The sequence below is a fragment of the Marinomonas sp. GJ51-14 genome, from assembly GCF_055808695.1.
Genome location: NZ_CM147879.1, coordinates 1,936,028 through 1,993,698, shown reverse-complemented (window position 1 = coordinate 1,993,698; position 57,671 = coordinate 1,936,028). Strand labels below are relative to the sequence as shown.

Annotated in this window: 59 protein-coding genes (2 of these 59 running past the window's edge); 21 read left to right on the top strand and 38 right to left on the bottom strand. The window is 41.3% G+C overall.

What is annotated here, in order from left to right; translation table 11 throughout:
• Positions 1 to 365, top strand: the end of a protein-coding gene (locus tag AC0L3Y_RS09620; protein ID WP_473461433.1) for a methyl-accepting chemotaxis protein. 1,273 nt of this gene lie to the left of the window's left edge; the window shows 365 of its 1,638 coding nt (coding positions 1,274-1,638); its start codon lies beyond the left edge, outside the window; its stop codon occupies positions 363 to 365.
• A gap of 97 nt (positions 366 to 462) precedes the next feature.
• Here the strand turns inward: AC0L3Y_RS09620 and ykgO are convergent, their stop codons facing one another.
• From ykgO to paeA, 4 genes are all read right to left on the bottom strand, one after another.
• Positions 463 to 603 (bottom strand): type B 50S ribosomal protein L36, encoded by a 141-nt coding sequence (gene ykgO / locus AC0L3Y_RS09615; RefSeq protein ID WP_473461428.1) that lies wholly within the window; start codon positions 601 to 603, stop codon positions 463 to 465.
• A 2-nt stretch (positions 604 to 605) separates the two neighbouring features.
• Positions 606 to 851: a type B 50S ribosomal protein L31 gene (locus AC0L3Y_RS09610; RefSeq protein WP_473461423.1), complete on the bottom strand. Its 246-nt coding sequence runs from the start codon at positions 849 to 851 to the stop codon at positions 606 to 608.
• Between the two features lie 229 nt (positions 852 to 1,080).
• A complete protein-coding gene (locus AC0L3Y_RS09605; protein WP_473461418.1) occupies positions 1,081 to 2,667 on the bottom strand; it encodes an ABC-F family ATPase in 1,587 nt (528 codons plus the stop codon).
• Between the two features lie 239 nt (positions 2,668 to 2,906).
• Positions 2,907 to 4,184 carry a polyamine export protein PaeA gene (paeA, locus tag AC0L3Y_RS09600; RefSeq protein WP_473461413.1) on the bottom strand — a complete coding sequence of 426 codons (1,278 nt, stop codon included), beginning with the start codon at positions 4,182 to 4,184 and terminating at the stop codon, positions 2,907 to 2,909.
• Between the two features lie 169 nt (positions 4,185 to 4,353).
• Here paeA and AC0L3Y_RS09595 point away from each other — a divergent pair, with 169 nt between their 5' ends.
• The gene (locus AC0L3Y_RS09595; RefSeq protein ID WP_473461409.1) at positions 4,354 to 4,761 is read left to right on the top strand and encodes a DUF2721 domain-containing protein; all 408 of its coding nucleotides are present in this window, start codon (positions 4,354 to 4,356) and stop codon (positions 4,759 to 4,761) included.
• 14 nt (positions 4,762 to 4,775) lie between these two features.
• Here AC0L3Y_RS09595 and AC0L3Y_RS09590 read toward each other — a convergent pair whose 3' ends face one another.
• From AC0L3Y_RS09590 to AC0L3Y_RS09570, 5 genes are all read right to left on the bottom strand, one after another.
• Positions 4,776 to 5,780, bottom strand: coding sequence for an N-acetylmuramoyl-L-alanine amidase-like domain-containing protein (locus AC0L3Y_RS09590; RefSeq protein ID WP_473461404.1), 1,005 nt, complete (start codon positions 5,778 to 5,780; stop codon positions 4,776 to 4,778).
• Positions 5,781 to 5,830: 50 nt separating this feature from the next.
• Entirely contained in the window at positions 5,831 to 6,166 is a 336-nt protein-coding gene (locus AC0L3Y_RS09585) for a thioredoxin family protein (protein ID WP_473461401.1), read from the bottom strand.
• A 17-nt stretch (positions 6,167 to 6,183) separates the two neighbouring features.
• Positions 6,184 to 6,471, bottom strand: coding sequence for a YkgJ family cysteine cluster protein (locus tag AC0L3Y_RS09580; protein WP_473461395.1), 288 nt, complete (start codon positions 6,469 to 6,471; stop codon positions 6,184 to 6,186).
• A 72-nt stretch (positions 6,472 to 6,543) separates the two neighbouring features.
• Positions 6,544 to 7,200, bottom strand: a complete 657-nt coding sequence (gene trhA / locus AC0L3Y_RS09575; protein ID WP_473461390.1) for a PAQR family membrane homeostasis protein TrhA — start codon at positions 7,198 to 7,200, stop codon at positions 6,544 to 6,546.
• A gap of 131 nt (positions 7,201 to 7,331) precedes the next feature.
• Entirely contained in the window at positions 7,332 to 8,417 is a 1,086-nt protein-coding gene (locus AC0L3Y_RS09570; RefSeq protein ID WP_473461386.1) for an amidohydrolase family protein, read from the bottom strand.
• A gap of 187 nt (positions 8,418 to 8,604) precedes the next feature.
• Here AC0L3Y_RS09570 and zntR point away from each other — a divergent pair, with 187 nt between their 5' ends.
• Both zntR and AC0L3Y_RS09560 read left to right on the top strand, forming a co-directional pair.
• Positions 8,605 to 9,051, top strand: a complete 447-nt coding sequence (gene zntR, locus AC0L3Y_RS09565; protein WP_473461383.1) for a Zn(2+)-responsive transcriptional regulator — start codon at positions 8,605 to 8,607, stop codon at positions 9,049 to 9,051.
• Complete coding sequence (locus tag AC0L3Y_RS09560; protein ID WP_473461380.1) at positions 9,052 to 10,152, top strand: SO_0444 family Cu/Zn efflux transporter; 1,101 nt, start codon at positions 9,052 to 9,054, stop codon at positions 10,150 to 10,152.
• Positions 10,153 to 10,234: 82 nt separating this feature from the next.
• On the opposite strand, the gene AC0L3Y_RS09555 is transcribed toward AC0L3Y_RS09560, so the two are convergent.
• Positions 10,235 to 11,656 (bottom strand): esterase-like activity of phytase family protein, encoded by a 1,422-nt coding sequence (locus tag AC0L3Y_RS09555; RefSeq protein ID WP_473461377.1) that lies wholly within the window; start codon positions 11,654 to 11,656, stop codon positions 10,235 to 10,237.
• A gap of 302 nt (positions 11,657 to 11,958) precedes the next feature.
• Between AC0L3Y_RS09555 and AC0L3Y_RS09550 the strand changes: the two genes are divergently transcribed.
• On the top strand, positions 11,959 to 12,360 hold the full coding sequence (locus tag AC0L3Y_RS09550; protein ID WP_473461374.1) for a VF530 family protein: 402 nt from the start codon (positions 11,959 to 11,961) through the stop codon (positions 12,358 to 12,360).
• 189 nt (positions 12,361 to 12,549) lie between these two features.
• Here AC0L3Y_RS09550 and AC0L3Y_RS09545 read toward each other — a convergent pair whose 3' ends face one another.
• The 4 genes from AC0L3Y_RS09545 to AC0L3Y_RS09530 all read right to left on the bottom strand — a co-directional run bounded on the left by AC0L3Y_RS09545 (position 12,550) and on the right by AC0L3Y_RS09530 (position 16,627).
• Entirely contained in the window at positions 12,550 to 13,554 is a 1,005-nt protein-coding gene (locus AC0L3Y_RS09545) for a TRAP transporter substrate-binding protein (RefSeq protein WP_473461371.1), read from the bottom strand.
• A gap of 114 nt (positions 13,555 to 13,668) precedes the next feature.
• The gene (locus tag AC0L3Y_RS09540; protein ID WP_473461366.1) at positions 13,669 to 14,961 is read right to left on the bottom strand and encodes a TRAP transporter large permease; all 1,293 of its coding nucleotides are present in this window, start codon (positions 14,959 to 14,961) and stop codon (positions 13,669 to 13,671) included.
• A 55-nt stretch (positions 14,962 to 15,016) separates the two neighbouring features.
• Complete coding sequence (locus AC0L3Y_RS09535) at positions 15,017 to 15,577, bottom strand: TRAP transporter small permease (RefSeq protein ID WP_473461360.1); 561 nt, start codon at positions 15,575 to 15,577, stop codon at positions 15,017 to 15,019.
• Positions 15,578 to 15,724: 147 nt separating this feature from the next.
• Positions 15,725 to 16,627 carry an aldo/keto reductase gene (locus tag AC0L3Y_RS09530; protein WP_473461354.1) on the bottom strand — a complete coding sequence of 301 codons (903 nt, stop codon included), beginning with the start codon at positions 16,625 to 16,627 and terminating at the stop codon, positions 15,725 to 15,727.
• 400 nt (positions 16,628 to 17,027) lie between these two features.
• Between AC0L3Y_RS09530 and AC0L3Y_RS09525 the strand changes: the two genes are divergently transcribed.
• The 4 genes from AC0L3Y_RS09525 to AC0L3Y_RS09510 all read left to right on the top strand — a co-directional run bounded on the left by AC0L3Y_RS09525 (position 17,028) and on the right by AC0L3Y_RS09510 (position 21,490).
• Positions 17,028 to 17,744: a GntR family transcriptional regulator gene (locus AC0L3Y_RS09525; protein WP_473461348.1), complete on the top strand. Its 717-nt coding sequence runs from the start codon at positions 17,028 to 17,030 to the stop codon at positions 17,742 to 17,744.
• Positions 17,745 to 17,794: 50 nt separating this feature from the next.
• Entirely contained in the window at positions 17,795 to 18,913 is a 1,119-nt protein-coding gene (locus AC0L3Y_RS09520) for a Gfo/Idh/MocA family protein (RefSeq protein WP_473461343.1), read from the top strand.
• A gap of 208 nt (positions 18,914 to 19,121) precedes the next feature.
• Complete coding sequence (locus AC0L3Y_RS09515) at positions 19,122 to 20,102, top strand: TauD/TfdA family dioxygenase (RefSeq protein ID WP_473461338.1); 981 nt, start codon at positions 19,122 to 19,124, stop codon at positions 20,100 to 20,102.
• A gap of 206 nt (positions 20,103 to 20,308) precedes the next feature.
• The gene (locus AC0L3Y_RS09510) at positions 20,309 to 21,490 is read left to right on the top strand and encodes a murein transglycosylase domain-containing protein (protein WP_473461332.1); all 1,182 of its coding nucleotides are present in this window, start codon (positions 20,309 to 20,311) and stop codon (positions 21,488 to 21,490) included.
• 212 nt (positions 21,491 to 21,702) lie between these two features.
• Here the strand turns inward: AC0L3Y_RS09510 and AC0L3Y_RS09505 are convergent, their stop codons facing one another.
• Together AC0L3Y_RS09505 and AC0L3Y_RS09500 are read right to left on the bottom strand one after the other, a co-directional pair.
• Complete coding sequence (locus AC0L3Y_RS09505; protein WP_473461327.1) at positions 21,703 to 23,085, bottom strand: ATP-binding response regulator; 1,383 nt, start codon at positions 23,083 to 23,085, stop codon at positions 21,703 to 21,705.
• Between the two features lie 382 nt (positions 23,086 to 23,467).
• Positions 23,468 to 24,097 (bottom strand): response regulator, encoded by a 630-nt coding sequence (locus AC0L3Y_RS09500; RefSeq protein WP_473461323.1) that lies wholly within the window; start codon positions 24,095 to 24,097, stop codon positions 23,468 to 23,470.
• Between the two features lie 487 nt (positions 24,098 to 24,584).
• Between AC0L3Y_RS09500 and AC0L3Y_RS09495 the strand changes: the two genes are divergently transcribed.
• Positions 24,585 to 26,291 carry a ShlB/FhaC/HecB family hemolysin secretion/activation protein gene (locus tag AC0L3Y_RS09495; protein ID WP_473461320.1) on the top strand — a complete coding sequence of 569 codons (1,707 nt, stop codon included), beginning with the start codon at positions 24,585 to 24,587 and terminating at the stop codon, positions 26,289 to 26,291.
• Between the two features lie 12 nt (positions 26,292 to 26,303).
• Entirely contained in the window at positions 26,304 to 31,133 is a 4,830-nt protein-coding gene (locus tag AC0L3Y_RS09490) for a YDG domain-containing protein (protein WP_473461315.1), read from the top strand.
• 20 nt (positions 31,134 to 31,153) lie between these two features.
• Here AC0L3Y_RS09490 and AC0L3Y_RS09485 read toward each other — a convergent pair whose 3' ends face one another.
• The 10 genes from AC0L3Y_RS09485 to AC0L3Y_RS09440 form a co-directional block, all read right to left on the bottom strand.
• Entirely contained in the window at positions 31,154 to 31,918 is a 765-nt protein-coding gene (locus AC0L3Y_RS09485) for a cobalt-precorrin 5A hydrolase (protein WP_473461310.1), read from the bottom strand.
• On the bottom strand, positions 31,915 to 32,655 hold the full coding sequence (gene cobI / locus AC0L3Y_RS09480; RefSeq protein WP_473461307.1) for a precorrin-2 C(20)-methyltransferase: 741 nt from the start codon (positions 32,653 to 32,655) through the stop codon (positions 31,915 to 31,917). The genes AC0L3Y_RS09485 and cobI overlap by 4 nt, the downstream gene beginning before the upstream one ends.
• Positions 32,655 to 33,995: a precorrin-6y C5,15-methyltransferase (decarboxylating) subunit CbiE gene (gene cbiE / locus AC0L3Y_RS09475; protein WP_473461302.1), complete on the bottom strand. Its 1,341-nt coding sequence runs from the start codon at positions 33,993 to 33,995 to the stop codon at positions 32,655 to 32,657. Before cbiE ends, cobI begins: the two co-directional genes overlap by 1 nt.
• A 17-nt stretch (positions 33,996 to 34,012) precedes the next feature.
• Positions 34,013 to 34,666 carry a precorrin-8X methylmutase gene (locus AC0L3Y_RS09470; protein ID WP_473461297.1) on the bottom strand — a complete coding sequence of 218 codons (654 nt, stop codon included), beginning with the start codon at positions 34,664 to 34,666 and terminating at the stop codon, positions 34,013 to 34,015.
• Positions 34,663 to 35,490 (bottom strand): precorrin-6A/cobalt-precorrin-6A reductase, encoded by an 828-nt coding sequence (locus tag AC0L3Y_RS09465; RefSeq protein ID WP_473461292.1) that lies wholly within the window; start codon positions 35,488 to 35,490, stop codon positions 34,663 to 34,665. Before AC0L3Y_RS09465 ends, AC0L3Y_RS09470 begins: the two co-directional genes overlap by 4 nt.
• The gene (locus AC0L3Y_RS09460; protein WP_473461287.1) at positions 35,487 to 36,614 is read right to left on the bottom strand and encodes a cobalt-precorrin-5B (C(1))-methyltransferase; all 1,128 of its coding nucleotides are present in this window, start codon (positions 36,612 to 36,614) and stop codon (positions 35,487 to 35,489) included. The genes AC0L3Y_RS09465 and AC0L3Y_RS09460 overlap by 4 nt, the downstream gene beginning before the upstream one ends.
• A gap of 2 nt (positions 36,615 to 36,616) precedes the next feature.
• Positions 36,617 to 37,987, bottom strand: coding sequence for a cobyrinate a,c-diamide synthase (locus AC0L3Y_RS09455; RefSeq protein WP_473461282.1), 1,371 nt, complete (start codon positions 37,985 to 37,987; stop codon positions 36,617 to 36,619).
• On the bottom strand, positions 37,984 to 38,682 hold the full coding sequence (locus AC0L3Y_RS09450; protein ID WP_473461278.1) for a vWA domain-containing protein: 699 nt from the start codon (positions 38,680 to 38,682) through the stop codon (positions 37,984 to 37,986). Before AC0L3Y_RS09450 ends, AC0L3Y_RS09455 begins: the two co-directional genes overlap by 4 nt.
• Positions 38,630 to 39,748 (bottom strand): magnesium chelatase ATPase subunit I, encoded by a 1,119-nt coding sequence (locus tag AC0L3Y_RS09445; protein ID WP_473461273.1) that lies wholly within the window; start codon positions 39,746 to 39,748, stop codon positions 38,630 to 38,632. The genes AC0L3Y_RS09450 and AC0L3Y_RS09445 overlap by 53 nt, the downstream gene beginning before the upstream one ends.
• 183 nt (positions 39,749 to 39,931) lie before the next feature.
• Positions 39,932 to 40,534 carry a YitT family protein gene (locus tag AC0L3Y_RS09440; RefSeq protein WP_473461270.1) on the bottom strand — a complete coding sequence of 201 codons (603 nt, stop codon included), beginning with the start codon at positions 40,532 to 40,534 and terminating at the stop codon, positions 39,932 to 39,934.
• Positions 40,535 to 40,786: 252 nt separating this feature from the next.
• Here AC0L3Y_RS09440 and AC0L3Y_RS09435 point away from each other — a divergent pair, with 252 nt between their 5' ends.
• The 3 genes from AC0L3Y_RS09435 (at position 40,787) to gloA2 (ending at position 43,174) form a co-directional block, all read left to right on the top strand.
• Complete coding sequence (locus AC0L3Y_RS09435) at positions 40,787 to 41,680, top strand: LysR substrate-binding domain-containing protein (protein ID WP_473461266.1); 894 nt, start codon at positions 40,787 to 40,789, stop codon at positions 41,678 to 41,680.
• 116 nt (positions 41,681 to 41,796) lie between these two features.
• Positions 41,797 to 42,747 carry a LysR family transcriptional regulator gene (locus AC0L3Y_RS09430; protein WP_473461263.1) on the top strand — a complete coding sequence of 317 codons (951 nt, stop codon included), beginning with the start codon at positions 41,797 to 41,799 and terminating at the stop codon, positions 42,745 to 42,747.
• Positions 42,748 to 42,784: 37 nt separating this feature from the next.
• Positions 42,785 to 43,174 (top strand): SMU1112c/YaeR family gloxylase I-like metalloprotein, encoded by a 390-nt coding sequence (gene gloA2, locus AC0L3Y_RS09425; RefSeq protein ID WP_473461259.1) that lies wholly within the window; start codon positions 42,785 to 42,787, stop codon positions 43,172 to 43,174.
• 51 nt (positions 43,175 to 43,225) lie between these two features.
• On the opposite strand, the gene AC0L3Y_RS09420 is transcribed toward gloA2, so the two are convergent.
• Complete coding sequence (locus tag AC0L3Y_RS09420; protein ID WP_473461255.1) at positions 43,226 to 43,849, bottom strand: peroxiredoxin; 624 nt, start codon at positions 43,847 to 43,849, stop codon at positions 43,226 to 43,228.
• A gap of 73 nt (positions 43,850 to 43,922) precedes the next feature.
• Positions 43,923 to 44,252: a Grx4 family monothiol glutaredoxin gene (gene grxD, locus AC0L3Y_RS09415; RefSeq protein ID WP_473461251.1), complete on the bottom strand. Its 330-nt coding sequence runs from the start codon at positions 44,250 to 44,252 to the stop codon at positions 43,923 to 43,925.
• A gap of 272 nt (positions 44,253 to 44,524) precedes the next feature.
• Between grxD and argF the strand changes: the two genes are divergently transcribed.
• Positions 44,525 to 45,430, top strand: coding sequence for an ornithine carbamoyltransferase (gene argF / locus AC0L3Y_RS09410; protein WP_473461245.1), 906 nt, complete (start codon positions 44,525 to 44,527; stop codon positions 45,428 to 45,430).
• A gap of 111 nt (positions 45,431 to 45,541) precedes the next feature.
• Positions 45,542 to 46,468 carry a LysR family transcriptional regulator gene (locus tag AC0L3Y_RS09405; protein WP_473461237.1) on the top strand — a complete coding sequence of 309 codons (927 nt, stop codon included), beginning with the start codon at positions 45,542 to 45,544 and terminating at the stop codon, positions 46,466 to 46,468.
• A 40-nt stretch (positions 46,469 to 46,508) separates the two neighbouring features.
• On the opposite strand, the gene AC0L3Y_RS09400 is transcribed toward AC0L3Y_RS09405, so the two are convergent.
• From AC0L3Y_RS09400 to AC0L3Y_RS09375, 6 genes are all read right to left on the bottom strand, one after another.
• Positions 46,509 to 48,026 carry an ATP-binding protein gene (locus tag AC0L3Y_RS09400; RefSeq protein ID WP_473461232.1) on the bottom strand — a complete coding sequence of 506 codons (1,518 nt, stop codon included), beginning with the start codon at positions 48,024 to 48,026 and terminating at the stop codon, positions 46,509 to 46,511.
• A gap of 7 nt (positions 48,027 to 48,033) precedes the next feature.
• On the bottom strand, positions 48,034 to 48,753 hold the full coding sequence (locus AC0L3Y_RS09395) for a response regulator (protein WP_473461226.1): 720 nt from the start codon (positions 48,751 to 48,753) through the stop codon (positions 48,034 to 48,036).
• Between the two features lie 56 nt (positions 48,754 to 48,809).
• On the bottom strand, positions 48,810 to 49,265 hold the full coding sequence (locus tag AC0L3Y_RS09390; protein ID WP_473461221.1) for a DUF1499 domain-containing protein: 456 nt from the start codon (positions 49,263 to 49,265) through the stop codon (positions 48,810 to 48,812).
• Positions 49,266 to 49,294: 29 nt separating this feature from the next.
• Complete coding sequence (gene rluB / locus AC0L3Y_RS09385) at positions 49,295 to 50,194, bottom strand: 23S rRNA pseudouridine(2605) synthase RluB (protein ID WP_473461216.1); 900 nt, start codon at positions 50,192 to 50,194, stop codon at positions 49,295 to 49,297.
• A 114-nt stretch (positions 50,195 to 50,308) separates the two neighbouring features.
• A complete protein-coding gene (locus tag AC0L3Y_RS09380; RefSeq protein WP_473461213.1) occupies positions 50,309 to 50,929 on the bottom strand; it encodes an L-threonylcarbamoyladenylate synthase in 621 nt (206 codons plus the stop codon).
• Positions 50,930 to 51,016: 87 nt separating this feature from the next.
• Positions 51,017 to 51,868 carry a PHP domain-containing protein gene (locus AC0L3Y_RS09375; RefSeq protein ID WP_473461209.1) on the bottom strand — a complete coding sequence of 284 codons (852 nt, stop codon included), beginning with the start codon at positions 51,866 to 51,868 and terminating at the stop codon, positions 51,017 to 51,019.
• Between the two features lie 66 nt (positions 51,869 to 51,934).
• Here AC0L3Y_RS09375 and AC0L3Y_RS09370 point away from each other — a divergent pair, with 66 nt between their 5' ends.
• Together AC0L3Y_RS09370 and AC0L3Y_RS09365 are read left to right on the top strand one after the other, a co-directional pair.
• Complete coding sequence (locus AC0L3Y_RS09370) at positions 51,935 to 52,471, top strand: septation protein A (protein WP_473461203.1); 537 nt, start codon at positions 51,935 to 51,937, stop codon at positions 52,469 to 52,471.
• 2 nt (positions 52,472 to 52,473) lie between these two features.
• The gene (locus AC0L3Y_RS09365) at positions 52,474 to 52,776 is read left to right on the top strand and encodes a YciI family protein (protein WP_473461198.1); all 303 of its coding nucleotides are present in this window, start codon (positions 52,474 to 52,476) and stop codon (positions 52,774 to 52,776) included.
• Between the two features lie 106 nt (positions 52,777 to 52,882).
• Here AC0L3Y_RS09365 and AC0L3Y_RS09360 read toward each other — a convergent pair whose 3' ends face one another.
• Complete coding sequence (locus AC0L3Y_RS09360) at positions 52,883 to 53,164, bottom strand: Rdx family protein (RefSeq protein ID WP_473461193.1); 282 nt, start codon at positions 53,162 to 53,164, stop codon at positions 52,883 to 52,885.
• A 140-nt stretch (positions 53,165 to 53,304) separates the two neighbouring features.
• Here AC0L3Y_RS09360 and AC0L3Y_RS09355 point away from each other — a divergent pair, with 140 nt between their 5' ends.
• Together AC0L3Y_RS09355 and mnmC are read left to right on the top strand one after the other, a co-directional pair.
• Positions 53,305 to 53,856: a peptidylprolyl isomerase gene (locus AC0L3Y_RS09355; RefSeq protein ID WP_473461188.1), complete on the top strand. Its 552-nt coding sequence runs from the start codon at positions 53,305 to 53,307 to the stop codon at positions 53,854 to 53,856.
• On the top strand, positions 53,846 to 55,861 hold the full coding sequence (gene mnmC / locus AC0L3Y_RS09350) for a bifunctional tRNA (5-methylaminomethyl-2-thiouridine)(34)-methyltransferase MnmC2/FAD-dependent 5-carboxymethylaminomethyl-2-thiouridine(34) oxidoreductase MnmC1 (RefSeq protein ID WP_473461183.1): 2,016 nt from the start codon (positions 53,846 to 53,848) through the stop codon (positions 55,859 to 55,861). Before AC0L3Y_RS09355 ends, mnmC begins: the two co-directional genes overlap by 11 nt.
• A gap of 87 nt (positions 55,862 to 55,948) precedes the next feature.
• Here mnmC and AC0L3Y_RS09345 read toward each other — a convergent pair whose 3' ends face one another.
• Positions 55,949 to 56,278 (bottom strand): hypothetical protein, encoded by a 330-nt coding sequence (locus tag AC0L3Y_RS09345; RefSeq protein ID WP_473461179.1) that lies wholly within the window; start codon positions 56,276 to 56,278, stop codon positions 55,949 to 55,951.
• A 116-nt stretch (positions 56,279 to 56,394) separates the two neighbouring features.
• Between AC0L3Y_RS09345 and cysE the strand changes: the two genes are divergently transcribed.
• On the top strand, positions 56,395 to 57,210 hold the full coding sequence (gene cysE / locus AC0L3Y_RS09340) for a serine O-acetyltransferase (RefSeq protein ID WP_473470610.1): 816 nt from the start codon (positions 56,395 to 56,397) through the stop codon (positions 57,208 to 57,210).
• A gap of 45 nt (positions 57,211 to 57,255) precedes the next feature.
• Here cysE and AC0L3Y_RS09335 read toward each other — a convergent pair whose 3' ends face one another.
• Both AC0L3Y_RS09335 and ligA read right to left on the bottom strand, forming a co-directional pair.
• Positions 57,256 to 57,492: a YheU family protein gene (locus AC0L3Y_RS09335; protein ID WP_473461173.1), complete on the bottom strand. Its 237-nt coding sequence runs from the start codon at positions 57,490 to 57,492 to the stop codon at positions 57,256 to 57,258.
• A protein-coding gene (ligA, locus tag AC0L3Y_RS09330) for an NAD-dependent DNA ligase LigA (RefSeq protein WP_473461170.1) crosses the window boundary here: on the bottom strand, positions 57,493 to 57,671 show its final stretch. Its footprint extends 1,843 nt past the window's final position; the window shows 179 of its 2,022 coding nt (coding positions 1,844-2,022); its start codon lies beyond the right edge, outside the window — the gene reads right to left on this strand; its stop codon occupies positions 57,493 to 57,495.

Here is a 57,671-nt window from a genome sequence, read left to right as displayed (position 1 = left end):
AAGCATCAACAGATGAAATTCAAACCATGATTAATAAATTACAAAGTGGTGCGAAAGAGGCGGAATCACGTATTACCGAAAGTCATCAACAGTCGAAAAGAACCACTGAAGAGATGTCACATACTGCTCAATATCTACAAGAAATATCAAACTCAGTTAATGACATAAATACGGCAAGCAACACAGTAATACAAAGTGTTTCAATGCAAAGTGATGCGGTACAAAGATTGAATGACTTAAACTCAAAAGTTGCTGAACTTTCCGCTCAAGCCAGCTTACAAGTTCAACAAAACAACCTTACCAGCGAAACTTTAGCAGAAACGTCAAAAGAAACTCGTAAAGTAATGTCGGCGTTCAAACTTTAGAAAACATATTGAATCAATAACATTGATCTAATAAACAAAAATAGCCTACTCGTTTTCTAGTAGGCTATTTTTTTGCTTTATCTAATCACTTTAATCATTAACGCTTACTTTTCACGCCTTGAGCTGCTTTAAAACGAGGGTTTGATTTACAGATAACAAACACACGCCCTTTCCTTTTTACGACTTTACAGTCTTTATGACGATGCTTAGCACTTTTCAAAGAACTGAGAATTTTCATGTCTACTTGCTCTTGCGGTAGCGACGTTTAAATTGGGCAATACGGCCTTCATTACCATGTGACCTCTGCTCACCAGTATAAAAAGGGTGAGAAGAGCTCGACACATCAATCGCCATATAAGGGTACTCTGTCCCGTCACGCACAATGGTTTGTTGCGTTTCTACTGTAGAGCCGATAAAGAAATAGGTATCAATTTGAGTGTCATGGAAAGCAACTGTTCTGTAGTTTGGATGAATATTTTTGCGCATAGGATACTCCTTATAAAATGTTATGATATAACATTTTATAATTAAAGCACAATACAGCTGATTATCACTTTTACACAATCGTACTGGATCTCAAAATCAGCAAGGATTCAGAACAAGTAGAAACAATAGATAGTTAAAGTGTTTTTCCTACCCATAAAAAATGCCGCTTATTAAGAAGCGGCATTTAATAAAGTGTTTTAAATTATCAAGGAATAACCTTAATCGTACTTTATGAAATATGGGTTAAATATTCATCATAGGTACCTTGGAAATCAATGATCTTCTTGTCTTTGATTTCAATCACACGGTTCGCTAAAGAAGAAACAAACGCACGGTCATGACTGACAAAAATCAACGTACCATCAAAATCGATCAAAGCATTGTTCAACGCTTCAATGGCTTCCATATCCATGTGATTTGTTGGCTCATCCATGATAAGAACGTTTAGATCCATCATCATTAACTTGCCGAACAAAAGACGGTTTTTCTCACCACCAGAACACACACGGACTTTCTTATTAAAATCATCTGCTGTAAACAATAAACGACCTAGCATGGCACGAACTTTCAAATCATCATGCTTAACAGTACGCCATTTAGACATCCAATCGAACAAGGTAAGATCTGAATTAAAGTCTTCTGTACTGTCCTGTGGACAATAACCGATAACCGCATTTTCTGCCCACTTGATCTCGCCTTGCTTGGCTTTCAATTCATCCATCAAGCAGCGAAGGAAGGTAGTTTTACCGGCGCCGTTTTCACCAATAATCGCCAATCGTGCACCCGCATCAAGAATAATACTACCATCAGTAAACAACATTCCATCTTCAAAACCATGACCAAGCTCTTCTAAAATCAAGGCTTGACGATGCAGTTTCTTGTCTTGTTTAAAGTTCAACGACGGCGTCATTCGGCTCGACTGCTTCACTTCTGACAATTCAATTTTATCTAATTTTTTCGCACGAGAGCTAGCTTGTTTCGCTTTCGACGCATTAGCAGAAAAACGATTTACAAAGGCTTGTAAGTCATCCATTTCGGCACTTTTCTTCGCATTTTCTGTGAGCAATTGCTCACGAATTAACGAAGAAGCTTCCATGAAATACTCATAGTTGCCTGGGTAAATTCTCAATTCACCAAAGTCGATGTCAGCCATGTGAGTACACACAGAATTTAAAAAGTGACGGTCATGGGAAATAATGATCATGGTGCATTTACGTTGGTTCAATACACCCGCTAACCAGTTGATAGTGTGAATGTCCAAGTTGTTGGTTGGCTCATCCAGTAACAAGATATCAGGATTAGCGAACAAAGCCTGTGCCAATAACACACGCAATTTCCAACCTGGCGCCACTTGGCTCATTAAACCAAAGTGATATTCTTCTTCGATACCAGCTTCAAGCAAAATATCTCCAGCACGACTTTCTGCACTGTAGCCATCCATTTCCGCAAATTCAGCTTCTAATTCACCTGCACGCATGCCGTCTTCTTCGCTCATTTCTGGCTTTGAATAAATCGCGTCACGTTCTTGCTTCACTTTCCAGAGCTCTACATCGCCCATAATAACGGCATCAACAACAGAGTATTCTTCAAAAGCGAATTGATCCTGACTCAAGGTACCGACTTTTTCACCCGGTGTAATAGAGACATTGCCTGAGGTTGGAACCAGAGCACCACTCAGAATTTTCATGAAAGTAGACTTGCCACAACCATTCGCACCAATCAAACCGTAGCGATTGCCGTTACCAAATTTAGCGGAGATGTTTTCGAACAATGGCGTTGCGCCGAATTGCATGGTGATATTAGCTGTGGAAATCAAAAGAAAGTCCTGAGAGTAAATAATAGAAAGCCGTTTATGATTGCCACTTTAAAATAAGCGTACAAAAGATAAACACAAAGGGGTGCGAATATAGAGAGTTAAGGCGCTAAAGTCGAGGGATAAAAAGAGTATTTGAAAAGAGTCCCCATTTACTTGTTTGTCATCTTTCACAAATACATAAATGAGGCCTAATCTAAAAGGCTGAATAGAGTTATTCGTATCTTCCTTAGCGACAATCCTTACTTTAAACGAGTTACTAAAAGTTGTTCCACTCGAACTCCTTCAAGATCCAGCACTTCAAATTTGTACCCTTCGTAAATATAAAAGTCTGTACGTTTAGGTAAGCGTTTCAAACTGTAGGTTATAAAGCCACCTAAGGTTTCATATTGAGTACGATCGGGAAAATCTTCAAGATTAAGACTCCGCATAACATCACTAATCGGTGTTAGGCCTTCAATCAACCATGAATCTTTATCCCGTTGAACGATCTGTTCTTCGTCTTCTGGTGTTAATAATCCCCCCATGAAACCACCTAACAAATCTTTTACTGTAACGATACCAACAATAGTTGCGTATTCATTTACGATGACAGCAAAGGCTTGAGGTGCCACACGAAAAGCATTCAAAGCTTCCGATAACGTAAGTGTTTCAGGTAAATAGAAAACATCTTTGTCTACTTTTTCCGGCTTAATCTGTGCTGGCTCACCTTTTAATACCAATCGTAAAATTTCTTTCGATTCAATGATGCCTTCAATTTTATCCAAACTACCATTACAGACTAAAAAATCATTATGAGGATGATCAATGATTTTCTGACTAATCACATCGCTACTGTCATCAACATCAAAGTAGATGATTTGATCTCGCGGCGTCATGGTGCTGGAAATATTACGTGTTTCCAATTCAAATACATTGCCAATAAGCTGATACTCTTGCTTCTGCAAGCTACCATCTTCAGCACCGGCGTCCATCATGGCGACAATATCTTCAGTTGTCACCACTTCTTGTCGCTCAATTGGCACATTAAACAACCGTAAAATAACATTGGTGATGCCATTAAATAAGAACACCACAGGTGTCAGCAAAAAAGTTACCCAAAGCATTGGCGTTACCATACGAATCGCCACGGCTTCTGGCATTATCATCGCAAGACGTTTTGGTAATAGATCAGCAAACAAAATAAACAATGACGTCAAAGCCAAGAACGATAGCGTGAAACTAACTTGAGTTAATAAAGGCCCTGTATAGAAGAAGCTAACCGCATTCTTGATATAAGGCGTAAGCGCTTGCTCACCAATAATGCCGCCCAAAATAGCAATCGCATTTAATGCAATTTGTATCATTGCAAAAAAAGCTCCTGGCTTTTGCTGAAGTTTAATCACAGCTTGTGCTTTTAGATCTCCTTCATCAGCCAATACTCGCAGCTTAATTTTTCTTGCCGCAGCCATGCCAATTTCGGACATAGCAAATAAGGCACCGGCAATAATTAACAAGCCAATACTCAACACATCGTTCATTTATTTCTCACCTTTATGGAAAAATCACGCCTAAATATGAGCGCATTATAGAAGGAAGTTAAGCTTACACAATGCTTATTTTTTATACTTTTGGGAAGACAGAAAAGCCGCTTTTAATAAGGCTCTAAAAGCGTAAAATGGAAGTAACTTTAAACCTAGATATAAAATTATGATCATTACTCTAACAACACCTGCTATGTTATTTCCTGCTGTTTCTCTGCTTTTGCTAGCCTATACAAACCGATTCGTCACCTTAGCGTCGATTATTCGCACCTTCGACCCAAAACTCGAAGACGATAATACAACTGAGCAAATTACGAATTTGCGTCGGAGAATTTATTTAATTCGACGAATGCAAGAAGCTGGCGTTATCAGTTTTTTCTTATGTGTTATGTCAATGATGGCTATTTATTTGGAATATCAACAAATAGGCAGTTATATCTTTGGCGGGAGTCTAGTCTTCCTAATGTATTCTTTGTACTTATCCGTTAGAGAGATTTCGATTTCATGTGATGCCCTTGATTTGCATCTGCAACACTTCAGCACAAACTTCAAAACAAAAAGGCACAAAAAATAAAATAATTAAGTTATTTAATATCTTAATACTTGAACATTAAAACCTTTCAGAGAGGAAGCCGTTGAATAACGAGAGAAGTAGTCAACAAAATCTTCATCGATCACTTTCTGATATAGCACACTGGCATGTCGAAGAAACAATTTCCCATTTTTTCGTATCGCAAGCCCTTGGTGAGAAACATTCATATTAGTGCCAATCCATTTCTTTAATGCCCAATCTGGACGCACCATGGTAATCACACTACCAGAAGGAATTCGTTCCAAAAGAGACCAGTTTGTCTCTTTATTTTCATCCAAATCCCCTATATTAAAACCTTCTCCATTCATATCTTCTGTCATGGAATAAAGCGCCGTTAGGGGAAGATAATCTATCGTAGCGATTTCTGGCAAATAGGCGTCTCCTTCATTGTGCAATTGAGCTAATAAGTCATCGCAATAAGCGGACGAATCGTCATCACAATGAAGATTTTTCTTCTCCATTTTTTGATACCAAGACGTTTTATCAATGGTCGTTTTTGCGGTCATTAATTCACTCTGCGCCACGTTTTTCGTAATATCTTCTAGCTTATCTTGGTTGTTTGGAATCCAGTCCAAACTAGGAAAATGATTGCGTTCAGTAAAAGTTACATTGCCGTCGTTGTAACGTAAGCTCATTAACTTTGGCATAAAATCATCAACGGAATAAGACATAGCGCCAGCTAAAATAGTTTCCACATAAGTTGTACAGTCAAACTCATCAAACCGAACTAAAGGGTCTTTATCGTATATCCCTTGCTTCCCCTCTCCTAAACTACCACCAGCATAAGGCGCTCCCATAAAAACTTGGCTTAAGGCATCAATTCGTTTTTCTGGTGTTAATGATATGGAAGACAAACTTGCTTGCTGAATCGACTCAATCACTTGAAAAAATCTAGACTGATAAGACAGGGTATGAATTTCAGGTTCACTAGCAGCCATAACAGATGAGAAATGAAGGATTACTAAGCTATTTAAAGATAATAATCTTATAAAATTTAACATATTTGTTATGTCTTACCTTTTGTACACATGGCTTCAGCTTACGACATCACTCATAAAGGCGTTAATAATTGACGAACTTCATCCACTGAAGTGAAACGAACAATACGCTCCACTTCTTCACCATCACGCAGCAAGATTAATGTCGGCCATAGTTTTACACCGAACTGTCGACCTAATCGCTTTCCTTTTCCATCAAACACCTTGATATGAAGCAAATCGAAATGTTCGCTGATGACTTTTTTTGCGACATCATGAGCCGCCTGACAATGACCACACCAAGGCGCACCGAACTCTAATAAAGCAATACCCGATAAGCCATTAATTTCATCAAAGCTTGGTGCTTCTTCAGAATATTCTGCATTAAATCCGATTGTTGTCGCTTGCATGTCTCTACCTTTTAAACTTAAGCCTTCTTAAATTCGTCTCGACACTCATAAGACCCCATCTCAAACTCACGACAAATCCAAGGACGATTCTCATAAATAGTACAAAAATAAGTTTCTCTGTCCACAGCAGAACACCAACCATCTTCAAGTCTTAACATGGTTTCTCCACCCCACTCATCTACCGCTATGTGTTTTTCTGGCACACCCGTATCACTGATGATCATCACTTCCATACGGCAACAAGAAGCCTGGCAGTTGGAACATGCTACTTCAGGTTCCAATACATTGTTTAATTCAATATTCATACATTGCAGCACTTATCTATCTGAATTTAGGTATTCAAGTTAACAAGCATACCCCAACTTGGACCATTCTAATTATGCACCATAGAAGAAGACTGAGAAATAATGGCATGCAGTACCTGCCACAACAAATAAATGCCAAACAAAATGCCCATAGCGTAGTCGTGTGTCTAGTACAAAAAACACAACACCCAAGGTATACAGTACACCACCTAATACCAATAAGAGTAAGCCATTTGGTTCCATTAATGAGACTAACGGCTTAATAGCAATCAGAATAAGCCAACCTAATACAACATAAAGAGTAGTCGAAACTGCTGGATGTGATGCCTTATTAAACGCTTTAAGTCCAACACCAATCAAAGCCAATACCCAAACAGAGCTTAATAAAGACCACCCCCATATCCCCTTTAAAACACCCAACATAAAAGGTGTGTAGGTTCCGGCAATAAGCAAATACACAGCAGAATGATCAATAACCTGAAAAATTCGCTTGAGCTTACCTGTCGGTATAGCGTGATACACCATGGAGGCAGAATACAGCAAGATCATGGTAACTGAAAAAACACTCACTCCAACGACAAAGCCAGTATCAGCGTTTTCCATGGCGCTCAAAATAAGAAAAGGCGTACCAATGATGGCAGCAATCAATCCCAAACCATGACTGATACTATTGGCGATTTCTTCACCTAAAGATTGCCCTCGTCGAGCATTAGAAAGAGAATTCTCCATGTTTATTTTCTCCAAAGACATATTTCATTTTCTCTAAAGAAGAGTGCTTAAAGCATGGTTCAAAACACTTAATTTAACAACGAAAGATAAATAATAAAATGCGTAACTAACAAGATATTCACCTACTAGTTTTAGCGACACACCTGCGGAGCCTGATAATCCAAACTCAACAATTTAAAATAATTTTCACCCAATGCAATATTACGAAAAGCATCATCAAGGTATTGGTGTATACGGCCAGTAATATTCAGCTCGTTCTGATAAACCTCGTAGGTATTGTTCCGAAATGCCACAAAGTCAGAACCGGGTAAAATACGCTCTGAATAGTCATTCATAAAAGCGACATACAAAGACTGATTCTCCTTCTTGCTAAAGTAATAGTCATCCAGGATTCGCCATGAAATATCTAACATCAGATTAGGATATTGATCCAACAAAGTAGACAAAATAGCAATGTGTTCAGAGGCTTTCATTTTAGTTTGCTGATAAGACAATCCCATGTGTGCCCAAACAATTTTATTATCAGGGTAACGGGCCAGTGCTTTCTCCATTAAATGCAAATAATAGGTTGGATTTGCATCGTTACCAATATCAGAATGAATGGTAATTGGGTAATCTCTGGCTCGTAATTCGGCCATAAAATCCGCCCATTGCTCGATATTTTGAGGACTCGCAGGAACATGATGATTATTAAACTGAGCCTGTTTAACTAGGTTTACTTCCCCCATCCAATGAAACAAACCGGGATATTCTTTTTCATACAGGGTCATCAAGGCAATAGTAGATTCAGGATTTGATAAATCCGTAAAGGTCATTGACAACGTCAAATGCAAATCATCAGGCGCAGAGGAAATCATATTTTCAGCATTAACAAAATCACTCCGTGTCGTTGGTAAAACAGGCACTCCCGGACATTTCGAATAATCAGAACAGGACGAGTTCGCCGGCAACATTTGCCCAATACCGTAAACATTGGCAAAGCGCACACTGGTTCGAGATAAATAGGCATTCATCTCATCAAATGGAATCGCCTTGCCGTCAAAAGGTCGATAATGCAAATGGGTATCCACCACCGCTGTATAAGGTTCTTTTTCTCTGTTGTAACAAGCGGATTCACCTCTAAAAGAATCAAGCGAGCGATTCATTGTGCCATCACTTGAAGAAACACATCCAGCTAACAAAAACGCCTGTAAAACAAAGTAAACACAACGACGCATCAATCTCGTTCCTAAAAAAATAGTCTAATGAACTATTACAAAGCATCCTTTTGCCAGTGTAAACCTATTTAAAGACAAGTCCGTCTAAGAGGCCTCTAAGAATAAATATATCTACGCTTGACCTGTGACTTATATCTAAGGTTTATACTAAGCGTTATTCAGATAACAACCTATCAAGAGATTAAAAATGTACAAAATCGGTGAACTTGCGAAAGCATGTGGTATCAACAATGACACATTACGTTTTTATGAAAAAAACGCACTGCTCTGCCCTTCTACTCGTTCAGAATCTGGTTATCGCCTCTACACTGAAAAAGACAAAGAAACCCTACAATTTATTCTTCGAGCCAAAGGCGTTGGATTTACGCTAGCAGAAATCAGCGAACTGCTTTCAATTGAGGTAAGCAAAGCTGACAACGCCTGCTCCGATGTCAAAATACTTGTTGATACAAAACTCAATGACGTAGAGACAAAACTGGCCGAATTAATACGCTTTCAAACATCCCTAAAACGTTTATCCAATGCCTGTTGTGGTGGAGCCGAAAGCGCCGAACATTGCACCATACTCGAAGCATTAGAATCTGATACAAACGATGTTCGCCATGAACACAAGCACAACAGCAAGGAACCATAAATGAGCTTTTCAACGCATTTCTATGTTCTCTTTCTAGAGTCAGCGCCTTGGTTATTGTTTGGACTCTTGCTCGCAGGCTTATTAAAAGTGTTTATTCCAACAACTTGGATGAACGCTCAACTCGGCGGTCATGACATAAAAGCAACAATAAAAGCCGCATTGATTGGTGCACCGCTTCCTTTGTGTTCATGTGGCGTTATTCCTGCTGCCATTGGTTTACGTCGTGCTGGCGCATCAAAAGCCGCAACGACTTCCTTTCTTGTTTCAACACCAGAAACAGGCGTCGACTCTATTGCTGTATCCTATGTTTTACTGGGACCATTCATGACTATAATCCGCCCTATCGCGGCTGTTTTTAGCGCTATTCTAGCCGGTTTACTCGTTGGCAAAGAAGAAGAAAAGAAAAAGGATGAAGAAACAAAAGTAGCTTCTTGTTGCTCATCTAAAGCAGTACAACCCATTCAGTCATGCTGCGTGCCAAAAGAAGCCGTATCCGTTTCATCCTGTTGCAGCAGTGAAAGAAAATCATCTGAAAACACCATAAGCAAAATTCGAACAGGATTAACCTTTTCAGCAGCCGACCTGATTGACGATATAGCTCTTTGGTTACTGGTTGGACTTGGTTTTGCGGCTTTGGTGCAAACCTATATATCCAACGACTTTTTACTTCAATGGGGAAACGGCATTATAACGATGCTTGTCATGGTGCTGGTCTCTATTCCTATGTATATCTGTGCAACTGCATCAACACCCATTGCCGCGGGTTTATTGTTGGCAGGCATTTCCCCCGGAGCCGTTTTAGTATTCATGCTAGCGGGTCCTGCCACTAACATTGCAACTTTGGGGGTTGTCAGACAAGAACTTGGTAAAAAAGCCCTCCTGAGCTACTTAACTGGTGTAATTGGTGGCGCCTTGTTATTTGGTTATTTGGTAGATTTCCTTGTTGTGCAATTCAATATTCAGGTCATACCACAAATAGGCCCAGAACATCAGCTACTACCAAATTGGATAACGTTTACAACGGCTACTGTTTTAGCTGCTTTAATGATACTTTCAATTGCCAAGAGTCTTATTAAATTAAAAGATAAATTCTTTATTTAAGAGAAGGAACAGCTTGGTGATTTAGAAAAAAAGAGCGCAAAAGGCGCTCTTTTTATCAGTGCAATGAACAATGATTAACTCTTTATTTACCCATCAAATCCGCTTTAATAATATAAAGCTGGTTTGAATCAACTGTATTGGCATCAAGGTATTTTTGTTCCAGCTTGCCTTTTGTCGACCAAGTTGCAAAATCATCATCGTTCAAAACACCTAAATGATGTTCATCAATGATCCATAAACCTTCCATTTTATCGTGTGGGTAAGCAACTTCTTTCACCATGTCGATGACTAAGGTTTTATCAACTGGTTGAATGCCTTTTTGTGCTAACGCATCCCAACCATTTTTTACGACATATTGCTCTAACGTCAGGCCTTCGATCATCAAACCGTGATTTTCGTCGCGAACCACTGAAGAAGAGCTGGCAATTTTTGATAGTGGCGTACCTGTCGTTAAGTCAATACGATAAACCTGTTTTTGTGCATTCGGATTGGCTTTGGCTGGTCCACCTAATAAAAAGCTACCGTCACGCTCTATCACCAAGAATTTATTAGCAGTTAGAGTCGAAATTTCAGAGTTTGCATTCTCAGCTTTCTCTTGACGATACAAATACTGTTCTGTTTCACCACTTTCCAAATTCACTGTCACGATGCGAGTAATATCACTTTTTTGTGCTGCTTTATTTGGGTTCGCCATAGTAGACTGCATAATGCCTACTAAGGTATTTTCATCTGGTGTAATCGCTAGACCTTCCATTCCTCGGTTTGCTCGGCGATACTGGAAAACAGCAGGAAGATGAAAGACATCACGCTCATCATTTTTAAATGAGTTAATACGACCTAATTCAACACCGTCAGCATCAAAATGAACAATGTGTGGTCCATACTCATCACTCACCCAAAAAGTACCGTCTTTTAACGCAACCAAGCCTTCTCCATCTAAACCATAATCGTCTAACTTAATTGGATTTGTCGTTTTATCATAAGGCTGACTATCGTTAACCAATACGGGTTTACCATTCGAGTGATAAGGCGTTTCACCTGTTCCACCTAATGCTGATGTATTCGGCAAGCCTGAGATCAAACCACCATCAGGGCGCTTCAACAAAATACTCTCTACTAAACTGATTGTCCCATCAGTCGCCACTTCAAACAAACCAATACGTGGTGTGTAAGACGCAACAGGGAAACTTTTTCCTTTGCCATAATCGCCCGTGTAATTAGCATTTGGGCCACGATCCGTTAGCGCATAAAATTGATTTACCTTACTTGGATGAGATGTCATCGCAGACCCAAAACCACCATTACGAATCTCAAACGTTTGATTGGTTTTTGCGTCAACCAGATCATCACGTAATACAGAATAAGGCAACTCACTGCCCTGCTTTGGAAAATGCTCTAAAAAGGCCAAACTGCCTTGATCGTCCTTCTTAACCGCAACAGTATTACTCGCACAGCCGCCTAAAATGCTTACAGATAACAAGCTTACTAACAAAAATCTATTCATTCATCTCGCCTTTAAAATTCGTGCACTCTCGTGCTTTTATGAGTTTCATTACAAGATAAAAGAAAGTTATGACGATTAAATGAACAATATATGAAGAGTTTAGATTTCTCTAATGATTGAAGAGCCACTCTCTTTTGGAAAATTAAGACTTTCAATATCTGACTTATACCGCAAAAATCAGTGATCTATAACCAGCTAGAACTAAACTAAAAAACACTCTGCTGTATTTTGTATGGGCTGTGACAGGTATGATAGCCCATCATACAATTTATTAGATTTTTAGACTTTTCCCGGACGCGACTATGACTGATGAGATCAATTACGAAAACAACCCACTACATGGCCTAGGACTAAAAGATCTATTGACACAAATAGTCGATCATTACGGATTTGATATCCTTTACGCTTACCTAAATATCAACTGTTTTAAGACTAATCCAAGCATTGAATCCAGTGTCAAATTTCTCAAAAAGAGTGACTGGGCACGGGAGAAGGTTGAAATATTTTATCTGTATAAATTTAAAAACCTGCCTCGAGTTTCATCTGAGCAATTTGCCCTACCACCCAGATATCGGATTATTCCTGAAGGCCAAACACCCCGCGAGCCGGCTGAACTGAGCCTGGAAGATGCAGAACGTGTGCGAGAGAAACAAGCACAGAAAGCCGCTGAATATGGTAAAACAAAAAACTATCGCGGCAGATAGTAAGGAAACACCTGAGATAAGCAAGAACAAGAAAACTAACAGGAAAGCATCAACTTAGATCAGTAGTCCATCAGACTCTAGACCTATTGAAATATTCCCAAAACAACTAATTTACTAGTTCGCAATAAAAAAGAGACCGATTGGTCTCTTTTTTATTGCCGATGAAAAATCACAAATTAAACTTTGAAATTATTTCAAATCTTTTGCGTATTCTACAGCGATGTCTTTTTCTGCTTGAGCAGCGGATGCAGACAATAGGTTGAACCATTTCTCGCCATCTTTGATGTTGCCTTTAAACCAGTTATAAACAGGCTCTGCAGACTGTTTAAATCCAGCTTTTTCTTCTGGTGTTGGTACATAAAGTGTACCACCTGATTGTGCAAAGTCTTGATAAGCTTTGATCGACTTACGTTTCGGTGATGCAAAAGTGGCTTGCTGTAGAGCACTAAAACCATCCACAACTACACGACGTAGATCTTCAGGCATATCCATGAATGTATCGTTATTCATGTACCAAAGCGCAGACATGTACGCATGTCCATCAAGTGTAAGATACTTTAGACCTGCTTCTGTAAACTTCATGCCCATGATATCAGTAATGCCGTTTTTAGAACCTTCCACAACACCTGTTTGGAAAGAAGTAAACAAATCACCCCAAGGAATTGGCGTTGGGCTTGCTCCCATGGCGCGAACTAACTCTTGTGGTAAATCAGCAACTACAGTACGGATTTTCAAACCTTCCAAATCTTCTGCTGTTTTAACCGTGCGCTTAGTATTAGCAAAGTTACGCCAGCCACCAGTGTTACCAATTGTCATCAGACGAACACTGTTACCAGAATCTTCTAGAATCTGCTTACGTAGTTCACGGGTGAAGTCTCCTTCCAATACTTCTTCTGCTACACGGTCATCTGGTAACAAGTATGGCAAATCCAACACTTGTACATAAGGATACATAGAAGCCGCACCGCCAGTTGTTGAAATATACACATCAACAGAACCGTATTCTAATGCTTCAAGACATTCCACACCGTTACCACAAAGTTGTGTACCCATATAGATATCAACTGCAATACGACCATTAGAATGGGATTCAATGAAGTCTTTAAAAACGACTAGACCATCATAGTCTTCGTCATTTTCATTAGAGTTAGCAACTGCGCGGCAAATTAAAATCTGCGGCTTGAGCAGCACCACTCAGCAGCACACCAGCACCGATTAATGTAGCGGCAATCACGTTATTTATTTTTGTTTTCATGAACATTGAATTGTCCTCTTTTATGTTTTTATTTTACATTTTGATGGTTAATACTACCCCGCGACTAAACCTAGTAACCTAGGTACTGTCATGGATATAGCTGGGAAAAAGGTTATTAAAAAGATCACCACAACCTCAACTGCAAGGAAAGGTAATATGGCTTTTGAAATGGACTCGATTCGTTCACCCGACACACTGGAGGCGACAAATAACACTAAGCCCATCGGTGGTGTTGCTAGGCCAACGGTTAAGTTCACACTCATAATGATAGCGAAGTGAATTGGATCGATTCCTAAATTGATAAAGATAGGACCTAAAATTGGTCCTAAAATAATAATGGCAGGACCAGCATCAAGAAACATACCGACAATAAACAATAGTATGTTAATCAAGAATAAAAGAATCAATGGGTTTTCGCTGATGGTTAACACCCAGTTAGCCAGAATTTCAGCACTGTGCGAAAGGCTCACCACCGTTTTGAAAGCAATGGCAGAGCCAACCAATAAAAGCACCACGGCTGACGCTTTAGCGCCTTTAATAAAGATGTCGGGCAAATCTTTCAAGGTAACGGTTTTCATTACCCAAACACTGATAATCAAGGCATACGCTGTCGCAACAGCTGATGCTTCTGTTGGCGTAAAGATACCACCAATAATGCCACCCAAAATAATAACAGGCGCAAATAAAGGTAATATTGCATTTCGCGTTGCGTGGCCTCGTTCTGTCCAGCTCGATTTTGGTCCAGCAACTGGAAAATCATATTTTTTCGCCATCAATGCTACGAGAATCATCAGCGAAACACCGACCAAAATACCAGGCACAATACCCGCAGCAAACAAAGCAGCCACAGACACTTCCATGGTATAAGCATAAATAATCATGATACCAGAAGGAGGGATAATCGGACCGATAACCGAAGATGCTGCAGTAATGGCGGCGGCAAATTTTCGGCTATAACCATTCTTTTCCATAGCTGGAATCATCATCGAACCAATCGCAGAGGTATCCGCCACCGCAGAACCAGACAAACCCGCGAACAGCATACTCGACAAAATATTAACGTGAGCCAAACCGCCTCGCACGTGGCCAATGAAAGACTGCGAGAACTGCACCAAATTCATGGTGATACCGCCTCGATTCATTAACTCACCCGCTAACATAAAAAATGGAATGGCCATCAAGGGAAAGGAATCAATACCGTTGTAAATATTTCTAAACAGCAGGGAGATATCACGCTCCATTCCAGTAGAAAACAACATGATTCCAGGCGCAGCCAGCATAGCGAAAAAAACCGGCATACCGATCAATAACAAAATTAAAAATAAAGGTAAAAACAACGCTAGCATAATATGTGTCTCTTATTATTGTTTTAAGCTATATATCACATGAAACATGGCAAACTTACTCAGTGTCATTAGACGACGCAGAGTTGCTAGGAAGCTCAAGTTCAAATATTTTTTTGTCACCAAAAAGGCAACCAATTTCCCGCAAGCAAAGTTCAATATTGGCTAACAACATAGTGAAAAAGCAGACAGGCATAGCAAGGTAAATCCAAGCTCTAGAAATATGGATAGACGCTGCCCTAGAGCGGAAGCCGCGTTCAAAAAAGTCGATACCCAGTGTCACCAATTTATAAAGCACTATGCCAGCACACACTAACAGGACCAATTTCAAAATACGTGAAGCGCGTTCAGGAAGGGCAAACAAAAGCATATCAATAGCGACAAAACCGCCCTTTCGATACGCTTCTCCAGAAACAACAGCCATCATCCAAATCATCAAAGCACGAGCGGCTTCTTCTGGCCAAGGTAAGGCACTGTTTAAAACATAACGACAAAAAACTTGTAATAAAATCACGCTAATCATAGCCGTAACCAGCACCCAAGCGATATTACGCCCGATGAAACCAATCGCCTCATTTAGCTTTGCTAAATAATCAACTAATCTTTGCAAAATGATCATTTTTTGCTCCACGAAAATATTCTTTTTATTATATAAAAGCCTTTGCGTTATTTTCCAAACAAAGACTAGTTCCCATTCTTGTTCTCTTATCTGACTAGCCAGTCACTATCTAAATAGACAGTGACCAACCAAACACATAAAACAGAATTATGGAACTTCGTGTCCAGCAGCCGCTGTTAACATCTCGAACCATGTCTCTCTATCAATATGAACATCCATTGCTTTTGATAAGGTTTTAACTCGATCGGGATGATTCGTTCCGACAACAGGTAAAATATTAGCAGGATGAGCCAATAACCAAGCAATCGCTGCTTGATCTACAGAGCAATTTTGCTGCTTACAGATACGTTCAAAAATAGGAGCAAGTCTTGTTGTTGCTGCTGAGTTCTGGAATAAAGCACCGCCAGCTAAAGGAGACCAAGCCATCGGTGTTAATCCATCCAACTGTATTGCTGACAAAGTACCATTGGTAAACACATCACGGTTTAACAAGCTCATTTCAACTTGGTTAACAACCAAAGGGTGTTTCATATGAGATTGCAACAAACGCCAATCCCATACTTCAAAATTCGAAATACCAACAGCAAGCACCTTGCCGGAATCAATTAATGCATCAAGGGTTTTACCTGTTTCAACGGCATCCATGAAAGGATCTGGGCGGTGAATCAACAACAAATCTAAATAATCTGTATGTAGGTTTTTAAGGCTTTGTTCAACACTGTTTTGTATGTACGCAGCGCTTGTATCGTAATACTTAACTTGGCGTTGTGGGAATTTGTCTGAGATAAGTGCAATGTCACACTTAGAGATTAACTGCATTTTCGAACGAAGACTTGGATCCTGCGCTAATGCTTGACCAAAAAGGCGTTCACATTCGTAGTCGCCATAAATATCAGCGTGGTCAAAACTTGTAATACCTTGATCAAGACAAAGATCAATTTTCTCTCTGACATGAGCAGTAGAAGTGTTTTCTGCATCTGCTAAACGCCATACGCCATAAACAAGACGGCTTAATTGAACATCTGATTTACCAAGTTGAATCAGTTTCATTATTCAGTGACTCCAAATTTTTGATATCTAAGCCAGGCACTTCATACAAAAAAACGCCGGCGTTTATTTTTATAATAGATTAATAATCTCAATCTTCATTCTTTCGAATATAACTGCCTTAACAGCACACCAAGAACAAATCTTGAGATCTTGTATATTGACATTATCAGTGTATTCTATTGATGTAAATCAATAGTGAATGAATTTTACTCGATTTGCCCCATTAGATCTTAATTAAATAGTTTTACTCAAGAAAAGTACGAAAAATAAGCTCTGCTCAACATGACCAGCAAGAGTCTACATCCGCACTTTCCTTAATAATTTTCTAGATTTAAAAGCTCAAGGATAAGTCATTTCAGTTGTAGAATGGCTCAATGTCTAAAAAATCGGAGTAAGTTAAGTGTCGGATAAAAAAACAAAACAGCTGCCACTTTATATCCAAATTGGTGAGTTATTACACAGAGAAATTGCTGCAGGTCATTGGCTTCCGGGTGAACGTTTACCTGTAGAATCGAGCTTAGCAGCAACATTAGGTGTGGCCATTGGCACCTTAAGAAAGTCATTAGCTAAGTTAGAAGAAGATGGATTATTAGAACGACGACAGGGTTCTGGCACCTACATAAAAAGAGTGTCCGGCAGCCGCGCTATTTATCAATTTTTTCACCTTGAATTGCTTGGCGGGGGTGGTGTTCCAACAGCAGATACACTGTCATTAGAGGTCGATGAAGACCCTTTTGTCTTAGACCAACTGCAAATCAGCGACAAAACAGAAAAGCTGTGGTGTATTCGTCGATCTCGCTATTTAAACCGTCAGCTAGTTGCCATGGAGCAAATATGGTTTCGCCATTCCCATGGCACAGCATTAAAACTAAAAGATTTACACGAATCTCTTTATCTCCACTACCGTGAAAATTTTTCCTTTTGGATTAGCCGAGTAGAAGACGAAATTGATTGCTCAGAGGCACCTGATTGGGTCACTGAAAAATTAGGATTAGCGTCTCAATCTATGCTTCCTAAAGTATTGCGTCGTAGCTGGTCGAATGAAGGAAACATTGAAGAGTTTTCTTTCACTTGGTACGACCCAACCAAATGCCGCTACTTTGCGCGCTGGCATTAAGTTTAATTAGACATCAACAGATATAAAAACAAAAAATAGAGGAAATCCCAATGAAAAAAACAGTTCGATATGGCGTACTTGGTTGCGGCATGATGGGCCAAGAACACTTGCGAAACATTGCCCTTATCGAAGGCGCTCAAGTGGTTGCTATCACAGAGCCAGATGAGCAAATGCGCGAACGCTGCTCAGCATTAGTTCCTGATGTTCGATTTTTCGACACTATTGAAGATATGCTGGCCGCAGATGCAATTGATGCACTCGTCATTGCAACACCGAATTATCAGCACGCAGATCAACTACTTCAACTGTTTGAACAAACGTCACTTCCAATCTTGGTCGAAAAGCCTGTTGTTAGTCATCTGGATCAAGTTGCAAAAATTCGACAGGCAGCAGCAAATCATCCAGCACCAGTTTGGGTTGCGATGGAATACCGTTACATGCCGCCTGTGGCTCAATTTCGCAAACAAATTCAATCCGGCGATATTGGTCCGTTGAAAATGCTTAATATTCGTGAGCATCGTTTTCCATTCCTAGAAAAAGTCCAAGACTGGAATCGCTTCAATCAAAAAACAGGCGGTACCTTAGTTGAAAAATGCTGCCATTTCTTCGATTTGATGCGCTTGCTTACTCAATCTGAAGTGACTCGTGTTTACGCTTCCACAGGACAAGACTGTAATCACCTTGATGAAAGTTATGACGGACAAACACCTGACATCATAGATAATGCCTTTGTGGTTGTTGACTTCAACAGCGGTCAACGTGCCAGCCTTGACCTAAATATGTTTGCCGAAGGCTCCCGTTATCAAGAAGAAATTTGTGCCATTGGCCCCCAAGCAAAAATTGAATGCTTTGTTCCTGGACCTGGGCGCTTTTGGCCAGAAAAAACCTTAGGGCCAGCACCTATCCCTAAAGTCGTTTTAAGCCCTCGTCATCCAAAAGGCCCAGTTGAAGCAGACATTCCTGTTGATGAAGCCTTACTTGAAGCAGGTGATCATAACGGCTCTACTTTCTACCAACACCTAGGCTTCTTCAACGCCATCACTCAAGGAGCGCCAGTAGATGTCTCTATTGAAGACGGCTTAAAAGCGGTTGTAATTGGTCTTGCTGCACAGCATTCTGCTCAAACAGGACAAGCAGTGACGCTATTAGACGATGGTTTTTCATTTTAAACCTTCTTTTAAAAGACTCTCTTGAAAATATTTTTAGTTAAATAAAATCAATAGTTTATGTGATTTATAGGGATTTTTTAATGTAAATTCATTCACTATTGATTTACTTATTAGATAATTCTGATTAGAGTAATTTATAGATTATTCCTAGTCACCTTTAAACAGACTAGGAATTAACCCACAAACCATGATTACAATCGGAGTAAATATGAGCGTTATCATTTCCAAACTAGAAGAACAAAAACAAGTAAATGGGTTGGATTTTCCGTTATTAGTTAAACCAGATAACGCAGACACAGCAGAAAATGAATCCAGCTTTTTACAATGGGTAGAGAAAAATAAAGCAGAATTACATGATCTATTGATTAAACACGGAGCTGTTTTATTTCGAGGTTTCCCTGTTAGCTCATCAACACTTTTCGAAGCTATGCTCGACCATACTGACTACAAAAATATGCCTTACGTAGGTGGTGCAGCACCAAGAACACAAGTGACCGCGTCTCGTATCGTGACAGCAAACGAATCTCCAGCGACGGAAACCATTCCGTTTCATCATGAAATGGCGCAAGTCCCGACACCTCCGGGTTACATTTTCTTTTACTGCGACATCGCCTCTCCCGTTGGCGGCGCTACTTCTATTTTACATTCTGGTGAAATTTGCGAGAAATTCTTCGATCTCAATCCTAGTTTTGCGAAAAAAGTTGAAGAACAAGGCGTTCGCTATATTCGAGTCATGCCAGAAGAAACAGACACCAGTTCAGCTATAGGTCGTTCTTGGAAAGAAACCTTTAATGTTAAAACCAGAGAAGAAGCAGAAGAGCGAATGAAGGACGCTGGCATGCGATGGGAATGGTTAGAGGATGGCGACTTAAAAACAGAAACTAGCGTCCTAGAAGCCATCCGCTATGACGAAGAAACAAAACAAAAAGTCTTCTTCAACTCTATGGTTGCGGTTTATTCTGGTTGGAACGATACTCGTAACGAAGGTAAAAAAGCCGTTGCTACAGCTGATGGCGAGCCAATGGATGACAAGACAATGAACGCTCTAATTGAAGAAATGAATAAGAACTGCGTCAATTTCAAATGGCAGGCAGGCGATGTACTTTGGGTTAATAATCACACCACTTTGCACGCACGCCAACCATTTGAAGGCGATCGACGAATTCTCGCGTCCATTTCTTTTAAATAGTCAGCGACAAGAAAAGCACTTAACCATAAAAAGTGTCACTAAAAAGAGTAACCATGCTTTCATGGTTGCTCTTTTTTCCGTTTAGTTTCAACCAACAATGCACAAATAAAATATTAACCTCCTCTTCTTTCCCCCATAGATTATTGTTCTGATATAATTTCGCCCTTACACATTTCATACAATTATTTCAGTGAGTAATGGATTAGATGCTAAATAATACCTCTCGACTATTTGCCTTTATCTTCGTGTGCTCTTTGTCTTTGACTCTCAGTGGCTGTCAATCTCTCTTATCATTTGATTCTGTTGACTCCGTTGAACAACTATCCGATCAAATAAAAAATGCAGATGATGTTAAAGATATCAAAGCCATTGCCAAGCAAGCTAAAATCAGTAGAGATCTGATCCGCGCGGATATTAAAGCCATCCAAGCCTTATACAAAAATCTTGACCAAGAAGTGAATCAGAAATGGGGTAAAAACAATAGCGCACTACCTGACAAAAAAACCTATGTAAAATACGTCAATAACTACCAAGCACGAACCATTGTAGACTTTGATAAGGGGTCAGTGCGGGTTGAAAGTTTAGCAGCAAGCGACCCTCTAGCTGCACTCAAAGATGCAGTAAAAACCACACTACTCACTACTGCAGACCCAAGCAAAACGGACATATTCTCCAGTTCTGCACCAAATACCGAAGGCGTTCCTTTTTTATACCCACAGGTTATTGACCATGATGGAAAAGTCGTTCAATACGCTTGGCGTGCCGGACGCTATGCGGAATATTTGGTGAATAACAAACTAAAGAAAAGCCAAGAAAATGGCAAAACCGTCTATGCCGTTGAATTTGATCTTGTTGAGCAACATCAGCATCTTCGCCAAGAAAAATACAGTGAGTATGTCATTGCCGCGGCAAATCGATACAACCTAGAACCAGCACTTATTTATGGCATCATTGAAACCGAAAGCTCATTTAACCCTTATGCCGTCAGCCCAGCCAATGCCTATGGTCTAATGCAAGTAGTACCCGCCACAGCAGGCAAAGACGTTTACAACCTGATAAAGAAACGATCAGACGAACCAACCAAAGAAACCCTTTTCCAACCTGAAAATAACATCGACATCGGCAGCGCTTATTTGTACATATTACAAACGCGATACCTAGTGAAAGTGACAAACAAATTAAGTCAGGAATACTCGATGATTTCCGCCTATAACGGCGGAACAGGCAACGTACTAAAAACCTTTGATAGCGACAGAACCATTGCAATGGAAAAGCTCAATCAAAACTCCGCAAGCAGCGTTTATCAAAAATTGAGATACGATCACCCTCGCTCTGAATCTCAGTATTACCTAGAAAAAGTGACAAAAGCCAAAAAGAACTATGAATAATGGTAGTTGTTCTTTTAGTAAAAAATATGAAACACAAAACCCTTCCCCTAGAACACAGTATTACAGAGAATATAGAAACCAAAAATTGATGAAAACATCAGGCTTTCTGTTGTTTCCGATGGCAGGAAGAAAATAAGGTGCGATGATTCAATAGGATTAAATCCGCTTTAACTAGGCTATTTATATAGTGACCTTTTTACACCTTAAAGAGGTTATCTATCCTGGTTAGACTTAAGTAGACGAGACATGAGTATTCTAAGTTGAGCTGGTTTAATAGGCTTATGCAAAGCAATGAGGTTACTTTCAGCAATTTCTTGCACTACTGATTTCCCAGTGTCACCTGTGATAATAATTGCGGGGATGTCATCTCCAATGATAGATTTTATTTTTAAAGTAACTTGGCAACCATTCATAGCCCCAGGCATTCGGTAATCGGATAAAATTATATCTGGTTTTTCTCCTGCTAAGATATGATCCAACGCGTCTTCGGTCGACGTAGCAGCAATAAACTTACAGCCCCATTGGGTTATTAGGGCTTCCATGGCACCAATAATATCAACTTCGTTCTCTATCAGCATCACATTAAGTCCCGTTAACAATGATGCATGCGGACTCTCAGATGATTCTGTTGGAAGTTCCTCTAGAAGTTGGTCGCTTTTAGGTACATATATAATAAACTCTGAACCTTCACCCACGGTTGAACTTACTTCGACTTTATGATCGAGCAAATTTAATATCCTCTTCACTATTGCCAGCCCTAAGCCTAAACCTTTTTGGCGATCTCGTTCGGGGTTATGCAATTGAAAAAACTCACTAAAGACATCCTCCAGTCTTTCTTGAGGAATACCAATACCAGTATCTTTAATATGAATAGCTATATGTCCATCGGAACACTCTGTAGTAAAAACATGAACATAACCCTTTTGTGTATATCTAACTGCATTGACCAATAAGTTAATAAGTACACGTTCTAATAAAGCCGAATCGCTATAAACAAGATGATTTATCTGCTCTAGATTAAACTCAATGCCCTTTTGTTGCGCATCTATTTCAAACTGACGACTCAGCATTTGCAGTGTATGACCTATATTAAAAGTCGTTTTATTCTCTTCCACCACATCGGCATCCAGTCTAGATATGTCAAAAAGGATATCCAGCAATGAGTTTAAGGAATTTAACCCTCGATGAATGTTTTCCAGTTCTTCAAGCTGTTCCGGTTCGCTAATCTTTTGCTTTAATACTTCATAAAACAAGTTAACGGCATGCAATGGTTGACGTAAATCATGACTGGTTGCCGCCAAGAAACGCGACTTTTCTTTATTGGCTGTATTCGCTTTTTCGGTTTGTTCTTTTAGGTCAACAATCAAGTCAAGATTCTCATATTTAAGTTTTAAAGAATTATGAATAACTCTCGACAAATTGAGACTAAAAGTAAAAGAAGCCAATACATATGCTGTGAGACCAAAACTCATCCACAAATAAAAGCTTTGCTCTTGAATAAACATATTAATAATGAGCGGTGCAGTAATAGGAATAACAAATGCACTAAAAGTAATGGGGCGAGATGAAAGTGACGCTAGACTACCAGCGATCATACACACGAAAGCCAGAATAATAAAAGCGACATTTTGTAGCTTTTCAGGATCAAAAAAATCAGTCCAGCAGAGCCCCATATTGACCCCGTTATAAAAACCATCATGGTTTGAACTTTACTAAAAGAAATGATTTTTTGATAAGACGCGGTGACTAAATTTAATGTGCGATAATGTAAATATCTAATAAAAGCGAATATATACATAACACTGAGCCAAAGCATACAAGATGTAGAGTATTCTTCGCTCCATAGAACAATAGCCACAAGCAAACATCCACAAAGATTACCCAGTAATGTAGCAGGGGTATTTTCATAGATAATAATAGCTTTATCTACTTCAATCTTTTCGTGGTACATAGTTAATGCCTTCTTAAAAGAGATTATTAATCTAGACCTAATTGATGAGCTTTATTAATGGCTTCAGTTCTACTTTTAACATCAAGTACCTTAAAAATCGCACTAAGATGAGATTTAACAGTAGCAAGACTAACAAATAACTGATCAGCAATTTCTTGATTGGACAACCCCTGTTTGATTAACCAAATTACTTCTAACTGTCGTTTTGTGAGGTTATGTTTATCTGCCCAGTCAGTACTTTGCAGTTCACGTGTCATCTTATACACAGTAGAGTCTTCGCTTGGGAACACCAGTTCTCCATTTAATACTCTGGAAATAGTATCAAGTATTTGAGTACTAGAAGAAGCTTTGGAAATAAAGCTCAAAGCACCAAGCTCTTTTGCTTTACGAATATCTTCAGGGGCTTTGGACGCAGTGACAACAATTATTGGTACTAAACAGCCAGCATCATTAGCTGCTTCCAGCAGACGAAAACCATCTAAAACTGGTAAGCGTAAATCAATTAGCGCTACATCAAAATCACTTCCTATGAGTTTTTTTAAAGCATTCTCACCATCATTAACACATTCAACATTATTAACAAGGTCAGATGTCATTAGAATGGATTTAAGCCCATCTAAAAACATTTGATGATCATCAACTAGTAAAATTTCCATGCGCTACGGCCTAATTATTGTTAACCAAAAAACTGAATTTAGTGTGAAAAATCATACCATGATTGTTTATTATTTGTGCCTGTTTTTTTAGAAATAGATTAGAAACTCAGTGTCACACTTATGTTGTTTAAATTTAAAGTTACCCAATTAATTTAATTTAAAAAAAACCAATCAACCAGATGTCATTTCATACTTTCGGTTGATAGCAATCCTTACCTCAAACCCTACAATTACATTATTTAAACTACGGGAAATGTTTATTTCATAAACATTTTAGTTAATACAGATAGAAAGGCGTAAGAACACTTACATCTTTTATATAAAATCAGCGTGACAAAAATGCTAAGTTTAATCGGTTCATCAAATTTTCTCCCATTACTAAAAAAAACCCCTCCCTTATAACCACTAACCTAATAAAAACAGCGTTTTTTTTAGTCTTACATTTGCTCCGATACACCTCGTTCACGCTGCAGATGCTGGCTCACTTTTGCTTGAACAACAACAAAATAAAACCACTCCTGACCTACCACTACCGACTGAAGAAAAAAACAAAAACAGTCAATCGACAGACTTTATAGACGAAACAGCTGAAGATACAAACCAAACCGTTATTATTCAAAATCTTCTTTTTTCTGGCAAAAAGGAGCTTCTTTCTGAAAACTTTCGAACCCAATTGATTACAAGTGTAAAAGGCAACCCCCTTGGTATTGAAGGTATTATTCGACTAACAAATAACATCACGACACACTTACAGCAACAAGGTCATCTTCTAGCGTATGCATCGCTTCCGCGTCAAGACATCACAGAAGGCACGGTAACCATTAACATTATGGATGGTTACCTGTCTAGGGTTCAACTCGACTACACTAACCAAGAATACACCACCATCATGAAAGCCTTATTCAAAGAGGCTAGATTTGATCGTAGTTCATCGGTTCGCGCAAAAAAAGAGAGATTGACCAGTATCATCACTGATCATATTTCAAAAGATAACGTTATAAAATCCGATCTAGAAGAAGCCCTTTTACGCATCAATGATCATCCGGGCGTCATCGCAAAATCTCGACTGACTCAAGGGAAAGAAGCCAACACAAGTGATCTGATTATTGAGGTAAAACAACAACCCGTTTTTACTGCCTCCACTTCAGTCGATAATTTTGGTTCCTACAGCACAGGCAAAGAGCAAGTTCGAGCAGAAACCTCCATCACAGACAAAACCGGCTATGGCGATGTGACGCAATTTTCACTAGTGGCGTCCGAAGGGCAGACATTCGCAAAAGGCGTTTTTAGCCTTCCTATTAAGGCAAGTGATTTTACCGCAAAAGCCGGCTACAGCTTTCTTGATTATCAAAACATCGATGATACTGGTCGCCTCTTCAAACTAGAAGGCTATGCTAATTTTTTGACTCTTGGAGTCGATTACAACTTTATCCGTAGTCGCAATGCCAATGTTCGCTTTAACGGCAATTTAAATGTCAAAACATTTGTCGACGACAGTACCCTAGGCTATTTACAAGATAAGCAATCCCTTTCCACTACATTTGGAGTCAGCGCTGATACTCGCGATGCTTTTATGGGGGGAGGTGCAACCTATTTATCAGCTAACTGGACCTACGGTGACCTTGACCTTTCTGGTGTAGCATCCGCATTAGAAACTGACCAACAAAGCTTAAAAACTAATGGTCAATTCCAACACATTAATATTAGCCTTGCACGAGTACAAAACTTACCTAACGCCTTTTCCTTATTTAGTCGAATGTATGGTCAGTGGGCAAACAAAAATCTCGACAGCTCAGAAGGTTTTGCTTTAGGTGGACCGACTGGCATTCGTGGTTGGCCTGTGGGTGAAGCCAGTGGTGATATGGGCACATTAGGCTCTATAGAGTTACGCTATGACGTCCCTCTGTCCGCATCTCTAGGGAAAATACAACTCGCCACCTTTATTGATTCTGGACACATCTGGCTCAATCAAGATGCATCCAGCGTGAGCAACACCAACGCTTGTGATTGCAATGATTACAGCCTGACCAGTGCTGGCGTTTCGGCCCGTTGGGACAATCGCTACTTTACGCTCCTTGCAAGCTATGCCCAAGGCTTGGGTGACAACCCAGGACGCACAGAAGACACCAATCTCAACACAGACAGTACGGATGACAACTACCAAGTGTGGCTATCCGCCACAGCAAGATTCTAAGAGGACAACGCCATGAACAATATCTATAAAGTGATTTTTTCTCCGGCGCTTGGTTGCATGATTGCGGTGTCTGAATGTGCTAAAAATAAAGGTAAAACGACAAAAAGCAAAAAAGGCACTCATCGTATTTTGGCGCCACTGACCATTTTATCTGGATTGATGTCCTTCCCTCTTTTTGCCAGTGAGTTACCAACCCGCGCCTCTGTCGTGTCTGGCTCGGCGTCTATCGTCTCCGATGGCAGCGCCATGACGGTGAATCAATCAAGCAACACCTTGATTACCAATTGGCAAAGCTTCTCTATCGGTGCGGATAATTCGGTGACCTTTAATCAACCAACGTCTACGTCTATCGCGCTTAACCGTGTGGTCGGTCAAGACACCAGCCAGATTTTGGGTAACTTAAACGCCAACGGTCAGGTGTTTTTATTAAACCCGAACGGCATCATCATTGGCACCAGCGGCAGTGTTCAAACCGGTGCGTTTGTCGCTTCGACGTTAGACATGAGTAATGACGATTTCCTTGCGGGGAATTATAGTTTTTCGGGTTCAGAAGGTTCCATTGTCAATAACGGCAATGTGTCGGGCGCGGTTGTCGCGTTAATCGCACCGTCTGTGACCAATGGCGAAACAGGCACTATCAATGGTGATGCCGCCCTCTCTGCTGGTACGGATGTGTTATTGGACTTTGATGGCGATGGCTTGATTTCAATTGAGGTTCAAGGCTCTACCGTATCAACATTAGTTGATAACCAAGGCTTAATTCAAGCCGATGGTGGTTTAGTAGTTTTATCCGCTCAAGGTGCATCCGATGTATTAAAAGGAGTGGTTAACAATACAGGCACTATTCAAGCCAATACTCTTGCCAGCAAGAACGGTCGTATTTATTTACTGGCTGACATGGAAAATGGTGAAATCAACGCCGAAGGCGCACTGGAAGCGAACTTTGTTGAAACCTCAGCGGCGACTTTAAACATAAACGAAAATTTAACCGTCAACACCAACGGCGGCGAATGGTTAATTGACCCAGTCAATATCACCATAGACGACAGCAAAGCCACCGCCATAGAAACCGCATTGACCACAGGCAATGTCACCGTCTCTACAGCAGATGGTGTTACTTGGGCGGGTGAAACCAACGGCACAGGTACAGACGAAGGCAACATCATCGTCAACTCTTCTATCGACTGGTCAAGCAACACCCTTACCTTACGTGCCGATCACGACATCACGATTAATGCAGAGCTAACCAGTACAGGCTCTACAGCCAACGACGGCTTGGTATTGCAATACGCACAAACCACTTCCACAGGTGATTACAGCATTAATGCACCGGTTAACCTTGCAGCAGGCAGTTTATTTCAAACCAAGAAAGGCACTGATGCTGCCATCACTTACACCGTTATCACCGACCTTGGTGCAGAAGGCTCCACCACAGGTACAGATTTACAAGGTATCAATGGAGACCTTGATGGCAATTACGTACTGGGTGCCAACATAGACGCCAGTAATACAGCAAATTGGAATAGTGACGCTGGATTTGACCCGCTTGGAAATAGCAGCTCAAAATTTACCGGAATATTTGATGGACTAGGACATACCGTTTCAGACCTCACCATAAATAGACCTTCTACCGATAATATCGGTTTATTTGGCTATATCAAGGGCGCAATGATTCAAAATGTCGGTTTAATTAATGTAGACATCACAGGTGATGCTCAGGTCGGCGGGCTAGTGGGTTATAACTATTCAAGTACCATTTCCAACAGCTACGCCACGGGCAGTGTATCAGGTGAGAACAATGTCGGCGGGCTAGTGGGTTATAACTATTCAAGTACCATTTCCAACAGCTATGCCAAGGGAAGTGTGTCAGGTGATTATTATGTCGGCGGACTAGTGGGTCTGAATCAAACTTCAAGTACAATTACCAACAGCTACGCCACGGGCAGTGTATCAGGCACTTCCTCTGTCGGCGGGCTAGCGGGTTTTAACTCTTCAAGTACCATTTCGAACAGCTACGCCACGGGCAATGTATCAGGCGCTTCCTATGTCGGCGGACTAGTGGGTTTTAATAGCGAGAGTACCGTTTCGAACAGTTATGCCTCAGGCAGTGTTTCCGGCACGACTTATGTCGGCGGGCTAGTGGGTTCAAACTCCTCCAGTACGATTTCAAATAGCTTTTACGACAGCGATACCACAGGTCAATCTGATACCGGAAAAGGGACTGGTATTTCGACTGCTGAGGCCTTAACCGAATCCGCTTATGTTGGTTTTGACTTTGATGATGTCTGGTTCATGATCGAAGGCTCCACTCGTCCATTTTTACAATCAGAATACTCCACCACCATCACCAACACCCATCAGCTTCAGCTTATGACGATGGATTTAAGCGCTGATTATACATTGTCTTATGATATTGATTTTGGCGATACCTTTACCGACAGCAGCCAATCTGACATGTGGGCAACCCGCTATGACAGTGTTACAGATACCTATACAGGTTCAGGGTTTGACCCGATTGGAGATGGTAGTACACCATTTACCGGAATATTTGATGGCCTAGGACATACGATTTCGAGCCTCACTATTGATAGAGACGCCACTAACTATGTGGGTTTATTTGGTTATACAAGTGGCGCGACGATACGAAATGTGGGCTTAATCGATACAAACATATCTGGTATTTTTAATGTCGGTGGGTTACTGGGTTATAACTTTGGTGGCAGTATTTCAAATAGCTACGCCACAGGTAGCGTATCAGGTAGGGAAGGCGTTGGTGGGCTAGTGGGTTATAACAATGAATCAAGTACAATTTCGAATAGTTATGCTACAGCTAGAGTGTCAAACAATGTCGCTTCAGCTAGTTATAGTCTCGGCGGTCTAGTGGGTTATAACAGTGAATCAAGTGCAGTTTCAAATAGTTACGCCACAGGTAATGTATCAGGTATTGAATATGTCGGCGGACTAGTGGGATTTAACACACTCTCAGGCACAATTTCCAATAGTTACGCCACAGGTAATGTATCTGCTAGCACAAATGTCGGTGGGCTAGTAGGCAGACATGGAGGAGGAAGCGTATCGAATAGTTACGCTACAGGCAGCGTATCTGGCACTACTCTAGTTGGTGGTCTAGTGGGTAATAAATACTCAAGTGCTGCCATCTCCAATAGCTATTACGATAGCGATACCACAGGTCAATCTGATACAGGTAAAGGCGTTGGGTTAACCACCGCTGAAATGCAAAACCCTTTCACTTTTATTGGTGATACTGCTGGGACTGGATGGGATTTTGCTACGGTCTGGGGGAAATCTTCCACTGATGAAAACAACGGTTACATGATGCTGAACTGGCAAAGTGCGTCTTTCTATGACGACTATGTTCAGCTGTCAGGCAATACCAGTACAACCTACGGTCAACTTGCTGATGTATCTGATATTTCTGTTTCTGGTTTAGGAATAGGTAATGTCACACTAACTTGGGGGGATGATATTATCGCCACCACCAATGTTGGTACCTATGCTTATAGTGATACAGATGTTTTAGATATCAGCACATCCAGTTCTGATGGTGTCTATGTGGATTATGGAACAGACATGCTGACCATTAATCAGGCCAGCATTACCCTTTCTGTCGCAGACATTACAAAAACCTACGATGGAACACTCGATGCAGCAGGAACGGCAAATGTCAGTTCCGGTACTTTATTTGGAATAGATAGTTTAAGCGGTGGTAGTTTTTCTTTTACCGATAAAAATGCAGGAACAGGTAAAACGGTTACTGTTGCAGACATTACCATTGACGATGGTAATAACGGCGATAACTATGCAATCACTTACCTCGATAACACCACAAGTACCATCAATCAAGCGACGATCACTTCTATTACAGGCATTACCGCGTCGGATAAAACCTACGATGGTACGACAACGGCAACCTTAGATACAGACAGTGCATCTTTTACCGGCATGATTGCTGGCGACGTATTGGGTGTTGATTCTGGGGTTGGAAGCTTTGATGATAAAAATGCCGGTACAGACAAGACCGTCAATATTTCAGGGTTAGGACTAAGTGGCACAGATGCAGGTAACTATATTCTTGCAGACACAAGCGCTTCGACTACCGCTGATATAAATCAAGCTTCTCTTTCTGTGACAGGCATTACGGCCGAAGATAAAACTTACGATGGCACAACCCTAGCAACGTTAGATACGGGCAGTGTGTCTTTAGTCGGTATGATTGCAGGGGATGATTTAGCGCTGATTTCTTCATCCATTTCTGGCGCTTTCTTAGATAAAAATGCAGGCACAGATAAAACTGTGACAGTTTCTGGGTTAGCGTTAAGTGGCACTGGTGCTAATAACTATGTTGTCTCAGAAACATCAGTAACGACCCTTGCTGATATTTCTCAGGCCAGTATTTCTTCAGTCACCGGCATTACCGCTAACAACAAAACCTACGATGGCACGACAACCGCTACACTCAACACAGCCAATGCAAACTTCATTGGCATGATTTCAGGCGATGCCTTAAGTGTAGCGCAAGCCTCGGCTTCTTTTAGTAGCAACAGTATTGGAACCAATAAAACAGTGTTTATTTCTGGATTAACGCTGGGTGGAGCCGATGCTGGTAATTATATTCTGGCTGACACTAACGCAACAGATACCGCCAATATTTTTTCTATCAATATCCCTCCCATTCTGCCACTGGTAGAGAATCCGGATGAACTCCTCATGTTTTCGTCTTCATCCAACATATTAAATAGCCCACAAGAGTTGGTGAAATTAAATCCTATAGATACAGAGAATATGGATATGTCTTCGTTCTTAATGTGGGATGAAATTTGACGTATCTTACATAAGACACATCAACCTTTCACTACAAACCCTCTAGCAATCGCTACGGTCGCTTTGGAGTTTTTGATTTTATTCAATACTAGCTCAGGTTCTGAACCTGTCTCATTTTGTGCTGCAAGCAAAGCTGCGGATTCAGCGACGCCGTAGACACCCACTATTTTGAAGATGTAGTCAGATTTTGTGCTGAGTAATGACTCCATTGGCGCCAGTTCTTGGGCGCTGTAGGAATTGAAGTCCCAATGATATTTTTGAGCCAATGCAATCAGGTTAGTTTCGTCGGCTTTGATATCAATACTGTTTAAAGATTGAATGTCACTTGGCATTAGGCCCTTTTGATTAAGCGCATCGAGCATAAGGCTTTCAATAAATTCTAACGGACAATCTCGTTCGCATCCCATTCCCAAGGTGTAAATGGGGTTCAGATAAGGTTTCGCTGTGGTCATAACCAGTTGCGCGCCAAGATGGTCTGCTACTTGAGCGCCCCATTCATTTGCACCGCCTTCGTGACCAGATAAAAGCGGAATTACGAACTTACCTTCTTCATCTAATACCAAAACAGGCGGATCTTGATACTTGTCTTGAATAACAGGGGCTAGGGTTCGCATCACGATGCCCGTGGCGCAAATGAACACCAAACCATCGCCTTGTTTAAAAGCCATTTGTACAAACTCAGCAAAAGGTTGAGGCTTATAATGTAAGCTTCCTTTCGGCCATTCAGCTTGTAATCGTTCGCCCAGTTTTTTTCCTGCTGGCGTTAACGCGACAATGCGTATCACCGTGTGCCTCGCTCGCTTTTGGTCACCACAAACAGAGAAAAATACGGGCCAGCTTTGTCTTCCAAAGTCGATACATCTTGCACGATACGTTCATTATCTCGACCTATGTACTCTAGATATTTTGCATCTTGCATACGGTTGGTTTTACGCAAGGCAGTTAGGATTCTCGGACGCGCTCGACCCGCTTTCATGATCACCACGCTGTCGTGTTGCTCCAATGCTGTATCAATTTGCAACGCCGAATGGCGACCACTGACCACTGCGAAAGACTCTTTTAATACCGTCAAAGGGTGATTCAAGGCAGAAGATGCCGCGTTAATAGATGACACGCCGGGAACCACTTGGCACTGAAAGTCACCTTCAAGACGTTCTAATAAATAGGCAAAAGAGCCAAAGAATAATGGATCACCTTCACATAGAAACACCACGTCTTTGCCTTCTTCAAGCTCTTTGGCGATGGCTTTAGCACCATTATCGTAAGCTTGGTTGGCAAGGGAACGATCTGTCGACATAGGCATCACAATAGCAATCTCGTTTTGCGTATGCGTCACACCTGCAAAGGCTTCGCTGGCAATGTTTTTTGCTTGGGAGCCTCCTTCATCATTGGCAAGGTAACTCACCACGCTGGCACGCTGAATCAAGCGCAGGGCTTTTAATGTAATCAATTCTGGATCACCGGGGCCAACGCCTACGCCAATGAATCGGCCGTGGGTGGCTTTTGTCTCTGTCACGCTCATTATGCGGTGCCCTTATTCATCTCTATCAAATCTTTCTCTGAATGCTTTTTAAAATGGAACAGTGTCACGGGCAAACTCGGACGATAAAGCCGTTGCCCTGCTAAACGCTCACCTTTGGCAATCGACACTTGCAAGCTTTGTTCATCTGCATCCTTCTCAGCTTCTCTGCTTTGTGCGAACTGTATGATTTGGTATTTGGTATCCTCGGTGACAGCACTTACCATCAAACTGCCGCCTACTGGTAGCAGGTTCCAAATTTGCGTCATTAACGCACTTAATTCACCATCACTGCCGCCAATAAAGACCTTGTCTGGTACGTCACCTTGCGATAACAAATCCACCAGCACATCAGGTGCTCGCCCAGCGACAATTGACAAATTCTGCACGACACCGAAACGCTTTTGGTTCGCCGTTAAACAAGCTAAACGTTCAGGATGGTGCTCAATGGCGACAATTCGACTGCGCGGATGCCAATAAGCCAATTCCACACTCACTCCACCGCAACCTGCGCCGATGTCCCAAACCGTGTCACCATCGTCTATGTTCATATAAGACAAAATCGCCAAGCGAACTTCTCGCTTAGTGATCATGCCTTTTCCGTCGCCTTTGTCTGTCACAAAGGAAGCATCTGGAATACCCGGTGCTGTCGGGTAAAAACTCGATTGCTGGTGAGTTCTTACAACAATGACATTGAGCGGATCGAAAGCTAATTCGTTATTTATCAATTCGTCCGTCGTAAAACTGCGTACTTTTTCTTGCTCGTAACCTAATGCTTCGCAAATGATAATCTCGCTTTCATTCAATCCAGCCGCCACACATTCTTGGGCAATATTCTGCGGCTGACTATATTGGTCCGTAAGCAAAACTAAAGTCTGATTCGCTTTTAAATAACGGCGTAAGCTCACTAAAGGACGACCATGAAGGCTGACTACTTGGACATTTTGTAAAGACAAACCAAGACGATGACACGCCACTTGGATACTAGACACATTAGGGTAAAAACAAAGCTGCTCTGCAGAAAAGGTACGTATTAACCACGCTCCAATGCCGTAATACAAAGGATCACCAGAGGCGAGCACGACTACTTGCTTAGCACCTTGCTTATGCCAAGTTAAAAATTCACCTTCAAGCTGCTTTAGCTTGGGCAAATCACAAACCTTACCATTATGGGCATAAGTCAAAATGGTTTGCTGCTGACGAGGTGAACCCAGCACGATATCCTTCTCAGACAGACTGGCTAAAGCGGCTTGAGCAGACGCATCTAGGTTCGCCTGTTCGTTTACACCAAGACCAATGACATGAATTTTTAAGCCATTTTCATTCACGATCGTTGTTTTCATGGCAATCACTTTCATACTCAATAGTACTCGCCCAGATTACAACGCAATAAGGCATTACAGCTAGCAGATGTCACCGCGCTGCCGCCCATTCTACCCAGTAAAGTAATACATTCGATGCCGAGTTTTTCGTGAACTTGCCAAAGGGCGTCTTTTGATTCCGCTGCACCAACAAAACCCACTGGCATGCCGATAATCAAAGCCGGTTTCGGCGCACCCTGTTCTATCATTTCCAATAAGCGAAACAAAGCCGTTGGCGCATTGCCAATCAATACCACACTGCCAGCCAGATCTTCTTGCCATAGACTTAGCGCGGCCATGGATCGAGTTTCACCTTTGCTTTTTGCAAGCTCGGCTGTACGTGGATCATTTAGAAAACACAAAGGCTCACGCTCTATCATGCGTTTGGTAACCCCCTGTTTCACCATTTCCACGTCGCATAAAATAGCGCATTGATTTGCTAATGCGTCTCGACCCGATTGCGTCGCACTGGCACTGAATCGAACTTGCTCTGCCACATCAGGCAAACCTAGGCTGTGAACGACACGCATAGTGACCTGCTGCTGATCTTGGCTCAAACTCGACAAGTCAGTAAGCTGACGAATTTGACGAAAGCTGTCGTGTTCGATGGCTTGTGGATTGTTTTCGTATTGATATTTATCTGAAGAAGTCACTGTTGGCTGTCTTTTGGTTGTTGATCAATTTGTTGTTGATCTAAAGGTTGATTCTTAGAATGAGTACTGCCCCACGCTGCTAAACAGGCTTGTAAGCAATCTTGTGTGTCACTGAATTCTCTGTCTGCTTTTGGCAGAATGGGTCGGCTGTGCAGCAATGCGGGAATCGACAATGCTCGTGCCGCTTCCAGTTTGGAATAGGTTGCTGAACCACCGCTGTTCTTGCTGACGATAATGTCTATTTGTTGATCTAGTAATAACTGACGTTCGTCTTCTAGGGCAAAAGGACCAATGGCTTTTATCCATTCAATGCCATCTGACATAGAAAATTTCGGAGCCACCGCGGTTCGCCATACGACACGTTCAACGCTCGGCAACTGGATGATTTTTTCAAGTAAGTCTTCACTCATCTGACCTGCACTTAATAATGGCACTCGATAACCATCAAGTTGCGTTAGTAAGTCTGAATCTGAGTGATATTCAGACCAAATATCGCCTTGTTGCACTTGCCAAGCGGGACGGTGAAAACGCCAGCAAGGAATGCCGACTTCCTTTGCCGCATTGACGGCTTTTGTGCTCATAGTTTGCGCATAAGGATGGGTGACATCGAGAATCGCTACGATACTGTTCTCACGTAAATACGCAGTCAAACCACCAAATTGAGTAAAGCCACCAACCACCAATTCGCAGTCTATTTTTGGCACTCGAACCAAGCCAGCCAAACTGTAAACCACTCTCATTTTACTTTGGAAGGTTCCAGCTTGATGAAGCGAATCGGCTAAACGTCGAGCGTCGGCAGTGCCACCGAGCAATAGTATTTTCACGCTTTTGACTCCGTCACATCAAACGCTTTGCCCACGAAAAAACCTTTACGATCAATTGCCCAGACTTCTAACTCGATATGATCAGGTATGTATTTTCTGACGAATTCTAGTGCTTGCTGACAAACTGCATCCGCTAGTTCCAGGTCTTCTTTCTGAGCAAAGGATAATGCTTCGACACTGGTGTTAGCGTTACACATGGCCTCTTGCAATGTTTCGCTCGCACCAAGGCTAGCAGCAAGTTGCGCTAATGCATTGAGATCAATACTGGAAACTCGGCTGTTTAAATCCATGTGTTGTTGCGCCAGCTTACTGATTTTCCCAAAGCCGCCACAAATACTTAATTTTTTCAGTTGTTTTTCAGTCTGCTGCTCGACTTTCTTGACGTGTTTTAGCACTGCACCAACGAAATCACCCATTTCAATCAAGGCCATATCATCCAGTTGGTAATGATTTTTTATCGCTTCTTCACTGCTGTTGCCTGTGGTCGCGGCAATGTGAGTAATACCATTAGCACGCGCCACATCAATACCTTGGTGAATCGACGCAATGTACGCTGCACAAGAAAAGGGGCGAACAATGCCGGTGGTGCCCAAAATAGACAAACCACCTAGAATACCTAAGCGTGGGTTCATGGTTTTTTGCGCAATTTGTTCCCCATTGATGACGCCAACCGAAACGTCAAAACCGCCTTGGTATTGGTAAATATGAGCAAAACCTTCTAAATGCTCCGTCATCATTTTTCGTGGAACAGGATTGATAGCAGGTTCGCCAACATCTAACAATAAGCCTGTACGAGTGACTGTGCCCACGCCTTCTGCGGCATGGAATCGTATTCCCTGTTTTGGAGATAAACGAAGCTCAACAAATAACCTAGCCCCATGGGTCGCATCTGGATCATCTCCCGCGTCTTTAATAGTGGCTGTTTTCATACCGCGATCAATGAGCTGATAATCAATAATGGGTAAATCCACGACCTTACCTTTCGGTAGCGTGACACTAACAGTCGCATCTTGTTGTTGAGCAAAAAGTGCTTGAGCCGCCGCCACGCAACAGGCTGTTGCGCAAGTTCCGGTGGTTAATCCTGACCTTAATGGTGCAGGTGATTCAGCACTTTCAGGCCACATGGCTATAAATTCTCACCAGAAAAAAGCTTAGCCGTAGCTTCTAGGTTAGATGGAAAAAACAGATGCAAATAGCTCGCTGTTAAACCTTTTTGTTGGTAAATCGCTTCGCCAGGAGCTGGGTGTCGCTGACGACGACCGTGACCAACAGGTTCTGGTGTGTTCGCACTACGTGATCTATGATGAGCGTGACCACGAATCTCCCCTTGGGGAAGGACCGCAGTTTGCATCCCTTGGCAACCGCGTTTACCACGCATAGCACCCTGACCTTCTAAAATCCCTAACATGGGATAACAATCATCATTCAAGTCAGTCAAATCTCCTAAGCTATAAAGCATGCCACCACATTCTGCCAAAATGCTTTTCCCTGTTTGGTAAAACTCTTGAATAGCTTGGCGCATGGATACATTTTCAGACAAAGCTTTCGCGTGTAATTCTGGATAACCACCCGGCAACCAAAGTGCATCCGCTTCAGGTAGTGAATGGTCGTTTAGTGGCGAGAAAAAAACGATTTTTGCCCCTATACTTTTCAGAGCAATAATATTTGCATCGTAAATAAAACTAAACGCTGCGTCTTTTGCTACTGCGATCGTTTTGCCTGACAGGCTTTGTTCTATTTCTGTCGTAATGTCTGCTTTACTCTCTGCATCTTTTTTAACCGGAGAAAAAACAACCGCTTTAGGCAGCTCCAACAAACCCGTATCACGGGTTTCTTTTAACCATTCAACGGCGGCATCAAAACGGGTTTCTAGCTCGTCTTTCACTTCAGCCGCTTGCACCAAACCCAAATGACGCTCAGGAAGCGTGATGGCTTCATCACGTTTTAGCGTTGCCAATAAAGGTAAACTTTCTGGTAAGGCGTCTCGAATCAATTCAGCATGACGTTCACTGCCACACCGGTTCGCAATAAGACCTGCCACTTGAACATCATCACGAAAGTTCGCCAATCCTGTTGCTAAAGCCGCAGCGGTTTGTGCCATGCCTTTTACGTCCATAACAATTGCCATCGGAATACCAAAACGTGCGGCTAAATCAGCACTAGAAGGATCACCGTCAAACATGCCCATTGCCCCTTCAACTAAAATCAAATCCGCCTCGTTTGCCGCTTGATAGAGTTTGTCTTGGCAGTAATCTTCTCCCGCCATCCAGATATCAAGTTGTTCAACAGGTTGTTTAGAAGCTTGAGCAAGAATTTGTGGATCAAGATAATCCGGCCCAGTTTTGAAAACTCGAACCACTTTACCCTGCTGAGTAAAATAACGAGCTAAGGCCGCAGTTATGGTGGTTTTACCTTGATTTGAAGCAGGTGCTGTCAGAAATAAAGCAGGACAGCTAACAGGGCTACCATCGACAAGGTTATAGTTACTAGCAGTCATAAAGCAGTCTCTAGAAGCGAATTTAATGGCATATAATGTGCGCCCAAATGTTGAGCAATATCTTGACCTCGACCACGTTTAATCGGTGTATTTTCAATGTCGATTAATACTGTGTGACCCAATAATTCAAGGTCTGAAACGTCGGCTTGTGTCCGTCCGTCCGTCAATATGTAAGTTTGGCTGTGCAAGCCAGTATTGCCTTTATGCTGTTGTGCCAAATAGTCACAGGCATTTTCAATCGCAATACGAAACGGTGTCCCGCCACCCGCACCGAGATTATCCAGTAATTCTGAAATCTCTTTTGGCGCTCGTACTCTTGGTAAAATCGAAGAAACGCCATCTTGGCCAAAACCTAGAATCGCAATCTGCTCACGGGCAATATAAGCTCTATTGGCAATGTCTAAAATTACACCTTTGGCTTTGGCAAACACTCCTTGGTTTAGTGTAGAGGCAGACGTGTCTAACAGGATTAAATGCAGTATTGCTTGGCCTGTTTTAACGGCTTTGTGAGTTAAGCTTTTCGGCGGCCATTCTTGCGGTTGGTTGATAATACTACGAAACCAATCAATACCGCTTCCTGATTGAGTAGTATCAGGACGATAACCACCATGCTGCTTACCTTTATGCTTTCCCGGCGCTATCTCACTCAAACGATTCGTCATTGCAGCCGTTTTTTTCATTTTGTAAGGCGACATGAATAGGAGCCGACGTTTTTTGGGGTTGTGGTGACATACTTCCCCAATCACCTTCACTTTTTTCTGGTTCGGTCATCTCTTTACTATCAACTTCTTGATTATCTCTTTGTTGATTTTGCTGGTTACTTTCAGGACGAGATTGTTCTGGTCGGCGAGAAGGTGGCGTTGGCGGTGAAGCTGGTTGTATTTTGGTTTGTCGGCGGTGAGCCAATACAAGCTCTTCAACCGATTTAATATCGTCTATTGTCACCTGTTTAGCACCGCGCCATGCGGCATGTGCAATAGCGGAACGAATCCAAACGATATCGCCACGTACACCATCAATGTTTGCAGTATGACAACGTGTTGCCACTTCCATTCGTAATGCATCTGGGCAGCTTATTTCACTCAACGCGTTGCGAGCCAAACGAATGCTATTCTTTAAATTTCGTTGTTTGTATTTAAAAGCTTCACAGAAGAATTGTGGATCTTGATCGAATTCGTCTCGAAGTCGCACAATTTGCACTCGCTCCTCAAGACTGTATTGATTGCTAAGTTCGACCATCAAGCCGAAACGATCTTGCAGTTGTGGGCGCAATTCCCCTTCATCAGGGTTCATGGTGCCAATCAGTAGAAAACGAGCTTGATGTTCATGACTGATGCCGTCTCGTTCAACGCGATTTACCCCACTAGCTGCAACGTCCAGAAGCTGATCCACAAGATGATCAGCAAGTAAATTCACTTCATCAACATACAAAACACCGCCATTGGCTCTACTTAACAGACCGGGCTTAAAAGCGACTTGCTTGTCTTGCAGGACTTGCTCAAGATCCAAAGCACCGAGTAGACGGTCTTCACTGGTACCAAGTGGCAATGTAGCGAAAGGAGCTAGCTCTTCATCATTTAACAATGCAGGCATGACACCAGACAACCCACGAGCCAGGGTAGATTTAGCTGAACCGCGAGGTCCACTAATCAACACACCTCCAATTTGTGGGTTAATCGCGCATAGAATCAGCGCCAGTTTAAGTGGCTCTTGCCCAGCTACTGCAGTAAAAGGAAAGTTACTATAGGCGAGACTAGTCATGAAATTACCTGTGCAATGGTTAAAGTCTGAAAACAAGATCTAAAAAACGACAATTAAAACGCCCCTATTGTAGGCGTTTTCTCTGTGTTTTGTCTTGCTAGACCTTATCCTCGGGCTATTTTCATGTCAAACGCGAAACCTTCAGGTGATGTTGAATAAACCCCATATCCATAAACACGACAGCTAGCGCTTTATTTCTATAACAGGTATTTGTGCCCATTTCGGTGGACGATGGTAACGCCCAACGACAGAGCTTAAGAATAAGAAGGCAACCAGTGAATACATCAAACTACTCAGGTCAAGGAAAACGAGGGCAGCAATTAATACACAGATATCCGCAATCAAGGTGGTTTTGCCTGCATGGATATCAAATCGGCGTTCTAGGTAAACCGCCAGAATATTCACGCCTCCCAAAGATGAGTTATGACGAAACAAGATGATCAGTCCAAAGCCAACCAACAAACCACCTAACGTAGCGGCTAAAATAGGATTGATAGACAAGGAGACATAATGATTCATCAGTTCAGACAATGCCGATAGTAAACTGATACTAAAAAAAGTACGGAAGGTGAAATCTCGACCTAGTGTGTACCAAGCCAATATATAAAAAGGAATATTTAATATGAAAAACAGCTGTCCGAAGGACAAGTCTGTAACTCTGAGGAGAATCATACCAACACCTGCGGTTCCACTAATGAGTAGTCCAGCAGAATTCAAGATATGTAACCCTAATGCCACAAGTAAACAACCCTCTACAATAGAGAGCCAACGATGGGTAGTATTCATAACAAGATCCTTAACAAGAGCTGTATTAACTTTTGGTTAATAACAGAAATTTGTAACCTACGTTTCTTGTGGAAACGCATCACTCATATAAAACTCAATATTGAGCCTATAAGTAAAAAACAAAGCATATTTCGTACCATAACACTTTAGAAAGCCATCTCTTAAGATCTTTTTTACATATCTATGGTTCATTTCTATTTCAAAATACATTAACGCTATTCATTAAAACAAAAACAGAGCTACAATACTCGAATGAGAATAACACTTAGACAACTACAAATATTTGAAGCCGTTGTTCATACGGGCTCCGTTACTGCTGCAGCCGAAATGGTTTCCATTAGCCAACCAGCCGCAAGCCAAGCATTAAGAGAGCTGGAAGCCCTGCTTGGACGCCCTCTTTTTCGTCGACACGGTAAACGTTTACAAATCACCCCTCAAGCACGACATCTTTTGCCCCAAGCTCGTGCAGTCCTCAGTCAAATTGAACAAATAGAAAGCATGGGCAGCGAAGACGAACTAAGCGGCTCTTTGCATTTAGCGGCTAGCGTTAGTGTGGGCAACTATCTTCTTCCGAAACAAATGTCTTCTTTCAAACGCCAACATCCTAATATTCGTTTCAATTTGGACATAGGCAACACACAAAGCGTTATCCAGCAATTATTAACCGGTAAAGCCGAAGTAGGCTTTATTGAAGGTTATTGCCAGCATGCAGAGCTAATGACACAAGTATGGCTAAAAGATGAACTGGTTGTGTTTGGCTCAGCCCAAGAAGAACGTGATGAAAATTTGTCATGGGATGATTTACAGCAGGCAAGCTGGGTAATGCGCGAAGCGGGTTCTGGCACTCGAAACATATTAGAACAGGCAACGGCAGCACATATCCCTCAGCTTAACGTTGCACTTTCTTTGGCCCATATGGAAGCAGTAAAACAAGCCGTTATCCATCAAATGGGATTGGGCTGTTTGTCTCGAATGGCGATTTCCCAAGAACTTAATTCAGGATTAATTCGTCTTTATAAAACACCGCTCGAATTAAACCGAAATTTATTAATTGTCACACCGAAAAACACTGCATTAACGCAAAATGCTGAACGCTTTATCGAACTGTGCCGTGCTGCACCAATAATGCCCTCTAAAGAGACTTAACCACAAAAACAACCTGCTAACTTACAATAGGGGTGTTTTCTTGTGGTTGTACTTTGTAGGAAGATATCTACAATTATTTCGTAACGAATATAAATTATGTGAAACTCATAAAAACTATGAATATAAACAAAATTGATCTAAATCTTCTTATTTACCTTGATGTACTCCTTAGAGAATGCAACGTAACCCGTTCAGCAAATAAGCTTAATATCACTCAACCCGCCATGAGCAATGGTTTAAAAAGATTGAGAGACTTATTAAATGACCCTTTGCTAGTTAGAACCAGTGAAGGTATGAAGCCAACCGAGAAAGCGCTTCGCTTACAACCCATTGTGCGTAAAGTATTGCTTGAGCTGGAAGAGGCACTACAGCCAGAATCTGATTTTAACGAAACTACCAGCACCCGCGTGTTTCGCATCATGGCAAGCGATTACGCTACATCCACAGTTATTCCTCGCCTACTTAATCGCTTACGGGAACAAGCACCAGGTATTACACTGGATATCATGACACCAAGCGATGTTACGTTCCACGATGTTGAAGCTGGCAAGATAGATATGGCGATCAATCGCTTTGAAGAATTACCTCAGTCTTTTCATCAAAAAAGCGTTTGGTTTGACACTTTTGTCTGCATGATGAGTTCAAAAAACCCTGTCAAAGATCACTTTGATATTGAGGCCTATCTAAAAGCTCAACATATTTGGGTGAGTAAAACCGGCTTTGGTATCGGTGTTGGTATGGACCCAACTGATGTTCAAAAATTAGGTTGGGTAGATGAGGCCCTACAAGCTCTGGATCACAAACGCAGTATTCGAGTCTTCACTCGAAGCTATCATACAGCGATGCATTTAGCACTTGAGCAAGATTTGATTGCCACCTTGCCGAAAAAAGTAGCCATGATAAACAAGAAAAATCCTGATCTTGTTATTTTAGATCCTCCGTTTGATATTCCAGAGATCGAGCTAAAAATGATTTGGAGTCCACTACTCCATCATGATGCGAGTCATATTTGGTTTAGACGGCAGGTCATTGATGTGGCGAACGAACTGCAAGCACAGACCAAATAAACCATACACAGACAACTAATTAATTAGAAGTAGAGCCATGTTTTCCGTTTCTCATATTCATCACACCGCAATCATCTGCTCTAATTACCCTGTTTCGAAGCACTTTTACAGTGAGCTTCTTGGTTTCCAAATTATTAGAGAGACTTACCGAGAAACCCGCCAGTCTTATAAGCTAGATCTGGCTATTAATAAAACACAGCAGATTGAATTATTTTCCTTTCCTTCACCACCCGCAAGGCCATCCCGTCCAGAAGCTCAAGGCTTAAGACACCTAGCTTTTGCGACACAAAACTTAGAAGCTTGCATAAAACATCTAAATCAACATGGCGTAATAACAGAAGCCATCAGAGTTGATGAATTAACAGGGAAACGATTTACCTTCTTCACCGATCCTGATGACTTACCCCTAGAGCTTTACGAAGTATAAAAAATGCCCATCACTTTTCAGTAATGGGCACTTTTATTAACGACTAGAAAGTTATAGAGATTTAGCACTTTCCGCTAGGTAAGACGCAACACCTTCTGGTGAAGTATCCATACCCTTATCGCCTTTGTTCCAGCCTGCTGGGCAAACTTGACCATTTTCTTCAAAGAACTGAAGCGCATCAACGATACGAACCAATTCATCCATGTTACGGCCAATTGGCTCATCGTTTACAACTTGTGAACGAACGATACCTTTTTGGTCAATGACAAAAGACGCACGCATTGCAACACCAGCTGGGTAGTAAGAATCACCACCTTCAGATTCAATGCCGTACGCTTTCGCGATCGCATGATCCATATCAGCAGCCAAAGTGTACTCTACTGCGCCGATACCACCTTGTTCTACTGGCGTGTTACGCCAAGCGTTATGAGTAAAATGTGAATCGATAGAAACACCAATAACCTCTACACCCATTTCACGGAATTTATCCATGCGGTGAGACATAGCGATAATTTCAGAAGGACATACAAAAGTGAAATCTAAAGGATAGAAAAACACGATTGCGTACTTACCTTTAATGGTTTCAGACAAGCTGAAAGAATCCACTATTTGACCATCAGCCAATACTGCTGGAACTGTGAAATCAGGTGCTTTTTTACCAACTAAAATAGACATTTTTAGAATCTCCTTTTTATTAAAATTTAATACTTAATGATAAATTAACAAGTATTGAATCGAACGATGTAACTTATTCTTCAGATGAACCAACGGCTTCTTTAATCAAAGTTTGTAATTCACCATTTCCAGCCATTTCAACAATAATATCGCAACCGCCAACTAACTCGCCTTTAACCCAAAGCTGAGGAAACGTAGGCCAGTTAGCAAATTTTGGTAGCTCTGCTCGAATATCTGGATTATCTAAGATATTAACGAAAGCAAAACGCTCGCCACAAGCCATAAGTGCTTGAACAGCCTGAGATGAAAAACCACACTGAGGCGCACGAGGATTACCTTTCATATATAGCAAAATATCGTTGCTGCTAATTTGCTCTTTAATTGTGTCAATTGTATTGCTCATGATAAAAACCTCATTTTTTAAAACTGCGTCGACTGCTTGTTACTCCTCACTACAACATACAGTGATAGAATATGTGATAAAAATCACCACAAAATGGACAGTCGTTAAATTCATTAGAAAGTTGTCTCAGTTTATTGGGTCTGTGGGTGCATTTACAACCCCATAAAGATGCTTTCCTTTGTACTTTCTCTTGATAATTGGCCTTTACTCACTTGCCTGAGTGTATTAAATTGGTCGATTCCCTTTTCAAAAGATAATTAAGGAGCCTTAGCGTGTCGCCTAGACATTTTCTTACTCTGAAGGATTTATCCTCCGATGAGTTAAAACAGTTATTAGTACGAGCTTCTGAGCTTAAGAAAATCCATCATGAAGGCACTCTATTTCAACCGCTAAAAGGCCGTGTTTTAGCGATGATTTTTGAAAAGTCATCAACTCGAACTCGAGTCTCTTTTGAAGCAGGTATGGCGCAATTTGGCGGCCACGCATTATTTCTTTCTTCTCGCGACACTCAACTCGGACGTGGCGAACCAGTAGAAGACAGCGCTCGAGTTATTTCGAGTATGGTTGATGCTGTCATGATCCGAACCTTTGACCATGAAACCGTTGAAACTTTTGCCAAATATTCATCTGTGCCCGTTATCAATGCACTAACAGACGATTATCATCCTTGCCAGCTATTAGCCGACATGCAAACTTATCAAGAACATCGAGGTTCCATTGAAGGTAAGAAAGTCGTTTGGGTTGGTGATGGCAACAACATGTGTAATTCCTACATCAATGCAGCTGCACTGCTCGACTTCCAACTTGTCGTAGCATGCCCTATCGGTTATGAACCAAATGCTGAGCTCGTCGCTGAACATAAAGATCGAGTCACAGTTTTACACGATGCTCATAAAGCTGCGGAAAATGCAGATCTCATTGTTACTGATGTCTTTGCCTCAATGGGACAAGAAGACGAGCAAGAACAACGCTTAAAAGACTTCGAAGGTTTCCAAGTTAATTCAGATGTAATGTCAAAAGCACACCAAGATGCTTTGTTTATGCACTGCTTACCTGCCCATCGCGGTGAAGAAGTTTCTGCAGATGTTATTGACCGTATAGATTCAGTAGTATGGGATGAAGCAGAAAATCGCTTACATGCTCAAAAAGCATTACTCGAATTTTTACTTTGTAACTAGCAAATATTCAAAAAAAGGTGAGAACTCGTTCTCGAAGCCCGTTTAGGTTGCTCTTCACGGGCCTTTTTTATACCTTAAACATTGAAAAAAACTCATCAACAGTGAATCATCATGAGCATTATTGAAGTTAGGCATTTAAAAACGCTATCAGCACTAAGAGAAACAGGCAGCTTGGTAGAAGCTGCCGAGCGAGTTCATTTAACTCAATCAGCACTTTCTCATCAGTTGAAAGACCTTGAAGAAAAGCTAGGATGCCTTCTTTTCATTCGAAAAACTAAACCCGTCCGTTTCACCAGCGCAGGGCTGCGCTTGTTACAACTCGCAGATGATGTTCTGCTTTCATTTCGCTCTGCACAAAGAGACATACAACGTTTTGCTGAAGGCGAAAGTGGTCGATTACACATCGCCATCGAATGCCATAGCTGTTATGAATGGTTAATGCCAACCATTGACCATTTCCGTGAACACTGGCCAGATGTTGAATTAGACCTGTCTACTGCTTTTGGTTTTATGCCTTTACCAGCATTAGCCCGTGGGGACTTAGATCTTGTAGTTACCTCTGATCCACAAGATATCCCGAACATTGAATACATTCCCTTGTTTCAATACGAATCTCAAGTGGCTTTATCTCGACATCATCATTTGGCTAAAAAAGAGTTTTTAACGCCAGATGATTTTAGAAAAGAAACACTAATCACTTATCCGGTTGAAACTGAGCGCTTAGATATCTTTAAACACTTCTTAAATCCTGCTGATGTATCACCAGCCAAGATACGCCACAGCGAATTAACACTGATGATGATGCAGCTAGTTGCCAGTGGTCGCGGTGTATGCTGTTTACCCAATTGGGCACTGACGGAGTATACAAACCGTCAATATGTGATTACCAAATCATTAGGAGAAGAAGGGATTTGGTGTAAATTGTATTTGGCGATCCGTACCGATCAGCGCAACAATGCTTATATGGAAGACCTTATATCTACAGCCTCAAAGACATGCTTTAAAAACCTAAAGGGAATTTTGGCACCTGAACTTTAAACGATAAATACTCCGTTCTAAAACACGGTTACCAACAGCATCAGGATAAAGTTTTCTGATGCTGGCTACGAGACCAGATTAAACTAAACTTAGCCCCACCAGACTCACTAGCATCAATCAGAACCGCTCCACCATGCCAGAAGGCAATACGTTGAACTATGGCCAAACCTAAGCCATAACCACCTGACGCACGTGTCCGACTGTTATCTAAGCGCTGAAACGGGATAAAGACCTTATCTCTGTCTTCAAACGCAATACCTGGCCCATCATCCTCCACATCTAGTTGCCAACGATCCGCATCATGAGAAAATGTAATAGTAATATTACTTGTCGCATACTTTGATGCATTTAAAATAAGGTTTTGTAATGCTCGACTTAAATGATGCTCATCCGCTAAAACAATACTGGTTTTGCTAATATTCACGTCTACGGTCAGGTGCTGAAGCAATAAGTGGTTATGTTGTAAAATACTATCAACTAATTCATAAATCGACAGCTCACTAAAGTTAAGCTCCATAGATCCACTTTCAAGCTTGCCATAGGTTAAGACTTCATCAACCAGTGTATTCAGCTCTTCAACATCACCCTCTAAGGCTTCAATCGTTGGTGCAACGGCATCATCCACTTCATCCTTCATAACCTCAAGACCAAAGCGTAAACGCGCAATCGGTGTTCGCAACTCATGAGAAATAGCATTTGTCATTTCTCGTTGAACCTTTAATAAGCGCTCAATATGAGAAGACATAGAATCAAAAGAAAACGCTAGTTCTTTTAATGTACCACTGCTGTCAGGAATGTCTTGAGAGAGCCCACCACTTCGGCCCCGTGCAATTTGGCGGGTGATACTTTCAAAAGTTTGGCGTTTGAAATCAAGGGAAACAAGCTCTCGCCAAATAAGCAAAAGCATGACAATGATGCCAAAACTAACAATAGCGACAACGACTAGAGACAAGGGCATACCAGCTTTCTGGATAACAGATAAATGAATCACATCATCACTGTTTTTATCTTTCCATAAGAAGCCATATTGATTGTAAGCCCCATGAACTAAAGCAATACCAGTTAAAGGTTTCGACACATTAGAGGAAACATGATCAATGGAAAGGCATGACATACTTTCAAGTAAGGAGAGCTTATCTTGATAGTCGATCTTATCGGTTAACAATAAACGCCCTAATAAAGGGTCAAATTGGAACAATCGCTTTTGTTTATCTACGACACCCGTTAATAAAGGTTTATCTGTCGGGCCTAATGTTAAGCGATAACCATCTTCTGGAGATTTAAGCCAGCTCTTTTGCCCAATTAGAGGGGCAACAAGAGAGACGGGTAAAGGTTCTTTGGAATGGAGAGTCCAATTAAACTCAGACTCGGGAAGTTCTTGGCCTATACCAGAAAGCAAAATAGCAGAACTAATTTCAGCGTCGACACAAAGCAATTGCTCGGTATGCGATATACCAAACCTAACTTTGGCCACTTCCATGACGGCGTAGCAACACGCTACAATGATGACACCACCAATAATAAGGTGTCGATACAACCGCCACATCTCTGCTCTCATTGTTTCTCTATACTTCTTTTACAAATAAATAACCTTTACTTCGGATCGTTTTAATTCGACGAGGATGGATTGGATCATCCCCTATTTTAGAGCGAATACGTGACACTCTTACGTCGACCGAACGGTCTTGCCCATCGTATTCAATACCGCGTAGTTCACCAAAAATTTCTTCTCGACTCAAAATACGTCCAGCATTGCTCGACAATAACCATAACAAATCAAACTCGGCACTCGTCAATTCAACTTCTTCGTCAAGTAACCAAGCTTCACGACGAGAGTTATCTATCTTCAATGGCCCAAAAGTCAAATTCTGTTCTTTCTTAGAAGAATCAATTGATGGGTCAACATCTTGCGTACTACGACGTAACAGAGACTGAACTCTAGCAAGTAATACACGAGGTTTAGCTGGCTTGGAGACATAATCGTCAGCGCCTATTTCTAGGCCTAAAATCTGATCCACATCATCACTACGAGCCGTTAGCATTAAAATAGGTCCTTTGTATTCACTGCGAACACTACGACACACGGTAAAGCCATCAGCACCAGGTAACATAAGATCAAGAATCACAATAGACGGCTGCTCTGCAACTATACGAGAAATAGCTTTACGCCCATCCGACTCGATATCTACATTGAAACCATTCTTCTGCAAATATTCTTGAGTGAGCAAGGCTAAACGCTCATCGTCTTCAACAATCAAAATTGTTTGCTTGTCATTTACGCTCATGAACAATCCTCGTTCAGTTGTTATTGTTTCGGGTTAATAATTAGTATGCTTAAAAGTTACTCTACAAGAAGGCTTTTAATTTGATTAAACCTTTCTCTATTTACTCCAAGGTCAGAGTGTCCAACACGAGAAGCTGAACGAAAGTGCACAACGCTGTCTACTTCAGGTAAATAAAATTCGACATCATCTATATAGCCGATCAATTTACTCTTCACTTCAAAATGAACATAGCCAAGTTCGCTGTTCACAATTCGAGCATCACCATTGGTTAGCATAAGAGACTCTATTTTAAGTTGTGTGGCCTTTCGTTCGCCATTGTAAACAATAGGCTCAACGTAATGAGTCGTATCATCTGGTTGTGCTTGAGTAGATACGCAATTGGGTGATGTAGGACAAGATTTCAATAGACCATCTGTAACACCAAGCCCTTCAGGCAATCGATTACTCAAGACGATATAAATACAAAGCCCTACAACCAAAACAACAATTAATGCAAATATCCAGCGAACCATGCTTCTACGACTCCTAACCGTTTTTTATGTTAACGAAATGATCTTTTACCTGGTTTTTTAGGCTTAAACTCAGGTTTGTCACTACTCTGCCAGTCAAAGCCCTTATTGGAACGACGTGCGCCGCCCGCTGTGGCTTTATTTTTGTGACGCTTAAGTTCAAGTTTTTGCTGCTGAGTTTTTGGTTTCAATTCCGCTACTTTAAGATCCACCATAGAACACAATGAACTTACTTCAGAGTCTTCCATTTCAACCCAACGGCCCACTTTTGCCTTTGAAGGTAAAAAGATTGGTCCAAACCGTACACGCTTCAAACGGTTAACTTTTACACCTTGAGATTCCCATAAACGACGAACTTCTCGGTTACGGCCTTCCATTAAACAGACATAAAACCAACGGTTGATACCTTCACCACCACCGTCAACAATGTCGGTGAATTTAGCTAAGCCATCATCCATCATCACACCTTTTTTCAAGGCTGCTGTATTTTCTTCAGTCACTTCTCCCATTACGCGGACAAGGTACTCACGATCAATTTCTGTTGATGGGTGCATTAATCGATTTGCTAACTCACCATCCGTAGTAAAAAGTAATAGCCCAGATGTGTTGATATCCAAACGGCCTACCGCTATCCAACGCTCACCGCGTAGTTTAGGCAGTTTATCAAATACAGTTGGTCGTCCTTCTGGGTCTTTGCGAGTACAAACCTCACCTTCCGGCTTGTTATAAATAATCACTCGACGATTTTCACCCGCTTCTGTCGCAATAATAGAATAACCATCTATTGTAATTGCGTCGGTCAAGCTAACACGGTCACCTAATGTTGCCACTTCGCCATTTACTGTAACTCGACCTTCACGGATACGAGTTTCCATTTCACGACGTGAACCTTGACCAGCTCTGGCTAATACTTTTTGTAACTTTTCGTCCATTACGAACCTCTTAGAGGGAATGCTTCTCAGCAACCCAGTTTGAATAAAATTTGGTTAATTCTCTACATTATAGGCCACACACAGTGGGCCTTGACAGCTGAATATGAAACATTTTCATGAAAATGGTGTCGGATCGCCTGCGCCAATACGAATAACTTCTATTTTGTCCGTATCCATTTGCACAACGGTCGTTGGTTGTAAGCCACAAAACCCACCATCTATCACTAAATCTAGCGCGTGCTCTAAGGTATCTCGAATATCATACGGGTCTGTCATTGGGTCTGTTTCACCGGGTAATATTAGAGAAGCACTCATTATCGGTTCTCCCAATTCCTCTAATAATGCAGAAACAATTTTATTATTTGGAATACGAATCCCTATGGTCTTTCTTTTTGGGTGTAATAATCGCCTTGGTACTTCTGATGTTGCGCTAAAAATAAAAGTATAAGGGCCCGGAGTGTTCTGTTTTAGCAATCGATACAGACGATTATCAAAACGCGCGTAAGTCGATATCTCAGACAAATCACGACATACCAAAGTAAAATTGTGTTTATCGTCTAAACGACGAATGGCTCTGATTCGATCCAATGCCGATTTATCTCCAAGATGGCAACCAAGGGAATAGCCACAGTCCGTAGGATATGCAATAACACCACCATTACGAATCACTTCTGCCGCCTGTTTTACCAAACGAGACTGAGGGTTTTCCGAATGTATTTGAAAAAACTGACTCAAGGTAATCTCCACATAACACTGATTAAAACAACGCCACTTAAAACAACAAACCGTATTTATAAGAAGCTAAGCCTAATTTATACAGCTCTACCCCCAAGCCTGCCAAACCAAATTTACTTTACTTTCATGTATTTGAGTATATTTTCCGACTTGCATCCAAGGCCCAAACGGCCCATGGTAATCACTTCCGACAGACGCTTTCAAATCAAACTCGGTAGATAGACGCTCTAATAGTCGCACACTATCTGGCCGCTCATTACCCGATGCGACTTCCATCCCCGTTCCACCCCACTTTTTAAAATCTCCTAACAATCGTTTTAATTTCGTTACTGTCAGTGGATAACGTTTAGGGTGAGCTAAAATCAATTCTATATTTTGACCAGACAATGAGCTCAAAACATCTTCAAGCTCAGGCCAAACATCTCGTAACTGACCTAAACGTTTATTACCTAGGTATCTATCAAAAGCTTTATTCGCGTCTTTCACAAAACCTTGTTCCACCAGTAAACTTGCAAAGTGCGGTCGACCAAGCTGACTTTCACCTGCTAATGCGACAGCTTCATCGTATAAATCAGGCAAACCTTGCTTTACCAAAAGATCAGCTATTCGACGCGCCCTATCGAGACGTATGGTTTGATTTTGTTCAACAACCGATAATAAGGCTGGATCATCTGGCGTAAAGTTCAACGCTACCATATGCAAAGGAATACCATTCCATTGTGTTGATAGTTCAACGCCATTAATAAAACTCAATCCATGCTCAGCCGCTCTCTGGCTCGCTTCGACAAGACCGTCTAAAGTGTCATGGTCAGTAAGAGCAAATAAAGAAACATCTTGCTCTACTGCAAGGTCAACCAGTTCAGTTGGCGAAAGACGACCATCCGAGCGAGTAGAATGTGTATGTAAATCGACTTTTCTGTAACTCGCTGTTTCAGGCATAGATTGATTGTTCTTTAAAAGGAATGATGGTTATCATTGGAACAGCATACATAAATTGGTTTTTATATGAAAATACTATTCGACTTTCTTCCCATTGTTATCTTCTTTGTAGTTTACAAAACGACTGGCGATATTATTCTAGCAACGGCGGTTTTAATTCCTGCAACGATTATTCAGGTTGGCTACTCTTGGTTTAAAAACAAAACTGTAGAAAAAATGCATATTATTTCTTTGGTTTTAATCATCCTATTGGGTGGCGCTACTATTTTGTTTGGTAATGGTGACTTTATAAAATGGAAACCAACTGTTGTGAATGCCTTATTTGCAATTGTCTTTTTTAGCAGTCAATTCGTTGGTGACAAAAACATTATCCAACGCATGATGGGTGACAAATTAGAGCTTCCATTTAAGGTATGGCGCACATTAAATTTAGCTTGGGTGGGTTTCTTTGTTGCCTCAGGCCTAACTAATTTGTATGTTGCTTTTTCCTACAGTGAGGAAATCTGGGTAAACTTTAAGCTTTTTGGTTTACTCGGCATGACAGTTGTCTTTATTCTGCTGCAAGGTATTTATCTTTCATCACATTTACAAAATAAGGAATAGACATGCTTTACTCTATTGTTGGACAAGACGTACCACACAGCCTAGCTGCTCGCCAAAAAGCTCGCCCTGAACATCTAGCTCGTTTAACCGCATTGCAAGATGAAGGTCGTTTGGTATTAGCTGGGCCAAACCCAGCCATTGATTCTGACAACCCAGGCGACGCTGGCTTTACTGGTAGTGTGATTGTTGCTGAATTTTCTAGCCTTGAAGTAGCAAAAGCCTGGGCTGACAGCGATCCTTATGTGGCAGCTGGCGTTTATGAAAGCGTCTCTGTAAAACCATTTAAACAAGTGTTCCCGAACTAGTACGTCTTTGACACCAGGATAAACTGATGTCACAAAAATGCCGTAGACAACACATCGTTTTGTACGGCATTTTTATTGGCACTTAGTCAGAGGTATTAATAAGAAACTAAACTTTTACATCCGAATGCCCAAGGTCACGTTCTGGATCAATCACATCACGCATTCTTTGCTTTAATACCTTGGCTTCTGGAAATCCCTCTTCCGCTTTTCGACACCAGATTTCTTTACCATTCACCCTCACTTTAAAAATTCCACCTTGAGTAGGTAATAAAGTGACACTTTTTATATCATCATCAAAAGTGGTTAACAGCTCTTGGGCTAACCAAGCAGCGCGCAACATCCAACGACATAAAGTACAATACTCGATTTCTACGGCAGCAGTTCGCATTTGCTATCTCCAATGAATTAATTTTTTTATTTTACCCTGTGGTTATCTGAAAAAAACAAGGTAAAAGATCTTAAAAACGTCTTGGCATGTTATGACACGCCCCATATCATTGCTGCATATATCAATAAGGGAACCATCCTATGCATAAATCTATCATTACTGGTCTTGCACTACTCGCTTTTTGTACTCAAATACAAGCAACTGAAGTAGATATTTTAACAAGCCAAGGCGCAATCCGTGTCGATCTTAACGACGAAGCAGCACCGAAAACAGTAGAAAACTTCTTACGCTATGTAGATGAAGGCTTCTACGACAACACGATTTTTCATCGTGTAATCCGTGGTTTCATGGTGCAAGGTGGTGGCTTTACCGAAGACCTAGAACGCAAAAATACACATAAAGCTGTGGCTTATGAAGGTGACAACCAACTCACCAATAACCGTGGTACCATAGCAATGGCTCGTACTCAAGATCCAAACAGTGCGACATCACAATTCTTCATTAACCAAGTAGATAATAACTTTCTAAATCACGGTGCTCGTGGTGGTGCTGGTTACACAGTATTCGGTCAGGTTATCTCTGGAATGGATGTTATGGATGATATTTCTGCAGTACCAACTGGTTCTGTAGGCCCTTACCAAAACGTTCCTAAAACACCTGTTATCATCAAGAGCGTTACGCGTGTTAACTAGTTACCGCTTACAACAACCTGAATTAAACTGGGGAGAAGATGGTGCGCCTCATTCCACCCAGTTTGATGATGTGTATTTTGATAAAGAGTCTGGCCTAGAAGAAACACGTTATGTCTTTTTGCAGCATAATCATCTTGCTGAACGCTGGACAAAGTTACAACAGAACGCCTTTGTCATCGCAGAAACTGGGTTTGGTACAGGGTTGAATTTTTTATGCGCATGGCAAGCCTTTTTAGACGACGCTCCAAGCGATAAACAACTGCATTTTATTTCTGTTGAAAAATACCCTCTCACCAAAGAGACACTAAGAACTGCTTTAAAAATGTGGCCATCTATTGATAGCTTCAGCCAACAATTAATCGAAGCTTATCCAGAAGTTTGTCATGGCTTTCATCGTATTGAGCTTGAACAAGGCCGTGTTCAACTAACACTCTGGTTCGGCGAAGCAGAAGACGGCTTTGCAGCTTTAAATGCCGATGTAGACGCTTGGTTTCTCGATGGTTTCGCACCGAGTAAAAACCCTGAAATGTGGACTGATAAACTTTTCCAACACATTTACAGATTAAGTCATCAAGGCACAACTTGCTCAACATTTACTGCCGCTGGCATTGTCCGTAGAGGATTAAGAGACGTTGGTTTTGAGGTCAAAAAAGTAAAAGGCTTTGGCCAAAAAAGAGAAATGGTTGTTGGTGAATTAACCCAACCTAGCCAACCCGTAACAGAGCGCATGTCGCAAGGCCAAGCTTGGTTTAATGTACGACAAGAGTCTCCTACTGAAAAAAGCAAAGTTTTAGTAGTTGGTTCCGGTTTAGCCGGCGCCAATACTGCTTACGCATTGGCTCAACAAGGCGTTAATGTAGTTGTTTGGGAAAAAGGCGATCGCATTGCTTGCGCTGCGTCAGGCAACCCTCAAGGTATGCTGTACCCAAAGTTGACAGTACAAGATTCTTTCCTTAATCGTTTTTATTTATCCGCTTATTTACATGCTACACGACTTTACGCCAAGCTGGATAAAGACAAAAACTTTTGGGATCAATGCGGCCTTATTCAAATTCCCAAAAATGATAAAGAAAACGAACGTTTTCAAAACATTCTACAAGCAAAACTCTATCCTGAAATTGTTTTACAGGCCTCAGAAGAGAAACCGGGAAGTTTATTATTGCCATTATCAGGTTGGGTTGCACCCGCTGAATTATGCCGCTCTCTTTTAGATCACAAAAACATCGAAGTGAAACTCAATACAAACTTAGAACAACTTGAGCTGATAAAAGACAAAGTTCAGGATAATCAAGTTCATATTCAATGGAAAGCAACATCAAATAACCAAGAACAGCTCTACTCCCATGTAGTACTTTGTACAGCAAATGATACAAACGCCTTTAATATGGTTGATAAAACACCCACTATGCCAGTTCGAGGGCAGGTCTCTTGCTTAACTTTAGAGGACGCTACACGAGCGTGTTTAGAAAAAGGGGAATCGGTCGACCAGCTAGCGATCCAAAAAGTGTTATGCGAATTCGGTTATGTATCGCCACCTATGGATGGATTAATACATTTTGGTTCAACCTATGATCTGAAAGACAACGACACCGAGGTACGCGAAGAAGGTCACAAGAGAAATCTAACGATTTTAGAAAACCTTCTCGAAATACCAAATAATACATTCGCGACGAAAGATTGTAAGGGAAGAGTATCATTTCGTTGTGCCGTATCAGATTACATGCCAATCGTTGGTCCAGTGCAGTCGGAAGAGGTTTATCAACAGGCTTACGCCCATTTAACTAAGAACGCAAAGTGGAAATCAGACAACGTAGAAGAGGTAATTAGTCAGCTATACATTAACGTAGGACATGGTTCGAGAGGATTAATTTCAACGCCGTTAAGCGGAAATTATATTGCTAGCTTGATCACTAATACACCTTCACCGTTAGAGCAGGAAGTCAGCTATAAATTACACCCTAGCCGATTTATCATTCGCGAATTAAAACGCCGTCAAGGCAGTTAACCATTGCACTTTGATTAGGCCTGCATTGAGTCTATGGGACTCAATGCAGTAACTTTGGCAATCCAAAGCTATCACTACAAAGCCATTCTATGATTCAAACAGCTCACAGGCACTTGGAATAAGTTCAGCAAATTTATTTGCCGTTTGTTGACGATAAATATATTTATTCAGTTCCGGTAGCAGTGCACGTAATTTATCACTTAACTGCAACAAACTTGGGTTCATTGGTTCATAAGGATAAATATGATCTTGTAGACTCAATTTATGTAATTCATCTAACTCATCTTGTAAGATACTTTTCATTGCGAAAAAACGGTCTTTCTGGTTGATATCATTGGTTTCCCAATACGCATCAGAAAAGGAAGTGTTTAATTCATAAAAGATATGCAGTGCATCAGCAACATTTTTTTTAGACATATTATCTCCATCTTTTTGAGCAATCTTCACATTGCCCCTTGTAATGTTTAACCCTAACCCTATAACCTACATTCTAAACATGAACGAATATAGGTGAATACCCCTTGAGTACAACAATGCATCATGCCGTGACTCCGGACAATCTATGGCAGTCTTTACAAGCCGAAGCTGATAAGCTTGCACAAGATGAACCCATTTTGGCAAGCTATTTTAACACCACGATTCTACGTCATGATTCATTATGCTCAGCATTAAGCTTTTTACTTGCCAGTAAATTAGACAGCATATCAATACCTGCTATGGTTTTACGAGAAGTATTCCAAGAAGCAATGGCAGACACTAACTCTGGCATTGTCAGATGCATCGAGCAAGATATTTTAGCAATAAAAGAAAGGGACGCTGCATGCGATACCCTAACAACACCTTTGCTATTTTTTAAAGGCTTCCATGCCTTGCAAACTTACCGTGTTGCAAACTGGCTATGGAGCAACAACAGAAAAAGTTTAGCTTTGTATTTACAAGGTCAAATGTCAATGGTGTTTAGCGTTGACATTCATCCCGCGGCTACCATTGGCTGTGGTGTCATGCTAGACCACGCCACAGGCCTTGTCGTCGGTGAAACCTGCGTTATTGAAGACAATGTATCCATTCTGCAATCTGTAACACTTGGCGGCACAGGTAAAGAACACGGTGATCGTCATCCTAAAATTCGTTCCGGTGTTTTAATTGGCGCTGGTGCGAAAATTTTGGGTAATATCGAAATTGGTGTCGGTGCGAAAATTGGCGCCGGTAGCGTTGTGTTAGAAGCCGTTGAACACCACACCACGGTAGCAGGTGTGCCAGCTAAAGTGGTTGGACGTAACACAGAAGAAGAACCAGCTTTGGAAATGGACCACAACATCAACCATTGCCTTCGAGAGACTGCTGAATAAATCTCACTATTATTAAATTAGTAACACTGTTAAACAATTATGACCTCAAATGAGGTCGTAATTGTTTAACGCATCCTTCGGCACCATCTTGATAGTTTCACTTTCCGTATCAAATAACAAAAACGCTTCACCAGATTTAAGGTAGCCCAACGCTTGTTCCCGTTTCTGAGCAACCGACAAATCATAATCGCCATAATCTGTACCATCTCGCGAAACAATGTCATCTAAAATCTGTTCTAACGTATCAGGCGATAATGAGTCGTAAGGAATAAGTGTATCCAATTAAAGTGCTCCATATTGATGAAGTAAAGCAATTACACCAGCTTCATCAATGATTGGTATATTAAGAGATTGCGCCTTAGTGAGTTTTGAGCCGGCCTTTTCACCTGCAACCAAACAATCTGTTTTCGCTGAAACAGAACCACTCACTTTTGCACCTAATGCTAAGAGTTTGTCTTTTA

Excerpts from the sequence above, each read along its gene's own strand:
- AC0L3Y_RS09490 (WP_473461315.1), top strand. The coding sequence starts at position 26,304 with ATGAACAATATCTATAAAGTGATTTTTTCTCCGGCGCTTGGTTGCATG.
- gloA2 (WP_473461259.1), top strand. The coding sequence starts at position 42,785 with ATGTTTTCCGTTTCTCATATTCATCACACCGCAATCATCTGCTCTAAT.
- AC0L3Y_RS09400 (WP_473461232.1), bottom strand. The coding sequence starts at position 48,026 with ATGAGAGCAGAGATGTGGCGGTTGTATCGACACCTTATTATTGGTGGT.
- AC0L3Y_RS09535 (WP_473461360.1), bottom strand. The coding sequence starts at position 15,577 with ATGATCATTTTGCAAAGATTAGTTGATTATTTAGCAAAGCTAAATGAG.
- cobI (WP_473461307.1), bottom strand. The coding sequence starts at position 32,655 with ATGAGCGTGACAGAGACAAAAGCCACCCACGGCCGATTCATTGGCGTA.
- AC0L3Y_RS09610 (WP_473461423.1), bottom strand. The coding sequence starts at position 851 with ATGCGCAAAAATATTCATCCAAACTACAGAACAGTTGCTTTCCATGAC.
- AC0L3Y_RS09530 (WP_473461354.1), bottom strand. The coding sequence starts at position 16,627 with ATGAAACTGATTCAACTTGGTAAATCAGATGTTCAATTAAGCCGTCTT.
- AC0L3Y_RS09440 (WP_473461270.1), bottom strand. The coding sequence starts at position 40,534 with ATGAATACTACCCATCGTTGGCTCTCTATTGTAGAGGGTTGTTTACTT.
- AC0L3Y_RS09500 (WP_473461323.1), bottom strand. The coding sequence starts at position 24,097 with ATGGAAATTTTACTAGTTGATGATCATCAAATGTTTTTAGATGGGCTT.
- AC0L3Y_RS09550 (WP_473461374.1), top strand. The coding sequence starts at position 11,959 with ATGACTGATGAGATCAATTACGAAAACAACCCACTACATGGCCTAGGA.
- cysE (WP_473470610.1), top strand. The coding sequence starts at position 56,395 with ATGCATCATGCCGTGACTCCGGACAATCTATGGCAGTCTTTACAAGCC.
- AC0L3Y_RS09370 (WP_473461203.1), top strand. The coding sequence starts at position 51,935 with ATGAAAATACTATTCGACTTTCTTCCCATTGTTATCTTCTTTGTAGTT.
- AC0L3Y_RS09455 (WP_473461282.1), bottom strand. The coding sequence starts at position 37,987 with ATGACTGCTAGTAACTATAACCTTGTCGATGGTAGCCCTGTTAGCTGT.
- AC0L3Y_RS09560 (WP_473461380.1), top strand. The coding sequence starts at position 9,052 with ATGAGCTTTTCAACGCATTTCTATGTTCTCTTTCTAGAGTCAGCGCCT.
- AC0L3Y_RS09405 (WP_473461237.1), top strand. The coding sequence starts at position 45,542 with ATGAGCATTATTGAAGTTAGGCATTTAAAAACGCTATCAGCACTAAGA.
- AC0L3Y_RS09510 (WP_473461332.1), top strand. The coding sequence starts at position 20,309 with ATGCTAAATAATACCTCTCGACTATTTGCCTTTATCTTCGTGTGCTCT.
- AC0L3Y_RS09555 (WP_473461377.1), bottom strand. The coding sequence starts at position 11,656 with ATGAATAGATTTTTGTTAGTAAGCTTGTTATCTGTAAGCATTTTAGGC.
- AC0L3Y_RS09450 (WP_473461278.1), bottom strand. The coding sequence starts at position 38,682 with ATGTCGCCTTACAAAATGAAAAAAACGGCTGCAATGACGAATCGTTTG.
- AC0L3Y_RS09580 (WP_473461395.1), bottom strand. The coding sequence starts at position 6,471 with ATGAATATTGAATTAAACAATGTATTGGAACCTGAAGTAGCATGTTCC.
- AC0L3Y_RS09365 (WP_473461198.1), top strand. The coding sequence starts at position 52,474 with ATGCTTTACTCTATTGTTGGACAAGACGTACCACACAGCCTAGCTGCT.
- AC0L3Y_RS09460 (WP_473461287.1), bottom strand. The coding sequence starts at position 36,614 with ATGTGGCCTGAAAGTGCTGAATCACCTGCACCATTAAGGTCAGGATTA.
- AC0L3Y_RS09540 (WP_473461366.1), bottom strand. The coding sequence starts at position 14,961 with ATGCTAGCGTTGTTTTTACCTTTATTTTTAATTTTGTTATTGATCGGT.
- trhA (WP_473461390.1), bottom strand. The coding sequence starts at position 7,200 with ATGGAGAATTCTCTTTCTAATGCTCGACGAGGGCAATCTTTAGGTGAA.
- paeA (WP_473461413.1), bottom strand. The coding sequence starts at position 4,184 with ATGAACGATGTGTTGAGTATTGGCTTGTTAATTATTGCCGGTGCCTTA.
- AC0L3Y_RS09590 (WP_473461404.1), bottom strand. The coding sequence starts at position 5,780 with ATGTTAAATTTTATAAGATTATTATCTTTAAATAGCTTAGTAATCCTT.
- zntR (WP_473461383.1), top strand. The coding sequence starts at position 8,605 with ATGTACAAAATCGGTGAACTTGCGAAAGCATGTGGTATCAACAATGAC.
- AC0L3Y_RS09375 (WP_473461209.1), bottom strand. The coding sequence starts at position 51,868 with ATGCCTGAAACAGCGAGTTACAGAAAAGTCGATTTACATACACATTCT.
- AC0L3Y_RS09395 (WP_473461226.1), bottom strand. The coding sequence starts at position 48,753 with ATGAGCGTAAATGACAAGCAAACAATTTTGATTGTTGAAGACGATGAG.
- ykgO (WP_473461428.1), bottom strand. The coding sequence starts at position 603 with ATGAAAATTCTCAGTTCTTTGAAAAGTGCTAAGCATCGTCATAAAGAC.
- rluB (WP_473461216.1), bottom strand. The coding sequence starts at position 50,194 with ATGGACGAAAAGTTACAAAAAGTATTAGCCAGAGCTGGTCAAGGTTCA.
- AC0L3Y_RS09430 (WP_473461263.1), top strand. The coding sequence starts at position 41,797 with ATGAATATAAACAAAATTGATCTAAATCTTCTTATTTACCTTGATGTA.
- AC0L3Y_RS09515 (WP_473461338.1), top strand. The coding sequence starts at position 19,122 with ATGAGCGTTATCATTTCCAAACTAGAAGAACAAAAACAAGTAAATGGG.
- AC0L3Y_RS09570 (WP_473461386.1), bottom strand. The coding sequence starts at position 8,417 with ATGCGTCGTTGTGTTTACTTTGTTTTACAGGCGTTTTTGTTAGCTGGA.
- grxD (WP_473461251.1), bottom strand. The coding sequence starts at position 44,252 with ATGAGCAATACAATTGACACAATTAAAGAGCAAATTAGCAGCAACGAT.
- AC0L3Y_RS09505 (WP_473461327.1), bottom strand. The coding sequence starts at position 23,085 with ATGATCGCTGGTAGTCTAGCGTCACTTTCATCTCGCCCCATTACTTTT.
- AC0L3Y_RS09520 (WP_473461343.1), top strand. The coding sequence starts at position 17,795 with ATGAAAAAAACAGTTCGATATGGCGTACTTGGTTGCGGCATGATGGGC.
- AC0L3Y_RS09355 (WP_473461188.1), top strand. The coding sequence starts at position 53,305 with ATGCATAAATCTATCATTACTGGTCTTGCACTACTCGCTTTTTGTACT.
- AC0L3Y_RS09595 (WP_473461409.1), top strand. The coding sequence starts at position 4,354 with ATGATCATTACTCTAACAACACCTGCTATGTTATTTCCTGCTGTTTCT.
- AC0L3Y_RS09445 (WP_473461273.1), bottom strand. The coding sequence starts at position 39,748 with ATGACTAGTCTCGCCTATAGTAACTTTCCTTTTACTGCAGTAGCTGGG.
- AC0L3Y_RS09420 (WP_473461255.1), bottom strand. The coding sequence starts at position 43,849 with ATGTCTATTTTAGTTGGTAAAAAAGCACCTGATTTCACAGTTCCAGCA.
- AC0L3Y_RS09360 (WP_473461193.1), bottom strand. The coding sequence starts at position 53,164 with ATGCGAACTGCTGCCGTAGAAATCGAGTATTGTACTTTATGTCGTTGG.
- cbiE (WP_473461302.1), bottom strand. The coding sequence starts at position 33,995 with ATGAAAACAACGATCGTGAATGAAAATGGCTTAAAAATTCATGTCATT.
- AC0L3Y_RS09345 (WP_473461179.1), bottom strand. The coding sequence starts at position 56,278 with ATGTCTAAAAAAAATGTTGCTGATGCACTGCATATCTTTTATGAATTA.
- AC0L3Y_RS09585 (WP_473461401.1), bottom strand. The coding sequence starts at position 6,166 with ATGCAAGCGACAACAATCGGATTTAATGCAGAATATTCTGAAGAAGCA.
- AC0L3Y_RS09390 (WP_473461221.1), bottom strand. The coding sequence starts at position 49,265 with ATGGTTCGCTGGATATTTGCATTAATTGTTGTTTTGGTTGTAGGGCTT.
- AC0L3Y_RS09435 (WP_473461266.1), top strand. The coding sequence starts at position 40,787 with ATGAGAATAACACTTAGACAACTACAAATATTTGAAGCCGTTGTTCAT.